The organism is Jeotgalibacillus sp. S-D1 (assembly GCF_004358665.1).
Lineage (GTDB): Bacteria > Bacillota > Bacilli > Bacillales > Jeotgalibacillaceae > Jeotgalibacillus.
In genome coordinates this window covers 1-55,083 of the sequence record NZ_SMZR01000012.1, presented here as the reverse complement: position 1 = coordinate 55,083, position 55,083 = coordinate 1, and the positions used below count along the sequence as shown (strand labels likewise).

Sequence of the window (55,083 nt, the reverse complement as noted above, 5' to 3'; positions counted from 1 at the left end):
TGACCGCCCGCCGCACAGACCGTCTGAGTGACCGATAAAAGCAATAATATGATCGATATAGCTTGAGAAGTGATCGATATAATGGAAAACATGTATGATAAAATCGGAAACGGGCCGCAGATGAGTGGTAAATGTGGAAAGATGATGGATAAGTTTTAAAAGTTATACGATAAAATCAGCAAAGTGATCGATATAATGGAAATGATGATCGATAAAAAAGCGTGACTTTGCTATGAATTTTAACTTTGGCGCCGGCTCCTTGTGAGAAGGGACAGTCACATTTGATGAGAGTAGTTGAGTAATCAGTAAATGAATGAATGTTAAAAGCAACTAACTAAATGAATGATAAAAGCAATTAGATGATCGATAAAGCTTGAGAAGTGATCGATATAATGGAAAACATGTATGATAAAATCGGAAACGGGCCGCAGATGAGTGATAAATGTGGAAAGATGATGGATAAGTTTTAAAAGTTATACGATAAAATCAGCAAAGTGATCGATATAATGGAAATGATGAGCGATATAGCCCCTTGAGGTCATAAGCCACGCTGACCCAGTGGATAAAGGGCATCCACTAGGCCACCGCGTCTTATGCTTGTCGGGGCTGAACAGCGCCTTCTTTTATGTTATCCAGCTGCAACAGGCAGCTCCTCGGATCGTAAGCCACGCTGCCATTTAGGCAAAGAGCGCCTAATTGGCTGCGCGTCTTACGTCTGTCGGAGCTAAACGCCTGTTTCCGCTTTTAATGTTATCCAGCTGCAACAGGCAGCTCCTCGGATCGTAAGCCACGCTGCCATTTAGGCAAAGAGCGCCTAATTGGCTGCGCGTCTTACGTCTGTCGGAGATAAATGCCTGTTTCCGCTTTAAATGTTATCCAGCTGCAGGCGCTAGCCCCTCGAGGTCATAAGCCACGCTGACCCAGTGGATAAAGGGCGTCCACTCGGCCACCGCGTCTTATGCTTGTCGGGGCTGAACGAGCGCCTTCCGCATTTAAAATAGGAGGTTTTTTAATGAGTAGTAAACGGGGGAATGTTTGGCTGGCGGTTGCTGGTTTGGTTAAAAATGAGAAAGGCGAGTGGCTTGTGGTGAAAAAGAAATATGGTGGCCTGAAGGGGGTCTGGTCGCTTCCTGCCGGGTTTGTAGAGATGGGGGAAACCGCGGATCAGGCCGTCAGGAGGGAAGTGTTGGAGGAGACGGGCATTAGGACGGAAGTAGAAATGTTAATAGGGCTCCGCACAGGTGTGATTAAGTCCGAAATAAGTGATAATTTGATTATTTTCGCTCTTAATCAAACAGAGGTAAATCCAACCCTTTTTGCGCAGGAAAAAGAAATAGCAGAAGTTAAATGGATGGATCCCGATGAGCTGATGAGAAGACAGGACGTGTCTAAAATGATTCCCTCCATGATACTGGCAGGGAAGCCTGCCGGGTTAACAAAACAGGCTCTTCAAAATCCAGGGGATCATTTTAATTATTCCGCTTATCACCTTTTTTTATAAATTTTTAAGTTAAATGTGAACAATTATTGAATTAATGCACAGTTCTAAATTTTCTGATAATTAAAGAAAATCGAAGATAACACCTATATGTATTCGCTTACATGGCGGATTATCGTCTTATTTGCTCCTTTTCAGTACGAAAGCAAGCATGCTATAGTTACTCTCAACCACAAGCTGAGAGGGGATGCATCCCAATGAAAAAGACAAATAGAAATTCCAACAAATGCGAGTATTGTTCAGGACAAGGTTATTTTCAACTGCGATTAGGCGGTTCGGAAACATGCCCTTGTTGTGGAGGAACTGGCAAAAAATAAATTAAAATGGCAATCGGCCATTCTGTAAAACCCGGAATATTGTTTCCGGGTTTTTTGTTTTTATCTCAGGTTTTTGATCACATGTCTTTGTGACAACTACATGAAAAATAGGAAGGGATTATTGCACCCTCTACTTAAATAAGGTAGACTGTTGAAGTGAATGTGGAGGTGTGACATTTGGGGTCGTTTGGAATTGCTCAATTGTTAATCTCGATGCTGTTATTTTTAGTGCTCTTTTTCGGCATCGGATTTTTGTTAAATATGTTGCTTCGTATGACATGGATTATGGCAGTTATTTATCCTGTCGTCACGATACTAATTGTGGATGAAGTTCGCTTCATTCAGTATTTTCGATCTCCAGGTGAGTCTTTTACAGCGCTCGGTGACCGATTTGGTTCTTTAGCAATGGCTGATGTTTTAATTTTATCAAGCGGTATGGCAGGTGCAATCGTGGCGGGTCTCGTCATGAGATGGTTACGTGCGAATGGTTACCGGATGTTTTAAAAGCTCCCGAGATACGTGGAGCTTTTTTTATTGTCTGCATATTTACACATTTTCTATAACTCTGTTTTTAGTGATAGCCTTTTAGCAGTTTGAAAGTTTTGTCCATGCTGCTGCTAAGTGATTCTATCTTCATTAAAAAGAGGGTTAGCATTCTTGTAAATAGGGAAAGAATAGTTTTGAAGGAGTGAGTGAGATTGAATATAAATTTCCGTCCGGTTATGATGATTCAGGCGATCGTTGTTTTAGTCATTGCTTCCCTGTATGCAACACCTGTTGTTAAAGCAGAGTTAAAAACAACATGGAGCAATCAGGACCTGGAAGAACAGCAAATAGCAGAACAGGATAATACTTTAGCAGAACAAGATAATACTTTGCTGAAGGATCGGGATGTATCGTTGCAGGAAAAAAAGCTTGCACATAAAAATACTTCAAAGAAATACATTGCCTCCAAATTAACCTCAAATAAAAGGGGAGTGGTCCCTGACCATATAAAAAAATATCCGTCTAAAAAGGTAACCGCAACAGGCTACACAGCAGGGGAAGAGTCAACTGGCAAAAATCCGGGAGACAAGCTGTACGGCATTACATTTTCAGGTGTTAAAGTAAAGCGGGATACGTATTCTACGATAGCTGCTGATCCTGATGTGTTTCCAATCGGATCAATTTTATTTATACCCGGCTACGGATATGGCATAGTAGCGGACACTGGAAGCGCGATTAACGGAAAAATTATTGATTTGTATTATGATACGGTTGATGATGTGTTCAATGAATGGGGCAAGAAGAAGGTAAATGTATATGTGCTGAAAGAAGGCGATGGTTCATTCAGCGAAAAAGAACTTGTTGCTTTAAATGGCGATTAGGTAAAACAAAAACGAAGCGTATAAACACGCTTCGTTTTTGTTATGTTTTAAATACAGTTGGCAGCTCGATATTCTTATAGACATCCCAATGCAGCAGCCTGCCAAGTTTCCATATCCCTTCAATTAAACGGGGAGAAGGCCGGCAGTATAAATCTTCTTCTAAAATATGTACATGGTCTTCTTTAATGGCCTTAAGGTCCGGCCAATTTGGTCTTTTTAAAAGCAGGCGGGGATTTATTTTCTCGGTTCTCACACCCACCCAGGCAAGACAGATATGATCTGGATCCCGTAAAAGTACATCTTCCCAATCTGTTTGAACGCTTGCTAAGGGTACATCTTTAAATACATTTGTGCCACCTGCCAGCTCGCTGACTTCGCTAAGCCAATTAACTGCGCCAGGTGTGAATACGGGCTTTGGCCACCATTCCCAATAGAGTGACGGACGGGATGAAACGGTTAGTGAAGCATCTTTCAATTGCCGGATAATAGAATGATAATCGGCTGCAACTTCAGCCGCCCGCTCATTGTAATTCACTGCTTTTCCAAGAGTAAGCAGGTCATCACCAATGTCATTGAGGCTTTGAGGATTTAAAACGATATGTGGGATATTGCGCTTTTGCAGCTGTTCAATATTTTTCTCCATTCCGGGTACACTTAATGAAGCAACGACAAGATCAGGCTTTAATTCTTCTACTTGATCCATATCGATCGATAAATCAGGACCCAGGCGAGGCAAATGGGCAACCTCCTGAGGCCAATCTGAAAAATCATCGATAGCCACAAGAAATGAAGTTAGTCCTAAATAATGTATGAGTTCAGTATTGCTGGGGCAAATCGAGATTAATCTCATTTGAATACACCTGCCATTCCTTAAGTTATAGAAAAGAAATAGTGGACAATTAGGGTTAAAATGATACCGGTCAGTCCGCCGAAGAAAACTTCGATTGGCTTGTGCCCCAGCAGCTCTTTTAATTCCTTCCGCTTTTCTTCCTCATCTTTATCAGGCCAGCCTTTAGCTTCTGAAACAAATTTATTAAAATCCTTTAACAGCTGGTTGATCACTGCTGCTTGTTCTCCAGCTTGAAATCGCACACCGGTTGCGTCAAACATGGTGATAATTGCAAAAACAGTAGCGAGAGCAAATACAGGTGAGGCTAATCCAGATTCAATTGCAATTGCTGTCGCAAGGGCAGTAACAGCAGCAGAATGGGAACTCGGCATGCCTCCGGTAGAGGTGACAAGAGACCAGTCAATCCTTCTTAGAAAAATGAACTGAATGGGTACTTTTACCACTTGAGCAAATAAAATAGCAAATAGTGAGGCCCATAGCGGAAAATTTGTGAATAATTCCATAAAATGGCTGCACCCTTTCTGAGTAAGTCTGCTTTATTTTCTGCCATTATATCATAAAGGGTCACTGTTAATCCCTTGATGAGTGTACCGGGAATCGAAATAGTTAGAATTCTCTTGTATAATAGAAGGTGGAGGTGTTTTAAAATGAAATGGTCAGTACATAATGAACATCCACTGGAAGAATCCCATGATTATCTGGTGGTCGGCCTTTGGAATAAGCCATCAAAGCTTGAGGGCTTATTAAAGGAATTAAATGATGAATTTGAGGGTGAGCTTACTTCTTTAGTAAAAGAAGGAGATCTTTCTTCCAAAGTCAGAACGGTGACAAAGCTTCCTTCGCTTGGTAAAAGCAAAGCGAAAAGAATTCTCTTTGTCGGTCTTGGAAAAGAAAAAGATCTGACATTGGACAGTCTTCGCGAGTCTTTCGGTGCAACAGGGAAGCTGCTTAAAGACAGCCGCGTGGAAAAGGTATCTGTAGCGCTTGATACGTTTACTGCTGAGGGAATTGAGGAATCCGATGTTGCTCAGGCACTAACAGAGGGAATTGAATTAGCTACCTATTCTTATGAAGGATATAAACAAAAATCCAATCTGCCGGATGTAGCCATTGATGTGCTCTCAGTCTATACACAGGCTGATGCTCATGAAATTAATGCAGCGCTTGAAGTGGGCCATGTGCTGGCAGAAGGAACCAATTCAGCTCGTACACTTGTTAACATGCCGGCTAATATCCTTACGGCTTCCAAGATGGCTGAATACGCACTGGATCTGGCTGAAAAGTATGGGTTTGAATCTGAGATCCTTGGAAAAGAAGAAATGGAATCAATTGGGATGGGTGCTTTGCTCGCGGTGAATCAAGGATCAGCCGAGCCGCCTAGAATGATTGTGTTAAAACATAAGGGCAAAGAAGAATGGACGGATGTACTAGGTTTAGTTGGAAAAGGGATAACATTTGATACAGGAGGTTATTCCATTAAGGGAAAAGATGGCATCGTCGGAATGAAAACAGATATGGGTGGAGCAGCAGCTGTACTTGGTGCTATGGAAATTATCGGTAAGCTTCAGCCTGAGCAAAATGTAGTTGCTGTAATACCGGCAACTGACAACATGGTCAGCTCAAAAGCATTCAAACCTGATGATGTGATTACTTCTCTTAACGGAAAAACCATCGAAATCCTGAACACAGACGCCGAGGGCAGATTAGCTTTAGCCGATGGGGTAACTTACGCTAAACAGCATGGTGCAAATTATATTGTCGATGTGGCAACCCTGACAGGCGGCGTTATTGTAGCATTGGGGCTGGATAAAACCGGAGCGCTGACCAATGATGAAGCCCTGTTTGAGCGGGTGCTGGAGGCATCTGCGGAGGCGGGTGAATTTATCTGGCAGCTTCCTTATACAGAAAGTGATAAGAAACGTGTCCGCAACTCACCGGTGGCAGATTTGAATAACTCTCCGGGGCGGGATGGTCATGCAATTTTTGCAGGAGCATTTATCGGCGAATTTACAGAAGGCACCCCTTGGGTCCATTTAGATATTGCCGGCACCGCAACAACAAAAAAAGCTCATTATTTAGGACCTGCAGGTGCAACCGGAGCTATGACCCGGACACTGGCACTGTTGGTGGAGCAGTTTTTACTTGAGAAGAAGGAATAAGCGGTAAAGCATCCAGGGCGATCGGGCTCTGGATGCTTTTTTCCATTTGGCGGACAGGTATTGCCAAGTATGAGATCCCTTGGAGTGGGAATAGTAATTCACAAGGAGGCGGGATAAATGGCAGAAAAAGTAGAAGCAGTCCGAAAAAATGCAGACGGCGACATCGTGGAATTAAAACTTTCTTCTGGTAATGTAGTGGATTATAAAGAAGCTCAGAAAATGGCTGACAATGGAGAAATTGAGCACGTCCAAACGTTTAAAGGCCGCGATGGTGATCGTCATTTACGCAGTATTCCTGATGGAGATAAAAGCAATAACCTGGACCAAATGCCACTTTTTTAATATAGATTCACATGTAACAGGCAGCTTAAATGCTGCTTTTTTTGTTGATTACTTATTCATGGATACCCAATTTATGCCCCCCTATAAAAGGGGGTGACTTAAAATTCAGACTTTTAGTATAGTCGTTGACACTGATTTAAAGGTTTGATACTGTATGATAGTGTTTTAATACGTTACCTGTTTAGCAAGCTAAAGAGTGAAGATAGAGAGGTTGATTGATTTGAATGCTGTCATTGTAGCTGTTTTAATTATGCTCATATTAAGCCTGGCCAGAATAAATGTCGTAATCGCCCTTATTATCGGTGGAATCATCGGTGGTTTTACCGGGGGGCTTTCTGTAGATCAAATTGTAGAAGTGTTTTCAGAAGGCGTTGGAGGCGGAGCGAATATCGCGCTCAGCTATGCTTTGTTAGGAGGGTTTGCAGTCGCGATCTCCTATACCGGACTGCCGAATCTTCTTGTTGATAAGCTTATACTACTGGTTGGGAAGAGGGGAGAATCACGCCATAAATCCCTTCCCAAAGTACTGATCGTTTTAGCAATCTTATTTGTTTCCTGCTTATCACAAAATGTTGTGCCGGTTCACATCGCATTTATTCCTTTGCTGATCCCGCCTTTACTATTGGTAATGAATGAACTTCAACTGGACCGCCGCTTGATTGCAACGGTCATAACATTCGGATTAACAGCTCCGTACATTCTGCTGCCATATGGTTTTGGCTATCTTTTTCACGATACGATCGCAAAGAATATGGAATTAAGCGGACTTGCAATAGATAGTAGCAGCATTCCGTTGGCAATGCTGATCCCAACAGCCGGTATGGTGCTTGGTCTGGTGACAGCTGTTTTCTTTAGCTACCGCAAGCCCAGACAGTACAAGCAGGTTGCTGCCGATTTGGCAGCTTCAAGCAGTGCGGCTGGCAAAGTAATCAGTCCAAAAGATTTAATTGTGACCATAACAGCGATTGTTGCAGCCCTTATTGTGCAGAGCGCTCTGGAATCAATGGTGTTTAGTGCAGTCGTTGGACTCGCTATTTTGTTTATTTCAGGAACGGTAAAGCTTCAGGATCAGGATCATTTAATGACAGATGGAATGAAAATGATGGCGTTTATTGGCTTTGTTATGATCGCAGCCAACGGATTTGCTGCTATCTTAACTGAAACAGGGGACGTGGAGAACCTTGTGAGCGGCGCAACATCACTCATAGGAAGCAATCAGACTCTTGGCGCACTTTTAATGCTTTTAGTCGGCCTCTTAGTCACGATGGGCATTGGTTCATCTTTCGCTACAATCCCGATTATTGCTGTCATCTTTGTACCGCTGGCAGTACAGCTGGGTTTTAGTCCGTTAGCGACCATCGCTTTAATTGGCACAGCCAGTGCTTTAGGAGACGCAGGATCACCTGCTTCCGACAGTACGCTCGGCCCGACTGCCGGATTAAATACCGATGGCCAGCACAACCATATTTGGGATACCTGTGTACCAACCTTTATCCATTACAATATTCCGCTTGTCCTGTTTGGATGGATTGCAGCGATTATTTTGTAGAATAGGCTGTTTTCTCAATTCAAGCATTTGCCCAGCCTCTTCATTTCTTTTCACATATGTATATAAGGAAAGAAGAAGGAGGGAGAGAAATGCCAAATTATCCTGTTTACAACTATAATCGTTCGGGTTACGGGAACCGATTTTTCGGAGCGCCATTTATCGTTGCTCCTTTTTTAGGAGGTTTATTAGGTGGAGCTTTAGGTAGTGCGCTGGTTCGCCCGCCATACTTTGGTGGTGGTTACCCTCCATATCCGCCTCCATATTATCCGCCGGGCCCGGGAGGATATCCATATCCGCCCCGACCATATCCTTACTACCGCTAGAAATCAAGACCCTCTCCAAAAGGGAAAATGCCTATGACAGCTTTAAGTGTTAATTCACTTAAAGCTTTTTTTGTTTTTGGCACTGATCAACAGCGGATAAATATCAACAATCTTTAACTGAGCTTTGTTTTTTGAAACTTTATGCAACAGCAATGAGCTGAATTTAACATACTATTTTCTTGATTTTTCCACAGCAGAGATACAAGATAGAAGAGACAAGGGAAAAGGAGTGGGAGAACAGATGGAGAACATACATAGTAAAGGCACCTTATTAGAAGCACTGGGAATTGAGATTATTTCGATTGGCAAAGGGGAAGTAACTGCAACTATGCCCGTTGATGAACGCACGCGTCAGCCTTTTGGATACCTGCACGGGGGAGCCTCAGTAGCACTGGCTGAAACGGTCGCAAGCTATGGATCAGTCGCGTTGATTAACCTGGACACACATATCTGCTTTGGTCTTGAAATAAATGCAAATCATATTAAATCAAAAAAAGACGGAGTCGTTACGGCGAAAGCAAAAACGCTTCATCAGGGGCGCACGACGATGGTTTGGGAAATAAAAATTACAGATGAAGAAGATCAGCTGCTGTGCATTTCAAGATGTACCGTAGCGGTTGTGGAAAAGAAAACGATGTAAGTTTAGCTAAGGGGTTTCGTGGAAAATACGTAATAATCTTATTTAACACGAAAGGATGATTTGCATGCCATGGAATAAGAATAATTACCCTGATTCATGGAAAAATCTGAATTCAGACGTGAGGAATAAAGCAATTGAGATTGGAAATGCTCTGTTGCGTGATGAAGATTACGAGGAAAGCCGGGTTATCGCAATTGCTACTGAACAAGCAAAAAAGACAATGCAGGGTGAAGATAACCAGACAGAGTATCATATTACAAAACACGATGACGGCTGGCAGTTAAAACAAAAGGGCAAAGACCGCGCTATCTTCGTGGAAAGCACCAAAAAGGATTTAGAAGAAAAAGCAAAGCCCTATGTAACGAAACATGATGGAATACTGGTTGTATATAAGGCAGATGGTTCAGAAGACCATACATTATACGAAAAGTAAAAAAGAAGGATACCTGACTTATTGTCAGGATCCTTCTTTTTTGATTTGGTTCTTTTCTGCATTGATTTTTCTGTTTTTTTCTTCGTATTCCTCTTTATTGGCAAGATCATCTTGAATGGATTTCTCCCACAGTTTTACGCCTGAGCTGTATGAAGCACGGGCAATTAAGTGTCCTCCGACAGGAGCAGTAATCAGAACAAAGAATATTCCAAGCACTACCCGTGAGTTAAAGAGCCCTTCCTCTGTAAAAAAGAAAATCAAGGTACCAATCAGTATACACATAACGCCAAGAGTCGCGCTTTTTGAAGCAGCGTGGGTTCTGGAATATATATCAGGGAGACGTATTAAGCCAATCGCTGTTACGACGCTGAAAAATGCACCCACTGCTACGAAAAAGACGATGATAAAATCACTTATCCCGGTCACGTTGGATAATCTCCCCTTTCTCTAGATATTTGGAAAAGGCGACTGTCCCAATAAAAGCTAATATCCCAAGCAAGAGAATAACCTCTAAGAAAACACTTGTGCGCATCAGGATAGAAATAAGACCTATGACGGAAATCAAACCGATCCCCAGTGAATCAAGCGCTATGACCCGATCCGGGGTAGTAGGTCCTTTAATCACACGATAAACAATTCCGATCATAGACAGTACCACTGCAACAAGGGAGATGGATACGACAATGTCTAACATTATCGGCTCACCTCCATTATCGCTTTTTCAAAGCCATCTTTAATGGATGCAATGGCGCTGTTCACGTCTGGGATATTCAAAGCATGAATATAAAGTGTACCATTATCATCCGACACATCCATTACCAGGGTGCCGGGTGTAAGGGTGATCAGAAGAGAAAGCAATGTGACTTCCCAATCATGTTTTAATTCAGTGTCATATTTGAAAATGCCAGGCTCCATATTCATTTTAGGCTTTAATACAATGGCCAGCACTTCAAAATTCGCCTTGATCAATTCCCAGATAAACATGCCTGTTAACTTAAATATCGCAAGTACACGAACCATGTAAAAGCGGGTACTAAGAAATCGTCTCATTGCATAAATAACAACAATTCCCAGGAAGAAGCCGATTATAAAGCTGGCTAATGTAAAAGAACTTTGTAAAAACATCCATAGGAACGCCAGAAAGAAATTTAACAATAGTTGAAATGCCATATCACATTACTCCTTTAGCACTGCTTCTATATAGATTGCAGGGTTTACGAGTGGTTCCACTGCCTGTGTGATGAACGGACGCACCGCTTCTGCTCCGACACCATAGGCCACTGCAAGTACCATCAGTGCAGCAGCAGGGATCCACAGGCGGAAAGCAAGGTGTTTTTTTGCTCCGTGATACTCCTTTGGCGTTCCCCAAAAGCCATTTATGAAAATCTTCATTGCTGAATACAGAACAACTAAGCTGGATACCAGAATCAATAGCGGTCCTACAAAATCACCAGCGGTAAAGCCGCCTCGAATAATCAGCAGTTTTCCAACAAAGCCGCTTAACGGCGGTATCCCGGCTAGAGAAAGTGCAGCAACAAAATACGTCCAGCCTACCCAGGGATATTGTTTAATTAATCCGCCCATATCTTTTAAATGACTGGAACCGACGATCGCCATCATAATACCGATGAGCATAAACAGAGCGGCTTTAATCACCATATCATTCAGAAGATAGAATACAGCTCCTTCCAGTCCATCTGGGGTCATAACTGCAACCCCATATAAAATGACGCCGACTGCAATCATGATATTGTAAATAATAATCATTTTAACATCACGATAAGCAATGGCTCCGATGCAGCCCACAATAATTGTTAACAGGGCCAGCACACCTAATATGACGTGTGTATAGCCGGTTTCATGGTAGAAAAACAACGTGTACGTACGCATGATCGCATACACACCCACTTTGGTTAAAAGGGCTCCAAATAAAGCAAGCACCGGAATTGGAGGAGCGTGGTATGAACTCGGCAGCCAGAAGTACAGTGGGAAAATCGCACCTTTTAGGCCGAAAACTAAAAGGAAAAGGATAGCAATAACCGTGACAATACCAGGCTGATTAATCTCTGCTATCCGCTGTGAAACGTCTGCCATATTCAACGTGCCTACAACTGCGTATAAGTAAGCTACTGCTGAAACAAACAGAGCGGATGAAATAACGTTAATTAAAACATATTTAATTGATTCTCGAAGCTGTGCCTTTTTTCCTCCCAAAACAATCAGCAGGTAGGATGCAATTAAAAACACTTCAAAGAATACAAACATGTTAAATATATCACCGGTTGTGAAAGCACCGTTGATGCCAACCATTAAAAATTGAATGCCGATATAATAGAAAAAGCTTTCATGCTCTTTTCCCATATAAAAAATCGAATACCAGACCACAAACAGTACAATGATACTAGTCGTCAGCACAAGCAGGGCTGACAGCATGTCTGATACCAGTGGAATGCCGTATGGCGCCGGCCAGCTGCCAAGGTTAAGGGTCTGGATGCCGTTTTGTTTAACAGTTGCCACTAACACTGCGGACGCAATAATCGTTCCAATGGTTGCGACTATTGAAATCAGCCGCTGAGCTGCAATACGTTTCGGGAAAAACATTAAAATTACAGCTGTTAGCAATGGAATTAAAATGGGAAGGAGAGGTAAATTAATCATGGCTTTCAGTACCTCTCATTTTCTCCATATTGTCTGTTCCTAATTCCTGATAAGCACGGTACGCCAGGACCAGGAAAAATGCTGTTACCCCGAAACTAATAACAATGGCCGTCAACACCAAAGCCTGTGGCAGAGGATCTGTATAATTTGTAATCCCCTCTGTCAGAACCGGTGCAGCTCCTGTTTTTAATCCGCTCATTGTAAGAAGAAGCAAATGAGCCCCATGACTTAGAAGACCAGTTCCGATAATAATGCGCAGCAGGCTTTTTGAAAGCATCAAATAGACTGCGCAGGTAAATAAAATCCCGATTACGATCGACATTAGAATCTCCATTATTCACTCTCCCCTATCGTTTGAATAATGGTCATTGTTATACCTATAACGACTAAATACACACCTATATCAAATAAAACAGCAGTATGAAGTGATGTTTCACCTAACAAAGGAAGCTCAAAATAATCATAAGCATGTGTTAAAAATGGAACGTTGAATAACAATGCACCAGCTGAAGTCAAAACAGCAATTAATAAACCAAGTGCGGTCATTATTTTGTAATTGAATGGCAGGATGGTGTTTACCGTTTTCATGTCGTAGGCCAGCAGCAATAGAACAAGCGCCGCCGCTGTCATTAAGCCTCCAATAAATCCGCCGCCGGGTTCATAATGGCCTGCGAAGAAAAGATGAAGTGAAAATAAAATAATGATAAATGAAATGACTTTTGTTACAGTTTTCAGGATCAAATCATTCGGTTTTTTCATTCATTTTCCCTCCCTACACCGCGGAAACGAACCATTGCATAGATTCCAAAGGATGCAATTCCCAATACACAGATTTCAAACAAAGTATCGAAACCACGAAAATCAACGAGAATAACATTAACCATATTGCCGCCAGCTGCTAATTCGTACACATTGTCAATATGGTATTGAGATATTGACTCAAATGAACGGCTGCTGAAGGAAGAAATGGCAATAAGTGTCATGGTGAGTCCTACCGTAATGGACAGAACCGCATTTCCTAGACGGAATTTCATTCGCTCTTCTTTTCTGCTTATCTCAGGCAGATGGTAGAAGCACAACAGGAATAAAGCAACTGATACCGTTTCAATAACCAGTTGTGTAAGAGCCAGATCCGGTGCCCGAAACAGTACAAAGAATAATGCGACAGAATACCCCACAGCACCCAGCGATATGATGGATGTCAGACGAGACTTCGCAAAAAGAATCGTCACGGCAGCTGAAACGAGTACAAGGCCCAAGATGACCTCATATGAGCGGATTTCTGCCAGATTCGAGGTATCGATTGAAAAACCATCCGTAATCAAAAGGGTGGATAACAGGATAGCAGTAAAGAAAGAGAAGATATACACAAGATACGTTCTCATGAATCCTGTCATTACGCCGTTTGTTAATCGGTAGCCTCCAGTCTCGCTTCTGGAAAGACCGCCGTCATACAGTCCATTTAAGGTAAATCGATGTGGAATGCGATTGTATATGCTCTCCCATTTTGCAAGAGTGGAATACAGGACGATTCCTGTCAAAATAATTCCAATTGTCATAAATAGTTCTGGTGTAAATCCATGCCAGAAATAGATATCGACCTTTACCGTTTGACCTGCATCCACCAGGCTCGGCAGTATGGATTCTACTGCAGGCTTGATCATGCTGTTAGACAGCAAGTTCGGGAAGAAACCGAAAACGATGACAAGTGCAACCAGGATCAGCGGGGAAATCAGCATTCCCACCGGAGCTTCATGAGGCTTTTTAGGAAGTTTCTCGAACTGAGGTTTTCCCAAAAATGTTTTAAACACAAGCTTAATGCTGTAGACAAACGTAAAGACGCTCGCGATCCAGGCTAAAACAGGGAATAAAACGCCCCAGGTGCTTAAATTAAAAATATCCAATTCAAATACAGAAATCATCCCTGTTAAAAACATTTCTTTACTTAAGAAACCATTAAAAGGAGGGAGACCTGCCATCGAAAAACAGCCAATGATGGCAATTGTAAAAGTTATTGGCATTAAATTGACCAAACCGCCAAGCTTGCGTATATCACGTGTTCCGGTTTCATGATCAACGATGCCCGCCATCATAAACAGGCTTCCTTTAAAGGTAGCGTGATTAATCAGATGGAATACTGCAGCAATTGTTGCAATCATATACACGTTATCATCAAGCTGATCAAAATGCAGTGCAGCTGCGCCCAGTCCAAGCAGGGACATAATTAACCCGAGCTGACTAATAGTAGAAAAAGCTAATATGGCTTTTAAATCTGTTTGCTTAACAGCATTAAATGATCCCCAGAACAGGGTGAATATACCGAATCCTGCAACCAGCCATAACCATAATTCTGATTCTGCAAATACAGGACTCATCCTTGCAACAAGGTAAATCCCTGCTTTAACCATCGTTGCAGAGTGCAGGTAGGCACTTACAGGTGTAGGTGCTTCCATTGCATCCGGAAGCCAGATGTGAAAAGGAAATTGAGCAGACTTTGTGAAGGCACCCAATAGAATAAGTAGAAGTGCCGGAACAAACAGCGGGTCTGTCATAAAACCGGATGACATTCCAATCAATTCCTGGATGCTGAACGTACCGCCCATTATGTAGAGGAGTACGATGCCTCCAAGCATCGAAAGACCGCCGAAAACGGTAATTAACATTGATTTTTGCGCCCCGTAACGGGACCGCTCACGATCATACCAGTAGCCAATTAAAAGGAAAGATGAGATCGAGGTGAATTCCCAGAACATATATAGAACAATCAGGTTATCTGATAGAACTACACCAAGCATGGCCCCCATAAACATCAGCAAATAAACATAAAAGTTATGCAATGCTTCTTTTTCTTTCGCTAAATAGTAGATGGAATACAAAACAACGAGTGCTCCGATCCCTGTAATGAGCATGGCAAACAATAAACCTAGTCCGTCAACATGAGCAATAAAGTTAATTCCCAAAGAAGGAATCCACTCAAGCGTTCTTGTAACGGTTTGTCCGTCTCTGGTGAGAGGCATGTACTGAATAAAGTAAATAAACAACGCGAGAGGCACAAGCAGTACAAACCATCCCGTGTGAATATTTCGCAATCCCTTAAAAAGAAAAGGGATAAATACTGCCGACAAAAATGGCAGTACGATGGCTAGGTGAAGCAGCGACAACGAAAATCCCTCCTTTAACATACATCACAATAGGTTCCCCTAAACAGGACCTGCACATGTAAAAAAGGGCTACATCTGCACACAGTTTCTGCCTGCATACGCAGTCCTTTTGACATGACTAATTGATTACGCTGATAAAAGTATAACGTAAATAAACAATCTGTGCATGCTTGAAACTTCCGGCTTTCTGCACTTTGCAGTTGTCTATATATATGTAGAAAGAGGGATAAATAATTAAAATTTTTCATGATATTGTCGAATATTGGCGGTTGTTTTCCGACTTTTATTGACAAAATTCTTTATCAGGACCTTTTCTTTCCACCTGCAAACCATTATTATGTAATGGAATAAAGGAGCGTAAGAAATGAAAAATACATACATAACAGGTTATATTCCTCTTTTTTCAATCCTCATGTTCAGCTTGACTTTTTCTGTATACGGAGTGGGATCTTGCATTGATCTTTTTAAAGCGGTAGGCATTTATGCTGGAATGAAGGAATTTCTTACTGACATTCAGCTTAAAATAGTTATACTGTTTGGGCTGATGATCATTTTCTTTATGATACTTGCATCTCTGAAGCTAATTGCTGAAACAATAAACTCTGCCGCATTGCTGTTTTTCTCAAAGGAGAGAGATGGAAAGGCGCTGCAGCAGGCGAGGTCAGGGTCGATGATTTATCTAACAGGATCACTGCTCAGTGCTGTCAGTCTGCATTCATTTATCGGCCTGTTCGTTATCTTTCTCATTACATCATTTATCTATTTTATTTATTTTGTTGTGAAAGTAAGTTCAAAGCTCAGTTTGAAAGGTACAGTCGGGGTTATTCTATTTGAAATCATGACCTGGCTTCTCCTCTTATCGAGTGTTCTGTTTGTTGCGGCAAGTCTGTATAACGGCATTATGGAAAGTCTGCCAATATTGAAACAGGTATAAAAAATCTTCGGTCAGAAGAGTAAAAAAGCAGAAGAAAACTCAGTAAATAAAAAAGGATGGGACAAATGTGTCTCATCCTTTTCTATCCGGCTCAAGCGAGTCAAATCCTGTAGGAGTCGCCACATACCGCTCCGCTCACCTCATCGTTACAATTGCAACTGACTCAATTTACATGAGTCTTGGAGTTAGGTCACAGCCTCTGATTATTTCATCATATCGCGCCAAATATGCTGGGCGGGACGGTCCAATTCAATGCCTTCCATGCTTTTTGGAAGATCGTGACCTACCCATACCCCCGCAGTATATTGGTCTGTTAATCCCATGGTCCAGAAATCAAGAAATTGATTGGTTGTTCCAGTTTTGATGCCGGCATAAGGTTTATGAACAAAAGCGGGCCTTGCTGTACCGGATGTCGCCGCTGCTGACAGCAGCTCTCTCATCTTTTCAGTCGTCTCAGCAGACCATATTTCCTTTCGTTCTGCCGGCCATTCATATAGTACATCACCGGCTTTGTTTTTAACAGATTGAATTGCATGAGATTTGGAATAGGTTCCGTCAATAAAACCTGTGTAGGCGTCTGTCAATTCCAATGGAGTCATTCCGTAAGTAAAACCGCCCACAGCAGCAGCTAAAGAGTAATCGTCTTTTACAAGATGCTTGAATCGGTAGGGTTTCATGTAGTCAAAGCCCGGTTGAATGCCAAGTTGGTCCAGAAGCCATATTGCAGGCGTATTTAAGGACTGAGTAAATGCCTGTGAAAGAGTAACCTTGCCATATACAGCTCCTCCGTAATTTTCCGGACAATAGCTCTCAGTGCAATAATTGTGTCCTTTTACCAGCTGGGACAGCAGCGGACGATACTGTTCAATATAGGGAGCGTATACCAAAAGCGGTTTGATTGTTGAACCGGGCTGCCTCACCGCCTGATAGGAGCGGTTAAAATTGTACTTTTGATAGTTTTTGCCACCGGTGACACTGACAATCTCACGTGTATCATTTCTGATAATAACACTTGCGCCTTCTACCTTTTTATAAGGAAGATGCTTGCGCAGCGAGCTCACACTTTTTTCCTGAAGAGCGGGATCAAGTGCAGTCTGGATTGTTATCCCGGAATCCAAGACTAGACGGGTTCTTGCCGAAAGTTCATCAAATATCCGGGATTTTTCCTCCTGGGATAGCGCCTTCTCAATTCTTTCAGTGTAGCCTTCTGACATCGATATCAAATCCATCAGTTCTTTTTCAACATATACGGCATAGTCAGGGTAGAGGTCGGCATCTTCATATAAATCTAAAGCGATGGATTCGCTTTTTATTTTGTCAGCTTCTGTTGCTGTTATGTTTTTTTCTTCTGCCATTAAATCAAGCAGCCGTTCCTGCCGATCCTTTGCCGCATCAAAATGCTTAACTGGATCGTATTTTTCCGGATTATTTGGTATGGCGGCTAAAAATGCAAGCTGTGCATCAGTCATCTCAGACAGACCCTTTTGGAAATAGTAGAAAGCAGCTGACCGAACTCCAAAAATGCCGTTGCTGTAATAAATATTGTTTAAATAGCTTTCTAATATCTGATCTTTGGTCATTGATTGCTCAAGCTTGTAGGCATAGACCATTTCCGTCAATTTACGGCTATAGGTTTTTTCCTGCGTTAAATAAAGATTGCGCGCAAGCTGCTGCGTTATGGTGCTTCCGCCCTGCTCAATATGAGTGAACACCAGGTTCTTAACCACTGCACGTAATATGGCGCCTGCGTCAATGCCAATGTGATCATAAAAATTGCGATCCTCAGAATATACGGTCATCTCTTTTAAAAATTCGGGAAGGTCTTCGCCTTCTGCATACAGACGAAAGTCCGGGGAGGCTTTAGAAAAACGCTTTCCATAACGGTCGGTCAGAAAGCTTGTCTCCCGAGGTAACGCTGCACTTTCACCAACCTCTGCGGACAGGGCTTCGTTAAAAGAAGTAATACGTTGATACTCTTTTTGAGTTCCGATCAAAAGGAAAATACATAAAGTAGTCAGCAGCGCTATAGCTGCATATCCAATGATTATGCGCATAATGGTTCACTCGTTTCTTAAATTAACCTGATGGTCCATCTGCAGACATTACTTGTTTGCGGCTCCACCATAAGAGAATAAAAGCGGATAAGAATAACCCGCCGGTTACATAAAACACAGAAGAAATCCCTATAGATCCAGCGATAATTCCACCAAATGCAGGTCCTGCAACATTACCTAGAAATCGGAAGCTTTGATTATACCCAAGCACTTCCCCCTGCATGGAAACAGGAGCTGCATGACGGATAAAAGCGGTAACACTTGGTATAATACCGCCTATTGCTATCCCAAACAGGAACCTTAAAATAATTAGCTGCCAAAGCTCTGTTACAAGTGCTTGCGGAATAATAAAAAGCGCGGACAAAATTAACAGCAATGTCAGGACTTTTTCGTAACCTATGGCATCGCCGAGTCGTCCCCATGACCGGGTGGCGATCAAATTGCCAAATCCGGTGGCAGAAAACGCCAGGCCTGACAAAAAGGCAATATTGGCTGCTGCGGTAAGAGTGCCTACATATAGGGCAAGAAGAGGCTGGATGCTGAAGTTGGCCATTTGCACCATAAAAGAAAGGATCATGACGGTCAGTAAAAGCCGGTTATGTGCAATATGCCGGAGAACCTCTTTTCTTGTATAGGCATCCTTATTTTTATTATCGGCTGTTTTTTTCTTTTCTGAAATACCGATCATAACAACAGTGGCTGCAACGGCAATTGAGGCCGCTGTAATCAAAAAGGTGTAGCTGAAGCCAAAAGAATCCGCCATAAATCCGCCTATAAGCGGACCAAATAAGCCGCCGGTTACAGTCCCCATTTGAAGAGTTCCCAGGGTTCTGCCGGCTATACTTTTAGGGGTTTGAGAAGAGATAAGTGCAAGAGACGTCGGGATAAAACCGGTGACGATCCCCATAAACATCCTTAGAATAAAAAGACCATGGACCGATTGAATAAATCCCATCAAAAAAATACTTAGTGCAATTCCATAACCTGTTATAAGTAGTATCGGCTTATAGCCGAAACGATCGCCAAATCTGCCCCAGATGGGCGAAACCAGGAATGCGGTTAAAAAGGTAACGCCAAAAACAAGACCTGACCATCTTTGAACGTAATCATCCGAAAAATTCCCCATCGTATCAATATATAACGACAAAAAAGGCAGAATCATGGTTGCACTTGCAGAAACCAGGAAATTTGCAATCCACATAATAAGTAAGTTTTTCTTTTCGATTGTCATTATGACACCTTCTTTTTCTTGGAACTGACACGAGTCATTGCCCGTAATGTTTCGTTTTTCTAAATAATTATACAGCATCGATTTTTGAGCGCAATAGAAGAAAGGCATCAGGAATTGTCGCAAGAAAATTCAGACTTCAATCCCTTCTCCCTGCACAACCGTGTTATAATTAATCAAAATCTTAATCGGTAAGAGTCGTTTATATTGGAAGAGTCCAAGGTGCAAGACGGGATTAATAAAGCTTATAGATAAAGATCTTGCATATGGTTTTGTAGAGATCAAAGCTGGACAAGCCAGGACAAGCTTTCACTTACGGTTTGTACAGAGAAGGGAGAAAACGTATGAATGGGAATGCTCCAACGTTAATCTTTATTGACTTTGAATTTTCGATGCCTGAAGGAAAAGGACCTAAAGGATTTTTTCCGGAGATTATTGAAGTGGGCTTGATTAGCGTTCAGGAACGGACAGAATCAAATCAATTTTCCAGTTATGTGAAGCCCAGAGTATTTAAACGGCTGTCAAGAAGATGCCGCTCATTTTTAAGTATTACCCAGGATAATGTGGACAGCGGGATTACACTTGCAGCACTTGTAAAATATCTCGCCAGCTTGAATAATGGGGGAAATAACAAAGTAGTTACCTGGGGAAATATGGACATGCGTGTACTGAGGCAAAATTGTGACAGGGCGCGGCTGCCATTTCCTTTTTCGGGAGAGTTTATTGATCTTTCAATGGAGTACAAACGATTTTTTGGGGATCGAAATCAAACGGGATTATGGAAGGCGGTACAGGAATACGGACGAGACGGCGTAGGTAACCATCACAAGGCATTGGATGATGCCATGACCACCTACCATATTTACCAGCTCGTTGAAAAAGATAAAAGCTATCTTAATAAACTGGAGCCTACTACCATTGGTGAACGCATCGATTTATCAAAACTCCAGCACTTGCTTGTTCAATAAAAAACGACAGAGAACGAACTGGCTGGTTTGTTCTCTGTCGTTTTTTATTTAGTTTATTTTGAATCTAACAGAGCGCACTCATATTAAAAATTAATGGAATACATTAATTCATATTCTTTTTTTACACCCTGGAGAGCCTTCAGACTTTTTTCGTTAAAAGCGCCGGACTTTGCTGCCAATTCATTTTCAAGTATTGCCACCTGAGATTTAAGGCTTTCATAGTAATCACCGACCATTCCATCATACGGCTTAATCATATTCATAGGGATATTGGCTCGTTCGTTAAAAGAGAGGGCTTTGCGTTCATGGAATAATGGAACTTCCGCTTCGTTTGGGTTATGCAGATCTCCTTGTCTTGGATGCCTTGTTACTTCCTTAATTTGCACGACTGCATAGGTTCCTTTGTTTTCTGTAATTTGTCCTATATAGGCACCTGTTTTATAAAACGCACGCACAACTTGTCCAATTTCAAATGATGACATGTTTATCTCTCCTTTCATCATGAATATATTGTAAAGGAAACGGATGATTTTTTGTGCTTTTTACGGTAAAGTATTTTATGGAGGCGAAATATATGAAAATTAAGTTAATGAGTATTGTTTTTGTATTGATGCTGTTTTTGGCTGCATGCGGATCCGGCAATGAAGAAGCATCCAATGAAAATTCAGAGGCGGATTCTTCAGAAGAAACCGAGCAAGGTACTGAAGAACCTGCTGGTGAACCGGGAGTTTACCCGCAGCTGAGTGAAGAAGCGGGAGAAAATGAACCGGTGGTTGAGATGACAACCAGCAAGGGTGTAATTACAATTAAGCTTTTCCCTGAGTATGCCCCAAAAACAGTAGAAAACTTTCTTACACATAGTAAAGATGGCTACTACGATGGAGTAACCTTTCACCGGGTAATGAATGAGTTCATGATCCAGGGTGGTGACCCTGAAGGCACAGGAGCAGGTGGAGAAAGCATTTATGGTGAATCATTTGAAGATGAATTTTCCGAATCACTGTTTAATCTGCGCGGGGCGCTATCAATGGCTAACGCTGGACCTGATACGAATGGAAGCCAATTTTTTATTGTGCAGAACACAAAAGCCGATGAGAGTTTAATTGGTCAAATGACAGAGGCAGGATATCCAGAAGAGATCATTCAGGCGTATGAAGAAAATGGCGGCACGCCGCATCTGGACAATGCTCATACGGTTTTTGGACAGGTTATTGACGGTATGGATGTAGTCGATGAAATCGCTGCAGTGGAAGTAGACCCCCAAAGCAGCAAACCGAATGAAGACGTGATCATTGAATCCATTAAGGTCACGAAAGAATAATGCAGGCGAATGAAAGAGGCTGGGACAAATGTCTCAGCCTTTTTAACCGGTTCAGTGCGCTTTCCGCTCCGTTCACCTCATTGTTGCAAGTGAAATAGATTCAATTCACATGGCTTTTGGAGTTATGATGTACTACCTTCATTTTCCTTTGAGCAGATGCTGAAAGTTAATACCGGTTTTGATAGACATCAAATAAATAAGCAAAAGCCTCCGGGCTGTGCCTGAGTTTTTTGGCTGAAGGACCGTTCTTCTGATAAAGGGATGCTGTAAGCATCGTCAATAAGAGGATAGTGCTGCATAAAAAGATAAAACATAATATACCTGAGATTAGAAACATACGATCACTCTCCTTTAATTTAATAAGAACATAATTTATGAAACGCATTTCATAGCAAGAAAAAGTTTTTAAAAAGGTGAGACCATGACAAATATTAAAGACATAGCCAAAATGGCGGGGGTCTCGGTTACAACCGTTTCCCGGGTACTTAATCATCATCCTTATGTCAGTAAAGAAAAAGAGGCCGCGGTTAGAAAGGCTATTGAGGAAGGCAATTATCAGCGAAATATTAATGCAGTCCACTTAAGTAAAGGGAAAACGCAGCTTGTGGGGGTAGTAGTTCCTTTTTTGAATCACCCCTATTTCGGCATGCTGGTTGAAGGGATTGCAAATGAAGCAGTAGCTCATAATTTCAAGCTTGTGCTGATCCAGACAAATTATCAGGAAAATAGAGAGATCGAAGCTCTGCACATGCTTAAGTTAAAACAAATAGATGCTTTAATCATTTGTTCCAGAAGTTGCGAATGGGAGATCGTGGAGGATTACATTTCATACGGCCCAATAGCAGTATGTGAAGAGGCGGGGGGCAGAAGTATTTCTTCGACCTATATCGATCACTATAAAAGCTTTACAAAAGCATTAACCTATTTACATCAAAAAGGGCATGTGAAAATCGGCTACTGTTTAGGAAGAAGATCCGGCGATAACAGCAGGCAAAGAGAAGGGGCCTATCGTGACTTTATGAAGAAATTGAACCTCCCGCAGGTTCAGGGATATATTTTTCATGACTGCTTCAACCTTGAGGACGGGGAAAAAGTAGTACAGGAGCTTATAAGGATGGAAGATCCTCCTACTGCTTTGTTAGTATCAAGCGACCAGGTGGCTGCCGGCATTCTTGCCTGCTGTAATGACAAATCCATAGGAGTGCCTGACAAGCTGGCTTTAATGGGTTTTGATAATCAGCCTATATCAAGGATGATGAACATCACCACACTCCATATTCCTTTAAAGGAGATTGGCAGAAAACTCTTTTTGCAAGCAATCAATGCCAATGAGGTTTCTCATGAAGAAATGTCGGTTACATTAATCGAACGATTATCGGTTTAGTGATGAATTATTATGTTTTTTAAAGTAAGGCTTTGTTGATGTGTTTAAAACAACCGTTATGTTTTACAAAGCCAAAAGCAAAGGGGAATTAATTACATGACGTTTACAGAAAAGTTGGACCGTTATGCAGAGCTTGCTGTCAAGGTGGGAATAAACATCCAGCCAGGGCAGTATCTATGGATTTCTGCTGCATTAGGGACAGAAACATTTGTTAGAAAAGTAGTCAAGCAAGCATACGAAGCCGGCGCAGGAAACGTCCACGTACAGTGGCATGATGAAGGAATTACGCGGCTGCACTATGAGGCTGCACCTGAAGAAGCGTTTCATAACTATCCTCACTGGCTGGTTCAGGCGCATGATGATCTGGTCGATAAAAAAGGGGCGATACTCCAGATAGAATCAGAAGACCCTGATCTGCTAAAAGGAATTCCATCTGAACGAATTACAGCTTTTGCAAAAGCAAAAGGGGAAGCACTGGATTCCTTTTACGGTGCAATAGAAACCGATGAGATCAGTTGGTCCATCCTTGCTGTGCCGTCCCAAAAATGGGCTGATAAGGTATTTTCGGACATTGAAGAAAGCTTAAGAATTGAAAAACTCTGGGAGACCATTTTCCAAACAGTTCGGATTGATAGTCACGATGCCGTGAAAGAGTGGAGAGACCATATTGACCGATTGGAAAAAAGAGCTCAGGCATTAACAAACAAGAACTTTGCGAGTCTTCACTACAAAGGGCCTGGCACCGATATTACAGTGCAGCTGCCGGAAGACCATATCTGGCTTACTGGCAGCAGTAAAAATAAAAATGGGCATGCTTTCATAGCCAATTTGCCAACAGAAGAAGTCTATACCGTACCCCATCGTCTGGGCGTAAACGGTGTAGTATCAAACACCAAGCCCCTTGCTTATCAGGGAAATATAATTGATGGGTTTTCCTTAACATTTAAAGAAGGCGAAATTGTTTCAATTAAAGCAGAAACAGGGCAGGAACTGCTGGAGAAAATTGTGGGGATGGATGATGGCTCGTGTTATCTTGGTGAGGTTGCGCTTGTTCCGAATGAATCGCCTATTTCGGACTCAGGCATTTTATTTTTTAATACTTTATTTGACGAAAATGCCTCCAACCATTTTGCCATTGGATCCTGCTATCCAACTTGTGTAAAAGGAGGCAGTGAAATGAATGACCTTGAAAGAGAGGTCCACGGCTTAAACGATAGTGTCGTGCACGAGGATTTTATGATTGGATCTGCTAAAATGGATATTGATGGCGTCCATCAGGATGGCACAATCGAACCGGTATTTAGAAAAGGAAATTGGGCATTTTAAACCAGTCCTCTCTTGCAGAACGGTTTTATTCACTGAATTTTCACCGGGGAGGTATAACAATCCAGCGGTCTTGTTGATATAATGGAGCCACCATGCCGGGAAAGGATGAGGTTGCATGTATCAATGGTTTATGTTGAATTTATTTTTGTATTTTCCAGAAGATAAGACTGAATACATTCCAGCAGCGTTTTGGATGCTGCTCTTTCTTGTTATAACGGTTTTGACATTTCGATGGATTCTTCGTGTTTCAAAAAAACAGGAAGAGAAAACACGTAAGCTTGAAGAAGAAGTGACACGTCAAAACCAGCAGCAAAAGCCTTAATTATTTCCTTGGAAATAATTCTATATACCTAAAAAGCCGAATCACTCCCTCGTATTTGAGGAAGTGACTCGGCTTTTTTAAATTCGCTTGATCGATATGGCATTTCTCATTTTTTCCAGAGAGTCCTGGCCGTTTTTTTGAAGAGAACGCATGACACTCACATATAAGGCGTCAATATAACTTAACTGCGCGATCCTGGAGGATAAGGCTTCTGAACGATAGTCAGTTTCGTCAGAAATGGTATAGAGCGGAATGTCCACCTGTTTACTAAGTGGTGATTTCGCCAAATTTGTTATGGCGATTGTTTTTGCTCCGGTTTTACGGGCAATTTGGCAGATTTTCAATACATCTTTTGTGGACCCCGAATGAGAGATGAACACTGCACAGTCCTGTTCGTTCAGCTGTGATGCACTCATGATCTGTATATGGGAATCTGTCGGGGCCGATACATGAAGACCTGTACGAATAAATTTATGATAAGCATCCATTGCAAGAATATAAGAACCGCCGCTTCCGTAAAACTCAATCTTACGTGCCTGAAGTAATACTTCTGTCGCTTTTGCAAGCTCGTCAGGATCAATAATCTGCATCGTATCCTCTAGGGTTTTCATATTCGAGCGGAAAACCTTGTCGGCAATTGTTTTTGTATCATCCTCTTCCGTTATTTCATCATGAATATTTTTTATAGGGGTTACAACCTCTGAAGCGAGGGCAATTTTCATTGACTGGTAGCCTGTAAATCCGATGCGCTTGCAAAATCGAAATACGGTTGAATCAGCTACATCGAGTTCTTCAGCAAACTGTGTAATCGTTAAATGAATAATATTTTTGGGGTCATTTAATATAAAATCAGCAATCTTGGTTTCTTTTTCGCTGAACCTGGAATAAAGCGATCTTATTTTTGCCAGACATAATTGGTGAGTAATATCCATGTGAAAAACTCCATTTCTTTTCAAAATTTATTAAAGGAACAAATAATCTGCAGGTAAAAAAGTTTGAAAACTTAGTAATGTTCAATCAGGGGAATTCCACACTATGTTTCCGTTTACATTTTTCTATTGATGCAAACGGACGTTTTGCAAATTTTTTAATCGGCCTGATGCCTGTTTTATTCATGTTTCTATTATAAAAGAAAAATTTTTTATTTGAAAGCGATTGCAAAAGAAATTTTTTTCTTTATAATAACAAATGGGAAGAAAATATTTTCGAAACAGGAAGGTGTACATATTGAAAATTGGCATGATTGGCTTAGGAAAAATGGGCTTTAATTTAGCATTGCAATTAAAAGAAAGAAATTATAATGTAGAAGCATTTGATTTAAATGAAGAAGCGGTGAAAAATATTTCCGCAAAAGGCATCTCAGCACATGCTTCTATTTCGTCTCTGGTGGAATCATTTCAAGAACAAAGAATTTTATGGATGATGGTTCCTGCCGGGGATGCGACGGAAGCTGTATTTTCAGAGCTGTTGGAGAAGGCAGATAAAGGAGACATCATCATTGACGGCGGAAATGCCCATTATAAGGATTCGGTTCGCAGAGCCGCGCTGGCAAAGGAAAAGGAAATGTTCTTCTTTGACTGCGGCACAAGCGGTGGCATGGAAGGCGCTTTAAATGGAGCTTGTTTGATGGTAGGCGGAGATGAAGAGAAGTTCGGTGACATTGAACCGGTTTTTCGTGATTTATCTGTGGAAAATGGTTATGTTCACACTGGTCCTGCGGGAAGCGGCCACTATTTGAAAATGGTTCACAATGGGATAGAGTATGGCATGATGCAGGCTATTGCAGAGGGGTTTGAAGTATTGGATAAAAGCCCGTTTGATTATAACTTTAAAGAGGTAGCAGGCGTATTTAACAACGGATCTGTTATTCGTTCCTGGTTAATGGAGTTAACGGAATCAGCTTTTACAAAGGATGAACGCTTATCTTCAATCAAAGGTGTCATGCATTCATCAGGCGAAGGCAAGTGGACTGTTGAGGAGGCATTAAACCTTCAGACGGCAACGCCAATTATTGCGCTGTCACTGATGATGCGGTACCGTTCTCAGGAAACCGATACCTTTTCAGGAAAAGTGGTTGCAGCATTACGAAATGAATTCGGCGGACATGCGGTCGAGAAAAGCGAATAGGAGGTTATACACATGGATGGTTCAATGTTGATTTTAATTGCAGTAGCAGGTATTTTCTTATTGCTTTATTTGGTAATGGGAGTAAAGCTTCATGCGTTTGTGGCACTATTACTTGTTAGTTTACTAGTTGGTGTGGCAGCCGGAATGCCATTAGGTGACATTCTATCTTCCGTTGAATCCGGAATGGGTGGAACCCTTGGATTTGTAGCAGTGGTTGTAGGTCTGGGAGCTATGTTTGGCCGGATGCTTGAAGTTTCAGGCGGTGCTGAGCGACTCGCTCAAACATTGATTGGAAAGTTTGGGGAAAAAAATTCACAATGGGCTCTTGGGATTACCGGCTTTATCGTCGCCATTCCTGTCTTTTTTGATGTAGGGTTTATTATATTAGTGCCTATCATCTATGGATTGGCCCGCAAAACAGGGAAGTCTCTATTATTCTATGGTATTCCGCTTTTAGCAGGTTTAGCGGTAACGCATTCATACATACCGCCAACGCCTGGTCCGATTGCAGTTGCTACGATCATTCAGGCTGATCTTGGCTGGGTAATTCTTTTTGGTGCAATTGCAGGTATTCCTTCAATGATTATTGCCGGTCCTATTTTCGGAAAATTTATCGCAAAAAGAATTCATGTAGTTGTACCCGAATACATGGAAGTAGATCAGAAAGAATACGATAAAGACCTTCCCAGCTTTGGTTTAATTGCATTTTTAGTATTTATTCCTTTAATTCTTATTTTGGCAAATACTTTATCCGGAGTTCTTCTGGATGAAGGAAACGCCATTCGTTCATTTTTAACGTTCCTTGGTCATCCATTTGTTGCATTAACGATTGCGACGCTGTTGACCTTTGTCTTGCTGGGAACACGCCGCGGCTATACCCGTGATGAAGTTCAGGATATTGCAACAAAAGCGCTGGAACCTGCTGGAATCATTATACTTGTGACAGGTGCAGGTGGTGTTTTTAAACAAATTTTAATTGATTCAGGTGTTGGAGAAGTGTTGGGACAAATGATGGCAAACTCATCTTTGCCGCCAATTTTGATGGCATTTGGAATTGCCGTGTTAGTGCGGATTGCGCAGGGTTCTGCAACCGTTGCCATGGTAACAGCTGCCGGACTTGTGACACCTTTAATTGAAACAATTGGCTATACAGGACCGATTTTAGGGCTGATTGTAATTGCCATTGCAGCCGGTGCTACAGCGGTTTCTCACGTAAATGACTCGGGATTCTGGCTGGTGAACCGATATTTCGGTCTTGATGTAAAGGACACCTTAAAAACGTGGACCGTCATGGAGACCATTATTGGGGTCGTAGGCTTCCTGGTTGTATTCATTATCAGTCTGTTTATATAATAGAATTAACCTAAAAATAAATCAGTACTATACATGATAAATTTAAGAGAGCTGACAAGTTGGTTTGTCAGCTCTTCACTCATTTTCAGGCAGGAGGATGTAGCGTTATGCAGCATACACATATGATCGGTGTCGATATTGGTACAACGAGTACAAAAGCAGTTGTATTTAAGAAAGATGGAGAATTTGTTTCCAAAGAAAATATAGAATATCCTTTATTTACACCAAATCCCGAGACAGCGGAACAAGACCCGGACCTTATTTTTCAAGCTGTACAGGAAGCCATCCGCTCCTCCATTGAACAAAGCGGTATGTCGCCTGAATCAATCGGATTTGTTTCGTTCAGTTCAGCTATGCACAGCGTCATTGCTGTAGATTCGGCAGGAAATCCGTTAACCCGCTCGATTACATGGGCAGACAACAGAAGCAATGAATACGCAAATAAAATTAAAAACCAAAATGGACATGCGATTTACATGCGGACAGGCACTCCGATCCATCCCATGTCGCCTCTTGCTAAATTGGCCTGGCTTCACGCAGAAAAGCCTGAACTTTGCAGTAAGACCGCTAAATTTATTTCGATAAAAGAGTATGTATTCTTTAAACTTTTTGGTACATATGAAATTGACTACTCGATTGCATCTGCAACTGGCATGTTTAATCTTAAGGCGCTGGATTGGGATGAGGAAGCTCTCCGCATTGCCGGCGTGACACCTGATAAGCTATCAAAGCCTGTATCCACAACTCATTCCTTGAGAGGTTTATCACAAGCTGATTCCAACAAAATGGGACTGCTGCCTGATACACCATTTTACCTTGGAGCAAGTGACGGCGTTCTTTCCAATCTTGGTGTAAATGCCATTGAAAAAGGAGCGGTTGCTGTTACAATCGGCACCAGCGGAGCGATCAGAACGGTGACTGACAAACCTGTTACTGATCCTAAGGGACGAATTTTTTGTTATGCGTTAACGGAGGACCACTGGGTAATTGGCGGACCGGTAAACAATGGCGGAATGATTTTCAGATGGCTGCGCGATGAATTATGCCAGGACGTCGTTGCAGAGGCAGAAAAGCTTGGCCTTAATCCGTACGATATTCTGACAAAAGCCGCTGATAAGGTTCCCCCTGGCTCACACGGCTTGATTTTTCACCCTTACATGGCTGGGGAAAGAGCCCCCATATGGGATGCAAATGCCAGAGGATCGTTTTTCGGCTTAGGATTAAATCATAAAAAAGAAGATATGGTTCGCGCTGTACTGGAGGGAATCTTATTTAATCTTTACAGTGTTTTGCTTGCGCTTGAAGAACTGATCGGAGAACCGACTCGGATTCAAGCTACGGGCGGTTTTGCCCAGTCAGCAGTACTGCGTCAAATGATTGCCGATATTTTTAATCATGAGGTTGTTGTTCCTGAAAGCTTTGAGAGCTCATGTTTTGGCGCGTGCGTTCTTGGCCTGTATGCATCCGGGGAAATGAAAAACCTGGAGGATGTAGGTATGCTGGTAGGGGCTGTACACAGTCATCTGCCGAACCAAAAAGCAGCAGAAGCCTATCAAAAAATCATCCCGATGTTCATTCGCTTATCCAGAATGTTCTCTGAAGAATATGAAGAACTGGCTAAGCTTCAGCGGGAATTGAGATAAAAAAACTGCTCCCTTGCAAGATTATGCAAGGGAGCAGTTTTTTTATTGGTTAGAAAATGCATGCTTCAGCCGTTTTACTCCTTCTCTCACAACTTCTCTTGAACAGCCGATATTCATACGAACAAAGCCTTGACCGCCTTCACCATATTTTTCTCCTGGTTCAAGTGCCAGCTTGGCCTTTTTCAATAAAACGTTTTGTACTTCTTCATCCGTTTTATTTGTTTCTCTGTAATCAATCCAAAGCAGATAGGTGCTGTCCGGTTCAATCAGATAAACCCCCGGGATGTCCTTCAATGCATCGCGGACCACCGAGACATTGCCTTCAAGATACGTAATAAGAGATTCAAGCCACTCTTCACCTTCTGTATAAGCTGCTTCCATGGCAGCAATTCCAAATGTATTAAGCGTAAAGAACCCAAGCCTGGTTTGTTCTGCTTTAATTTTTTCGAGGATCTCCTGATCAGATGCAATAATGGCAGAAGCCTGCAATCCAGCTAAATTAAAGGTTTTGCTCGGTGCCACAAGCGTAATAATATGCTCATGAAGATCGCCTGCCAGGGCTGTTGGCACATGTTTCGCATGACGGTAAATTAAATCAGAATGGATTTCATCTGAAATAATGATCACATCGTGCTCCCTGCAAAGGAGGCTCATTTTATTAAGCTCTTCTTCTGTCCACACTCTTCCGGACGGATTATGCGGGCTGCACAGCAGGAAGATGGATGTTTCTTTTAATTTTTCTTCAAAATCAGCCCAGTCGATTTCATATCTGCCATCAATTTCTTTTAACAGCGTGGTTTCAAGTTTACGGTCATTTAACTCAACCATCTGGAAAAAGGGCGTATACACAGGTGTCATGGTTAATACCTGCTGACCGGCCTCTGACAAGGCCCGTATAATAACTGATATTGATGGGACAACACCAATTGAATAAAGCAGCCAGGACGGTTTAATCGACCAGCCATGGCGGCGGTCCAGCCAGGATGCAACGGCCTTTCCTGTTGAATCGGGAACAAATGTATAACCGTAGGGAGGCTGCTTTAATCGTTTATCTAAGGCATTAAGAATGGCTTGAGGTGGTTTAAAATCCATATCAGCAACCCACATCGGAAGCAGATCCTCATGGCCAAAAACGGTTTTTAGCATGTCCCATTTCACCGAATGGGTGCCTGCTCGTTCAATTTTCTGGTCAAATAAATCCATTTCAGTCACTTCCTTTTCAATTCTCTTTTCTATGTTATGATAGATTCAACTATTTTCAAAATGATTAGGTGGGGCACATGGATACAAAAGAGATGAATTTTAAATTAGTTGCCTTATTACAGGGATGGGATCCGTTTAAAAAAGGTGAAGAAGCATATGATACCGAAATTCCGGAGGTTATCCAGGCTGTTCACAATCTGCATCATCCTTCCGACTTAGCCAAACGCATCCAGGCGATCTATGAGATTTCCCATGATCAGTGGATCCCGCTGCAGGACTGTACCAAAATATCGTATAAGCTGCTCGCAGTAAAGATGGAAGCAGCTTGCAGCATATGAAAAAAGCGGTTGACTATCCCATGATAGCAACCGCTTTTTTGTTAAAGAATTTCAAATGACTGAAGGAAAATAACAATAATGGCAAGGGGTGCCAAGACTTTAATCACCCAATACCAAACGCTCATCCAGCTTGAATAGCCGCCTGCACCATTTCCTAGCTCTGCGAAGACGTCCTTCTTTTTAAGCTTATATCCGATAAACAGGCAGATAAGCAATGCGCCTAATGGAAGACCGAAGCTTGAAGTGAAATAGTCTGCAAAATCAAAAATCAGATAGCCCATGATGGTTACGTCAGTCAATACTCCAAAGGAGAGCGCACTTGGAATGCCTACGGCAAAAATGACCGCTCCAGCTATCCATGTATATTGAGTCCGTTTTCGATCCCGTCCTCTTGAGAAAGAAGCCACTACGATTTCCAGGATGGAAAACGCAGAAGTTAATGTAGCGAAAAGCAGCAGGACAAGAAATACAAACATGAATATTCCGCCGAATGCTAATTGATCAAATACGGCAGGCAGCACCACAAATACCAGCCCGGGACCTTCACCAGGCTCAAACCCTAAAGCGAAGACAGCCGGGAAAATGACCAGTCCAGCTAAAATGGAGATCACAATGTTTAGAGTAGCTACAGAGATCGTAGAACGTCCCAGATTATCCTCGTCGCTTAAATAAGAGGCATAGGTAATCATCACTGATACCCCCACACTCAGCGCAAAGAACGACTGCCCCAAGGCAAGTAGCATCGTCTCACCGGTGAAATAGCTCCAGTCCGGAATAAATAAGTAAGCAATTCCTTCTGATGCACCTTCCAATGTCATCGATCGTATGGCTAAGATCACAAAGATAATCAATAGCGCCGGCATCATAATAACACTGGCCTTTTCAATCCCATTTTGAATGCCGCCCTGCACCACAAATATAGTCATCAGCATAAAAATGAGTTGAGCAGCCAGCACTTCAACAGGATTGGATATGATGGAATCAAACAAAGCTCCATACGATTCCTGGGAGAGGCCGCTCAATCCGCCCGTCACACTTCTTGCCAGATAAGATAGAATCCATCCGCCAACAACACTGTAAAACGATAAAATAATTATGGCAATAATTGTTCCGATAATCCCGATAATCGGCCAGCCGGTGGAAGGGGCTAACTTTTTAAAGGCCGTAATGGCATCGGATTTTCCTCTACGTCCAACTACAAATTCAGCTAAGAGAATAGGTCCAGCGATTAATATAGTAAATAGAATGAAAAATAGCAGAAAAATACTGCCACCATTTGCTCCAGCCATGTAAGGGAATTTCCAGATAGCGCCAAGGCCGATCGCAGACCCGGCAGCCGCTAATACAAACCCCAATTTTGAAGACCATTGTTGATTACTCATTACGTATCTTCTTCCTTTCATTCTTCTAATGATTTGTACATGCTACTACAATTTTGTCGAATTTTGAAGAACAAATTAAAGATTTGTCGGAAAATTTATTGTTTATCTTTAATGAACACACCAATTATGGAATATTTGCCTATATAATGGAAATGAGAGAGAAAAGGAGGAGGTCAAATGGAGATAAATAAACCTGTGACCTTGCCGCCGGATGAAAATGACCATAGGTTTGAAAAATTTATCGAGCAGCATTTACATAAAATCACGCAGTTTCTTATACAAACAGGAATCGAAAGGGATCGGGTTGCTCCTATAGCATGTGCAATTTTGGACAAATATAAGCATGATTCTGCATATCTCTCCAGGACATCATCATTGGATATCTATAGAAAAACCTACTTATTCCTTCAAAATGAAACTGCGATTTCAGAAAGCAAATCGAAAGCAAAAGACAGATTTTTATCCTTGCAAGAGGACATTGAACTTCATGAAGCTATTCAGCAGCTTAGTTTAAAAGAGCGTGCTGTACTTGCGTTGTCTTTCTTTCATTTACAAAAAAACGACTCCATCAGTAAAATCATTCAGGAAGAACCTGAAGAAATATTGTTAATTCAAAAGCACGGGATCCGCTCCCTTAAAGAGCTGCTCGCAGAAAAAGATCAATTTGAATTAAGCGATGATCAGTTGCTAACATCACTTGAGTTTTTACGAAAGTCCTATGCCAGTGTTCCTAAGCCTTCTGTTCGGACTGTGATTGGACAGGTCAGGGAACAGGTTCCGCAGAATGAGAGCCTGATAAAGAAAAAACGATTCCGCTGGACCGGAATTGCGGGTACATTAATTGTATTTTTAATCGTCCTTATATACAGTTTTTCTTTTATTAACGAAAAGGAGTCAACTGAAAGTTCTTCAAACGCCGGGAGTTCACCAGAGCTGTCTGAAGAAAAATTGAATGAACTGACAATTGAGTTTGATGAGAAGCTTGCTCTGCTTTCGTCTGCATTGGGGTTGACCGACGAAGAAACGAGGTCGCTGGAATTTGTAAAGCAGGCAGAATCGCAGCTTGTTCACTTTCAATCGTTTAATCAGATGGATGAGTCTCCTGAAAATAAACAGGAAGTTATCGAGAACTTTGATGAATATAAAAAACATATTCTTTTGGAACTGAGCACCCCTCTGGAAATGTTTTTTTCGTATGCAGAATTGGTGACAGAATATGGAGAGGACGGAAGTCTTGAAAAATCGGATTTCCTAACTCAGGTTCTTCATTACCGATTAACTGAAGTTCAAAGAATCTATACGGAAAAGCTGAATCATAAACAGGATAACACTGGAGATTTAATCGGGCTTATAAGAGAAAATGGCTTTGAAGTGCACTACGATAATCAACAGTCCGCATATGTTGTCCAGCCGGGCGGAGATGTATTGGAAGAAACGATTGCCTCCTTGCACCCGGTATACCGTGAATATTTGCACACTGCATTTTCATTTCCTTACGTGGAAAACAATAAAATGACAGTGCCTTATGAGGAAGTTCCTCTCACGCTTTTGAAGATGGAGGATTTTTTAAAGGATATGTCTGCTGGTGAAGTGGAAAGAATGATGGTCTACGATCAGCTGGCAATGGAATATAGCCAGCTGCTCAATCATTTTATTTTCGGTTCGAGCAGTGAGCCTCTATTTGACAACGGACGGTTAAAAAAAGAAGTAAAAACAGTCTGGGAAAAGATAATGGATGAGAGAAATCCTCAAGAGTACCAATTTGCCGGTGCCGTTTATGACCAGTATAACCTGCTGGCTCAAAAAGATTTTAAGCAGGCAGGGACAGTCACTAAACAGGTAACAACTTCTTATACTCCCCAGTGGTTTGAGCAAAGCGAGGAAGTTTCAGGTTTTGCCATTCCTTTAGAAGGCGAGCTGTCAGAGCGATTTACAGAATTCCAGCAAGACAATAGTGAGGAAACGACGAAGGACTTAACGGCAACAGAAGTCGTTCTTTTCTATTTGCATGCTGTATTCATAGGTGATGCTAATGCTATATATACTCTGATGTCAGAGGAACCCGGCCTTCCGTCCCGGGACGATTTTGTGAAAGAAACCAGTGAAGCCCTTCGATCCAGCCAGCAAAATAGCACCATAACAGACATTTTTGTTGAGAGCTCGACCCCGGAAGGAAGCATTGTCCGTATACTGTTTGAAAATGGGGGTACACGAACCATTGAACTCGTAGAGCAGGGAAATGGGTTGAAAATTAAGTTTGATGAAAAAAATCCACTTCAATAAAATGGATGGCTGCATAAGGAGGCAAAACGTGGACAAAGACATAATGAAAAAACCATCTGTTTTAGCTGATCGGATGAATCAGTTTCTGTTACAACTGGGCACCCGAAAAGAAAAGCGTGATGACATTCTTCGAACCGTTCTTAAAGAAGAAGGTGCTGAAGAAATTGTAATCTGCTTTCAAAAGGCATATAAACTAGTAAGCGATTTGAATGAAAAACCAGCTGTTGAGGAAAGCGGAAAAATTCTTTTGCATCCGGAGGATCGCCAGCTGCACGCTCTCATTTTGTCACTTCCGCTTCAAGCGAGAACGGCACTCATCCTTTCAAGATTCCATCAGGTAGAGATGCAAGACATAGCTGTGGTCATGAATACAACCCCATCAGATGCAGAAATTTGCCTGGAAGATGCAGAAGAAAAATTAATAAATGAGTTACATGAATTAGATGGTCAATGCTTTACCAATAACGAGTTGAGGAGATTACTAACCTTTCTTTTGCACTCTTATAAAACGATTAAATATTCTGATGGAATCGTCAAACCTGCTGACGAAAAGACGGTGAAACCGGAAGCGGGTAAACAGGATTCTGAGGAGTTCCGCTTCAAGGAACAGGAAAAGCCATCGTCCAAATGGCCTTTGGCAGCAGCCGGAGGATTTATGTTATTGGCAATAGGTGCAGCTTTACTTAATAATCCCACGCCCACTGTGCAGGACAATGAAATTGCACAGGCTGAAGAGGAAAAAATCGATAAACACGCACAGGAACAACTAGATGATTTATCCGCTCAGTTGGGTTTATCCTTTGCTGAAACGTCCAATTTAACATACGTACAAAAAGCAATGTACATATATACTGCAAAACAGGATGAGGAAGAATTGGATGAACTGCTTGTTACGCCGCTGCAATTTCTAAATAAGCAGCCGGAAATACAGGGAATAAAAAATGAGCTGGACATGACTTTTCAATCACTAGCTACGGCTGAAGAATATTTGCTGCTGGCTCAGGAAGTACAGGCAGCCTATGAAAATAAATTAGAAGCTTATACGGAAGAACTCGAAAAGTTTGAGGAGGCTGATATCAGTCAGTTTTCCTTTTCACCTGAAGCTTCTTCGCTGCTCAAAAAAATCGAGGGGAATGGCTATAACGCTGTGGCAGATTTGAAACACAAAACATTTTCTGTCGCCATTGGAGGAAATGCATTTGAAGAAGCTGCTCGGGAAAAACTGGTCCCGGCCTATTATGATTATGTAGATGAACTTAAGAATTTTCCTTACATAAAAGATGGGCACTCACAACTTTCTGTGGAAGAAGCTTCTGTTAAACTATTTCAAATGGAAGATAAGCTAAAAAATATGGTGGATGACTTTAGTTGGGAAAACAAATGGCTGGTCGAGTATGAGCAATTGCTGAGTTATGTGATTAAAGGAACGGCAAAGGAACCAGTTTTTACGGAGGATGGAGAACTGAAAGAAGAGGTAAAAGCAGTATGGGAACAGGCTATATCCGGGGATAAACCAGGAACATATGGCACTTCAAGAACCATCCGCTTTTATTACAATGAGCTGGAAAAGCATGATTTTAAACGGTTTGATCAATGGAAGTCTCTTACTGCCAGCATTAAAGATGTTTCAATCATGAGGTCATTAATGCGTACACCTGATTTAACAGGATTGGATCCGGAGCTAAATGAAATATATCATCTGTATAATCAATCGGATGACGACAGAGAAATTAGCCAGCTGAATCCAGTGCAAATTGCTAAACTGTATTTTCATGCCCTTAGATACGATGATTATGAAACCATGTATCATTTAACCGCCAGCAAGAAGGAACGTCCCTCTATGGAGGCATTTGTGGAAAACTCAAAGCAGCAGCGGGAGGAATATCCGGACATTTCAACAATGACGGAAATTGTGGAAGAGGGAAGAGACAAGGGGATTGTCACCCTTCGTGTATCATTTAGCGAGGGTGAAGATATATCCCTGTCTTTAAAAGAAGAAGGGATTGTTTGGAAGGTCCTTAATTTCCCTTTAAAAAAAGATAATTAAGATGCATGTATTAAAATGATTTTTTGATGATTAAGGCTTGAAATGCACTTTGATTTATTAATAGAGTTGTGGTATAATCAATAATTGCGTGAAAACGATAAAAATTATATATAACAGGAGATGTTTCCATGTCTACAAATTTCGAAGCAGGACAAGAGCTTAAAGGTAAAGTAACTGGTATTCAACCATACGGTGCGTTCGTTGCACTTGATGAAAATACACAAGGATTAGTACACATTTCAGAAATTACTCACGGTTTCGTAAGTGATGTAAATGAGATCCTTTCAGTAGGCCAGGAAGTAAATGTTAAAATTCTTTCAGTTGATGAAAAAGCTGGAAAATTCAGCCTTTCAATCCGTGCTACTGAAGAAGCACCGCCAGAAGTGAAAGCTCAGCCGCGTAAAGAGCGCCGTTCAGCTCCTTCAAAATCAGTATCTCACACTGAAGATACTACAGGCTTCAACAGCTTGAAAGACAAGCTTCAAGACTGGATCGACCAGTCAGACATGAAGCGATAATAGTTGCTAAGAAAAACCGGGAGAACAGGGCTTATGTCTGTTTCCCGGTTTTTTATTTGCAGATGACTTATATCGATCGCTAAATTACATATATCCATCATTCTTTCAAGCTTATCGATCATTTAAGATTTTTTATCGATCAGGTTCTTACCTTTATCGTACAATCAGCCAAGAGAAGCCGATTTATCTGACACGTTTTTAGTTTTATCGCTCACCGTAAAGGATTTATCTATCAAGATTTCTCTTTTATCAGTCAAATACTCTCCAGCCATTTGAACGGCAAACAAAAACCCGGCCGCCTTATTTAGGCGAGCCGGATTTTTTTTGGCGGATCAGGTTATTTTTCTTTAGCCGGTACTGCAGATTCTGCCTGCTCATGCCGAGTGCATCTGCTGTTTTTGTTATGTTGAAGTTATGGTATTGCAGCGATTTCTGGATGTAGTAGGATTCAGCTTCCTGCAGGAAAGCATCCAGTGTTTGAATTGCTTTTCCTTCATGCAGCATAAAAGCAGAGCTATCCAATAACGGCGTCGAGCTTGGATCGTCAAACTTTAATCTGAAATAATGCGGAAGATGAGAGTAGGAAAGCAGTGTATCCTGATGGCTCATCGCGAACATGGATGCCTCCATCACATGCTCAAGCTCCCGGACATTTCCAGGCCAGTCGTAGCTGGAGAACAATTCGATCACACCGCTGGTTATTCCTTTGATGCCAGTTTGGAAACGGGTATTAAAATGATTGATAAAAAAGTCTGCGAGTTCACCAATGTCTTCTTTGCGGTCCCTCAGACTGGGCACAAAAATGGTTACTTCACTCATAGTGTAATAAAGGTCCTTATCCAAATTCCCTGATTGTATGGCATCAATTGGATCCTCGCTAAGCGTTAAAATTGGATAATACGCAGGACCGGTCGCAGTCCGACTGTCTGCTTTCCACTTAATTAACTGCTTTGTTAATTTTTTTTGCAGCTCATAATCAAGGCTTTCCAGATGATCAATAAACAGGGTGAATAAACTCTCTTCGTTAAACCCGCTTACATATCTCGTTAATAACTCATCCAGTCTTTCTGCTGAGAGGGACCTGCAGTCAATTGAATAAAACGCATCCGGTCTCAATCCTCTTTCCAGATGAATACTTCGGCCTAAGCGTTCTTTTCCGCTGCCCCCTTCTCCGGTCAGCAGGATCATGCTGTTTGTCAGGCTTGCTTTTTTTCCTTCAAATATCATTTCTATGATCAGCGGTGAGGTGCCTGTCCAATGGTCAAAAGAAGATAATTGAGACGTCCCCGTATTGGTTTGTGTCATCATTTTTTCCATTGTCGATACATCACGCGCAATCTCAATTGCCCCTGTAACTTCTCCATTCTGCCAAAGAGGATAAGTATTGTTTAAGGTAGTGATTTCCTGCCCAAGTGCATTAAAATAGGTTTGCTTTACGTTTAATATGGGTTCCTTGGCAGCGAGCGCATGAAGCAGTGTACTATTTTCATCTGGATGAAACTTAAACACATCAAGCAGCCGTTTATCCAGAATATCGATATCCTCCATCGATTCCATAATCCGCATTGTTTCATTGTATAAAATTGTCCGCCCGTTTACATCGACCACGTGAATGCCTTGTTTAATATGGTCCAGTGCCTGTGAGACAAAATGTATATCAAGGAAATTTCCTTTTGGAGTGCTCATGATGACAACCCCCTTTGCATTTTTAATTATCTGAAAAGAAATAATACTTGAAATTTGCAATCATCTTTTGCATTATTATATATGTAAGGGTTTTCTAAGTGCAAATATTTTTTGCGCTAATTGAATAAAAACAAATTTTTTAATTACATAGGAGGGTTATTATGATTCCATACAAGCATGAGCCGTTTACGGATTTCACGGTTGAAGAAAACAAACAGGCATTTGAAGAAGGTTTTAAAACCGTTGAAGCATACCTTGGTCAGGATTATCCGCTGATTATTGGCGGAGAAAGAGTGGAGACAGAAGATAAAATTGTCTCTTACAATCCTGGAAACAAAGAAGAGGTTGTAGGACGGGTATCTAAAGCGAACCAGGAACTTGCAGAACGTGCTATGAAAGTTGCGGACGAAACGTTTAAGACATGGCGCAAAGTGAAGCCTGAAATACGCGCAGACATTCTGTTTCGTGCATCTGCGATCGTGCGCCGCCGTAAACATGAGTTTTCAGCCCTGCTTGTAAAGGAAGCTGGTAAGCCCTGGAACGAAGCGGATGCAGATACCGCTGAAGCCATTGATTTCATGGAATATTATGCACGTGAAATGCTGGCACTAAAAGATGGCAAAAAAGTGGAAAGCCGTCCGGGTGAGTATAACCGATATAACTACATACCTCTTGGTGTTGGCGTTGTTATTTCACCCTGGAATTTTGCCTTTGCCATTATGGCCGGAACTGCAGTAGCTGCACTTGTTACAGGAAATACGGTCCTGTTAAAACCTGCTTCAACAACACCTGTTGTGGCTGCTAAGTTTGTTGAGGTAATGGAGGAAGCCGGCCTTCCTAAAGGGGTGCTGAACTATGTACCGGGAAGCGGAAAAGAAGTAGGAGATTATCTTGTTGATCACCACCGCACCCGTTTTATTTCTTTCACAGGTTCACGTGATGTAGGTACACGCATCTATGAGCGTGCTGCTAAAGTGCACCAGGGTCAGGTTTGGCTTAAGCGTGTAATCGTTGAAATGGGCGGGAAAGATACCATTGTTGTAGATAAAGAAGCGGACCTTGAATTGGCTGCACAATCCATTGTTAAGTCAGCATTTGGTTTCAGCGGGCAAAAATGTTCTGCTTGTTCGAGAGCTGTTGTGCTTGAAGAAGTCTACGATGAGGTTCTCAACCGTGTCGTTGAACTGACAAAGGAATTGTCTCTTGGCGAAACAAAAACAGCAGACACGTTTATGGGGCCGGTAATTGATCAGGCTGCATTTGATAAAATCATGAGCTATATTGAAATTGGCAAAGAAGAAGGAAGACTGGTTGCAGGCGGAGAGGGTGACAGCTCAAAAGGTTACTTTATCAAGCCGACTGTATTTGCTGATCTTGATCCAGCTTCCCGCCTTATGCAGGAAGAGATTTTTGGGCCTGTTGTCGGTATTACAAAAGCGAAGGATTTTGATCATGCGCTTGAAATCGCCAACAACACTGAGTATGGATTAACAGGAGCTGTGATTACAAACAACCGCATGAACCAGGAAAAAGCGCGTGAGGACTTCCATGTAGGGAACCTGTACTTTAATCGCGGCTGTACGGGAGCAATTGTCGGATACCAGCCTTTCGGGGGATTTGACATGTCCGGTACAGATTCAAAAGCAGGCGGTCCGGATTACCTGACACTTCACCTGCAAGCTAAAACAACTTCTGAATTGCTGTAAATGTAAAAGAAAAAATGGCCGACCTTAAAGAGGGATATTGAATAGTGCAGGGGAACATGCATCTGTTCCGAGGTATTTAGCTGTTAACCTTTCTGTTCACAGCAATCTTTTCTGGTTGGCTTTTTATAAAAAAATTATGGTACACGGAGGGAATTATATGACAACATCAACGTCTATTATTGAACAAACAGAAAAATACGGAGCTAATAACTATCATCCGCTGCCAATCGTTATTTCTCACGCTGAGGGAGTATGGGTAAAGGATCCTGAAGGCAATAAATATATGGATATGCTAAGTGCTTATTCAGCTGTAAACCAGGGACACCGTCACCCAAAAATCATTCAGGCGCTTAAGGATCAGGCTGACCGTGTGACACTTACTTCAAGAGCGTTTCATAATGACCAATTGGCCCCTTGGTATGAGCTGATTTGCGAGCTGTCTGGAAAAGATATGGCTCTGCCTATGAACACTGGTGCTGAAGCCGTTGAAACAGCGATTAAGACTGCAAGAAGATGGGCATATGAGGTAAAGGGCGTTGCTGATAACCAGGCTGAGATTATTGCTTGTAACGGCAACTTTCACGGACGGACAATGACCGCTGTATCCCTATCTTCAGAAGCAGAATATCAGCGCGGTTTTGGACCGATGCTGCCGGGCATCAATCTGATTCCTTACGGGGACCTTGATGCGTTAAAAGAAGCGATCACGCCTAATACTGCTGCATTTTTAGTTGAACCAATCCAGGGTGAAGCGGGAATTGTCTTCCCTCCAAAAGGGTTCCTTAAGGCTGCAAGAGAGCTATGTAAAGAACAAAATGTCCTGTTTATTGCAGATGAAATTCAGGCAGGCTTATGCCGTTCAGGTAAAATGTTTGCTTGTGAATGGGATGATGTTGATCCGGATATGTATATTCTGGGAAAAGCATTGGGCGGCGGAGTATTTCCTATTTCCTGTGTTGTGGCCAATAAAGACGTACTTGGCGTATTTAATCCGGGCTCGCACGGTTCAACATTCGGCGGCAACCCAATGGCATGTGCTGTCTCTATTGCTTCATTACAGGTTTTGCTTGATGAAAAATTAGCAGACCGTTCCCTTGAACTGGGAGAATATTTTATGGATGAATTAAAGAAAATAGATAATCCTAGAATTAAAGAAATTCGAGGCAGCGGATTGTTTATCGGAATGGAATTAACAGAACCTGCACGTAAATATTGTGAAGAATTGAAGCAGGAAGGGCTTTTATGCAAAGAAACACATGACACCGTGATCCGTTTTGCTCCTCCTCTGATTATTTCGAAGGAAGAGCTTGATTGGGCAATCGAACGAATCGTACGTGTACTCTCGTAAAATAGACGGAAAACCTATCGTTTAAATGTGTCTTCTATGTTACAATTATGCCGATTCATACTATTGAAATAAAAGAGGCGAACATCAATTATGGCAGAAAATTTAAATCTTTTTACATCCACACAAGAGATCGTTCACGAAGCGTTAACTAAAATGGGGTACGATGAAACAGTTTATGAACTTATGAAAGAGCCGATGCGCTTACTGACAGTTCGGATGCCTGTTCGCATGGATGATGGATCCACCCGTGTATTTACAGGATATCGCGCTCAGCACAATGATTCTGTTGGACCTACAAAAGGCGGAGTGCGCTTTCACCCTGATGTAGACGAGGAAGAGGTAAAAGCCTTATCCATGTGGATGACATTAAAGTGCGGAATAGTGGATTTACCTTACGGTGGAGGAAAAGGTGGAATTATTTGTGACCCTCGTACGATGTCAATGAGAGAGCTTGAAAACTTAAGCCGTGCCTATGTTCGTGCGATCAGCCAGATTGTAGGACCGACAAAAGATATTCCTGCTCCTGACGTCTATACAAATTCACAAATCATGGCTTGGATGATGGATGAATACAGCCGGATTGATGAATTTAACTCACCAGGATTTATTACTGGTAAACCAATTGTACTTGGGGGATCACAAGGACGTGAAAAAGCAACAGCTCAAGGCGTGACCATCTGTATTGATCAAGCTGCCAAAAAGCGTGGAATTGACATTAAAGGCGCCCGGGTAGTGGTGCAGGGCTTTGGCAACGCAGGAAGCTTCCTGGCAAAGTTCATGCATGATGCAGGAGCGAAAGTAATCGCCATTTCCGATGCGCATGGAGCTATTCATGATCCAAACGGTCTTGATATTGATTATTTATTAGATCGTCGTGACAGTTTTGGAACCGTCACTACTCTTTTTGAAAATACACTAACAAACAGCCAGCTTTTGGAGATTGAATGTGACATTTTAGTTCCTGCTGCTGTATCCAACCAAATAACGGCAGAAAATGTAGACCGCATTAATGCCTCGATTATTGTTGAAGCTGCAAATGGTCCAACAACCATTGAAGCAACAAAACGCTTAAACGACCGTGGTGTTCTGCTTGTACCAGACGTCCTGGCAAGCTCAGGCGGGGTGACCGTCTCATACTTTGAGTGGGTGCAAAATAACCAGGGGTATTATTGGACAGAAGACGAGGTTAACGAAAAATTAGAGAAAAAGCTTATTGATGCCTTTAATCAGGTTTATGATCTGTCACAGAGCAGAAGAGTAAACATGAGGCTCGCTGCTTATATGGTCGGTGTGCGTAAAGCCGCTGAAGCATCCAGATTCAGAGGCTGGGTATAAAAGGTCGTCAAAACGGGCGATCAGCATAAATATGCTGATCGCCCGTTTTTTATTAGCTTATCGGTCTAGGATCGACTTCCGGCTCAACTTTATGTGTGCGCTGAACCTCTTCGGATGGTTTAAACAGTAAGCCAAGGTTGATTAAACCGGCAATCCCTACTAATCCATAAACAAGGCGTGACAATGCCGCGTCTTGACCGCCAAAAATTGCTGCGACTAAATCAAATTGGAAAAAGCCAATAAGTCCCCAATTTAAGGCGCCGATAATTGTAAGAGCTAAAGCTGTACGCTGAATTCCGCTCACAATCTTCTCCTCCTTTATTTATTATAAAATCATTAATAGTATGGTGCTGCCCGGGGAAACTATACGAGCAATATTTGGATGAGAAGCACATCTGTATGAGCATCTCTTTTGCAAACAAAACAGTCATCCACGATAATGGGGTGGAAAGATAAGGAGGCGGAATTAATGAACACTTTTACATTTTATAATCCAACTAAATTGATCTTCGGTAAAGATCAACTTGAAAAATTAAAAGAGGAAATACCCCAATACGGTAAAAATGTGCTTCTTGTATATGGCGGAGGCAGCATCAAGAAAAATGGACTCTACGACAAGGTAATGACTGTCCTTAATGACATTGGCGCAGAAGTTACGGAACTGTCAGGCGTCGAGCCAAACCCTCGCTTAACAACGGCAGAAAAGGGCATTGACCTGTGTAAAACAAACAAGATTGATTTTATTTTGGCAGTAGGCGGAGGAAGTGTTATTGACTGCACGAAGCTGATTGCTGCAGGAGCTAAATACGATGGCGAGGCATGGGATCTTGTTACGAAAAAAGCGGCAGCAACACAGGCTCTTCCATTCGGAACTGTTTTGACACTTGCGGCAACCGGATCTGAAATGAATGCGGGATCTGTTATTACAAACCTTGAAACACAGGAAAAATACGGCTGGGGCAGCCCTGCGACATTCCCTAAATTTTCAATTCTGGATCCTCAAAATACTTTTACAGTACCACAGGACCAAACGATTTACGGGATTGTTGATATGATGTCCCATTTATTCGAGCAATATTACCACAATACGTCCAATACACCTGTTCAGGACCGCTTAATTGAAGGGGTTTTGCGCACTGTTATGGAAACTGCGCCTAAGCTTGTGAATGATCTTGAAAATTACGATCATCGTGAAACCATTCTTTACAGCGGTACGCTTGCACTGAATGGCATGCTGCAAATGGGCTACAGCGGTGACTGGGCTTCTCACAATATTGAGCATGCAGTTTCTGCTGTGTATGATATTCCTCATGCAGGCGGACTTGCGATCCTGTTCCCGAACTGGATGAAGCATAATCTGGAAGTGAATGAAGGACGCTTTAAACAAATGGCCGTTCGGGTATTTGATGTGGATCCTGAAGGTAAATCAGACAAAGAGATTGGACTGGAAGGAATCGAGCGACTTCGCAAATTCTGGACAAGCATTGGTGCTCCGTCCCAGTTAGCTTATTATGATATTACAGATGAGAAAATTGATGTAATGGCAGATAAAGCAATGGCAAACGGGGAGTTTGGCAATTTTAATTCTCTTCAAAAAGAAGATGTAGTCCAAATATTGACGGCATCACTGTAAAGTAAATGAGGCCTGACGAATCAGTTTATAAAAAGGCCTGGTTCATTTCCGATGCAGTGAACCTAAGCGTTCCCATGTAATTAAAAAGGAATATGATTAAGGATGTCGTCAGAAAAGTTCTGACGGCATTCTTTATGCTTCTAAAGAGTTTTTCTCCAGCATCAATGTATAAATTTTTAATGGAAACGATTTCAAAATGGAACCATTCTTGATTCTATCCTGTACTTCCGATAAAGTGAAGAAAGCAAATACTTTTAACGGGGGAAAGCGACATGACACATATTCGTTTTGATTATTCAAATGCACTTGATTTCTTTGGGGAACACGAACTCAACTATCTCCAGGACACAGTAAAGCAGGCGCACCACTCTCTACATGAGGGAACTGGCGCAGGAAGCGACTATTTAGGCTGGATTGACCTTCCTGTTAACTATGACAGAGAAGAATTTTCACGTATTCAGCAAGCATCAAAAAAAATCCAGGGAGATTCGGATGTCCTTTTAGTTGTTGGAATCGGTGGTTCTTATTTGGGTGCACGAGCTGCTATTGAAATGTTAAATCACAGCTTTTACAATGCAATATCAAAAGAACAGCGAAAAACACCGCAGGTTATCTTTATCGGCAATAATATTAGTTCCACATATATGCGCGATGTAATGGATCTGCTTGAAGACAAAGATTTTTCGATCAATGTGATATCAAAATCAGGCACAACAACCGAACCTGCTATTGCTTTCCGTCTGTTCCGTAAGCTTCTTGAAGAAAAATACGGTGCAGAAGAAGCGAAAGGCCGCATTTATGCCACTACAGATAAATCAAAAGGTGCTCTTAAGACTCTTGCCACAGAAGAAGGCTTTGAAACGTTTGTTGTACCGGATGATGTTGGCGGCCGCTATTCTGTTCTTACAGCTGTAGGACTTCTTCCGATTGCAGTAAGCGGTGTGGACATTGAAGCAATGATGAAGGGGGCAGCTGACGCGCGTGACGCATACAGCTCTTCTGAATTAGAGCAAAACGAAGCTTATCAGTACGCTGCAATTCGAAATGTTCTTTACAACAAAGGCAAAACGATTGAAATGCTGATTAACTATGAGCCAGGTCTTCAGTACTTCAATGAATGGTGGAAGCAGCTGTTCGGCGAAAGTGAAGGAAAAGATTTAAAAGGAATTTTCCCATCATCAGCTAATTTCTCGACTGATTTGCATTCATTAGGTCAATACGTTCAAGAAGGCCGCCGTGATCTTTTTGAAACGGTCGTAAAAGTTGGAAAAGCACGACATGAGCTAACCATTGAAGAAGCATCAAGCGACCTTGACGGATTAAACTACCTTGCTGGTGAAACCGTTGATTTTGTAAACAATAAAGCCTTCCAGGGTACACTTCTTGCACATAATGATGGCGGAGTGCCAAATTTAGTTGTGGAAATCCCTGAATTAGATGCTTATACATTTGGCTATCTTGTGTATTTCTTTGAAAAAGCATGTGCGATGAGCGGTTATCTTCTAGGCGTAAACCCGTTTGACCAGCCAGGCGTTGAAGCCTATAAAGTCAACATGTTTGCCCTTCTTGGAAAACCGGGATTTGAAGAAAAGAAAGCAGAATTAGAAAAGCGACTAAAATAATAAGCGTTGTTAAATGTAAAAAGTTGATTGTAGCTGCTGGAAAGCGAGTACATGCAACGAAAATCAGTCAATACCCTCATTTTAAAAAGCTAATTAAAAAAGAGTGAACAGAAACGATTGCTTTCTGTTCACTCTTTTTTATATACATTTTCCGAATAGCCACACGGTTATGGGCAAAACTAGAGAAAAAAGGAGCGTGAAGATATTGATCCAGATTGATTCATCATTAAATGGCTACAAAACAACTTTATATAAGCTTGAAACGGCACTAAAGCCTATAGGGTTCTCCATCGGCGGAGGCTGGGAATACGATCATGGCTATTTTGACTACCGCATCTCTAAAGAAGGAAGCTACTACTATGTGCGGCTGCCTTTTCAGTCAATTAATGGAGAATTGGGCGTCCCGGGTGTTGAAGTGGAAGTAGGGTCTCCGTTTCTCCTCGGTCATCAATACGAGGATGGCATTGATAAAGACGGAGAAATCGGCAACATTTCTGCAGCCTTTAACCAGTTTCAATCTCCTGTCGATAAAGATATGGAAGAAATCCCTGATGAGTATCAGGAGCAGGGAAAGGCCATTATCAAACGGGCTGAATACGCGGTTCAAGTACATTGATCCAGCGCATCCGTTAATGCTTTGCCAACTGTCGCATGAGATTCAATAATCGTTGTCGCTCCCGCTTTTTTTGCTGAATCAACCTGTTCATGAGTCAGAAGCTCTACCATGCATGGAATGGTGGGGTGCAGACGTCTGATCGTAAGCAGAGTAAGGATGGTTTGAGCGTCTGCCGCTTCTTCATCGACATGCTGATTTGCTGTAATAATAACAGCTGAAGCAGTCGGGACAGAAGCTTTTTTTAATGTGTCAAAATAATAAGGTTTTCCTTTTATAAACTGGCAAGGAGCTGTTTCGAAAAGGGGATGAGCTTCCAATGAATCATCTATCAGCACGATTGACTGATGTTTATTCTGTTCCAGAAGCCATAGTGTTCTGGCATTCCACCCAATTAAAATTAGATGATGCTTCCCATGAAAAGCATGCTTGCCATCAAGGATGGATTGATGCCGGATAAAAGCATTCGATGCAATGGTAAAAAAATAACTCGAGATCAGTCCGGCTCCAAGTAAAACAATTAAAACGGTCAGCCAGCGACCGGCTGCACTCACAGGAGCGTAATCGCCATAGCCAATGGTTGAAATTGTAATCAGCACCCACCAGGCACCCTCAGCAAAAGAAGGAAAAGTGGATGGTTCAATCAAATGAATGCAAAATCCAAATAAAGCTACAAATAGAGCAATAACCACTATTAAAAATAACCATCGCGGCAAACGCCAAACCCAGGTCCAACTCATTTTCTTATCACCTCATCTACAGTGTTGCCATTTTTAGAAAAAAATTTCACTTTACCCCTTGTCATCAGCAATTTTACCAGTATAATAAAATATGTACTTAACGAGGGGCTATAGTTCAGCGGGAGAATGCTTCGCTGGCAGCGAAGAGGTCAGGGGTTCGAATCCCCTTAGCTCCATATTAAAAAATCCTTTAACCATTATGGTTAAAGGATTTTTTGTTTCGTTACATAACTCCATCAATCACGTAAATTGAGTCTGTTAGCAATATGAGGTGAACGAAGCGGAAGGCGGCGACTCCTGCAGGATTTGACGGCAAGCTGAGACCCCGCAGGGCGAAGCCTGAGGAGGGCTCAGCGCCGTCCCTGCGGAAAGCGTCCGCCTGAAGCGCAGTGAATCGGTTACAAGATGTTGAGACACTTTTGTCCTAGATTCTTTTTGTCAGTGAAATATTTATTCCAGCCACTGCATTACGTGCTCGATTGTTCCATCGTACGATTCACCTGCAATAGAGGGGATATCGGTATCCTTCATTGGAACAACGATGTACTCTTCATTTTGACCTCGTATCACTTGAGTCGGCTCAATAAACGGCTTTGTTAATTCAATGGTCACAGCATCTGCCGTTTTGGTTTTCGTAACTTCAACGGAAGCCACTCCACCCACATCAGTGAATTCAAAATTCTGTCCGGAATAAAAATTCCCAAGCGAATAAAAGACGAGTGACTCCTGGCCATCAGGCTGCTTGAGCTGCTCAATTGGCTGTAAAACATGCGGATGATGGCCAAAAATGATGTCTACCTCTTCGTCCGCAAGTCTTTGAGCCCATGACATCTGAGTCTCATTTGGCACGCGTTCATATTCATTTCCCCAATGCACATGCACTACTAAAACATCCACTATTTCCCGAAGCGCCTCAATATCAGAAATCACCCGGTCTTCTTCAAGCATTGCCACACTATCTTCAAAACCAACGGGAATAGGGATGCCATTGGTACTGGATGTGTAAGATAATACCCCAATGTTAATCCCTTCAATTTCTATTATACGGTGGTCGTTTCGATCACTCTCATCCCGATAAGCTCCTGAATAAGGAATCTCTAACTCATCGTATAGATCGAGCGCACTCATCAGAGGGGGAATGCCGCGGTCAATCGTGTGATTATTCGCAGCGATGATCATGTCTACCCCGATTTCCTTTAGTCCTGGAATAATTTCTTTCGGGCTGTTAAAAGAAGGGTAGGTGGATAAGCCATACTCTACTCCTCCAGGGACTGATTCCTGATTGGCCATTAGAAAATCGGGCTTGGAGACAAGCGGTTTAACTGGTTTAAGGGAGGGACTAAAATCATACACTCCCGGTTTTGTCTCCTGAAGTTCATAAACCCGTCCATGAAGCAGCACGTCGCCAAGTGCACCGATCGTAATGGTGGTTTCCTGGGTAACCCAGGAAGCCTCATTAACTTTTGTGACAGTATGCAGCCGTCGTTTTTCATGTTCTCTATTAGACACTGTTTCAGATTCCGTACAGCCAGTTAAAGCTAAAAGAGGGAGACAAGAGGTGAATAGTACAATAATAAATCTCATATTTATCTCTCTTTTCCTATTGATTAGGTCTATTATATCATATCTAATATGGGATATTATTACATTTTTTAAATGCCCGAGGCCGTACACATTCCAAATGTATATGGCCTCGGGCATATTAATAAATTGGGATTCTTTGCAGGGTTTAAATTTAAAAGATTAATTAATGCTTTCGTAAAAATTAATGAGCACACTCTGTTTTAATGCAGCTCCCGTGTTTCAATGACGTTTAAATTTTTTACGTACACGTGCGGGAGATTTTTTTCGTAGACCTTACAGGGAGTGGATTCAATCAGGATTTGATTTACATGAAAACTGAAGGCGTCGTGTCTTTCTTCGTTAATAATATTTACAAAGTCGCACCACCAGCTTGCTTTTCTGCCTAAATTGTCGTGCTCCAGACTGATCGCATAAATAAAGTCAAAATCGGTTTCAGTATAAAAATGGATGGCCGCAGCTTTGCCGCGTTCAAATCGCCGTATTCCATCTTCACTGCTATTTGAGAAGCTAATTTTTTCTATTTCTCCATTTAATCCATGCATGGTCAGCGTAACATTGGCCGTACTTCCTGCGTTTACATGAACAGCCGTTTGAAAAACGGCTAAATATTGCGGCATGATGATTTTTCCTCCTTAATTTTCGTCTCAGAATCCATATATTAAGGAGTATTGTTCCCTTAGGAAAGGGTATATATATAAGGCAATAATTTCCTGTTGGCTGTTTCTCCAATGTAAAACCTTCTCAACGTTATTGACAGATCAGAAGGTTTTACAGAAGGAATTAAATTTCCCCTTTTAGTGCATCATTGAACTTCTTCAGCAGCTTGCCGAAGTTTTCATGCTCTTCCTCATCCCAATCGTGCAGCAGTTTCGAAATCTTTTCAAATCTTGCTTGTTTGTACTTGCGTAATTCGGTTGCTCCTACATCCGTAATTTCATAAAAGTAGGATCTCTTGTCCAGAGGGGAGGGTACCTTGGCTACATATCCTTTTTGCTCAAGTGATGCTGCCTGGCGGCTGACAGTGGAAATATCCAGCTGTAATTCCTCAGCCAGTGTTTTAACACCTGCACTTCCTTTTAAGGACAGCTGGTGCAGCAAAAGATAAGCAGACCGTACCAGGTTTTCAGGATTGCGATTTGATGTTATAGAATTTACGCGTCTAATCAGCACAGCCATTTCCAATTCAATCGTTTTTAAAGATTTCTCGTTCATTGCTTTACCACCTATCTAATCCATCTATTGAATCATAATACCTAATTGCAACTGATTGTCAATTCAATCGTCAACTCACGGATTGATTATTTGACAGTTTATTTAGTTGTATAATACAATCATATAGTTGTATTATACAATTATTTTAAATCGAATCACATATCACCTATGGAAGATGCAAACAGAGAACGAATTTGCGGGATAGGAAACATCCATTTTATATATATAAGAAAGAAGGAAAAAGGATATGGTTACAATTCAGGAGACAGGACAATCAACAACCGCATTTAATAAAGTGCCACTTTTGATTGTTTTAATTTCAGGTGCTTTTGCAGCCATTCTTAATCAAACCCTGCTTGCGACAGCGTTGCCTCATATTATGGCAGATCTGAGTTTGGATGCGAATACAGCACAATGGCTTCAATCGATTTTTATGCTGGTTAATGGAATTATGATTCCCATCACGGCGTTCCTAATCGAACGGTTTACAACACGGGGACTCTTTCTTACAGCCATGGGGTTATTTGGGGCCGGAACGTTAATTTGTGCGATCGCCCCAAGTTTTTCAGTATTAATGGGAGGAAGAGTTCTTCAGGCTTCAGGAGCAGGGATTATAATGCCGCTAATGCAAACGATTCTGTTTTTAATTTTCCCGGTTGAAAAACGCGGGGCAGCAATGGGAATGTTTGGGTTAGTTATTGCTTTTGCACCGGCGATTGGCCCTACTTTATCAGGATGGCTTGTTGACCAATTTCCGTGGAGAAGCTTGTTTTATGTGATATTACCAATTATCTTCATCGATATTACAGTAGCCTATTTTATTTTAAAAAACGTTACAGTACAGAAATTTCCGAAACTGGACGTACTCTCAATTGCTTTATCGACATTAGGATTTGGCGGTTTGCTCTACGGATTCAGTGCTGCAGGGAACAGTGGCTGGTCAAGCGGCCAAGTATTGGTCTCAATGATCGTAGGTGCAATCAGTTTAACCTGGTTTATATTCCGTCAAACAAAATTAGAGCAGCCGATATTGCAGTTCGGCGTTTTTAAAAACAAAGTATTTACCATAACAACCATTCTTGGAATGGTCGTCTTTATAGCCATGATTGGCGGAGCAGTCATTTTACCGCTCCTTATGCAGAATATGCTTGGTTTTACAGCGTTTGAATCTGGATTGATGCTGCTGCCCGGAGCTTTATTAATGGGCATAATGAGCCCGATTACAGGTAGGCTGTTCGATAAATTCGGTGCCAGATGGCTTTCCATTATTGGCATGTCCATATTAGTTATTACCACTTTTATGTTTACTAATTTAACAGCACAAACAACGTTCACCTATCTTGCGGTTGTGAATTCATTTCGGATGTTTGGGGTAGCCATGGTCATGATGCCTGTTACTACTGCGGGATTAAATCAGCTTCCTCCTCACCTTATTCCCCATGGCACTGCGATGAATAATACAATGCGCCAGGTTGCTGGCGCTGTTGGCACCGCCTTGCTTGTTACCGTTATGACAAGTAATGCATTGCCTGAAAAAGGAACCAGCGGACTAGTTCATGGTGTGAATATTTCTTTTATGGTAGCCGGGATTTCAGCGATTATAGGTCTCGTGCTGGCATTCTTTATTAAAAGTAAACAAACTGAAAGAAAGGATATAGCTGAAGGGAATAAATCTTCAGCAGTATAAGATTGAAAAAAGCCAAGTGCTTTCCCCGGTTATTTCTCTGGGAGGCACTTGGATTTTTTTGTAAATAACTGATGAACTTTTTCTTTTTTGTAAAGGGTGTAGAGAGATATAATCATCTTTAGAGGATTTCATCATCATTGCCTTTTATCTGCTTTCGATTTCAACGCCCGCAACGCCTGGAAGGTTGGACACATAAGTATAGATATCGGTTTCCAGTCTGCGCTGATGGACGGAAGTATTTAATTCGATCATATGCAAATCATTTTTCATGTCCTTTAACCGCATTTTATCTACTTTAATTCCATCATGCTCAAGTTTTTTTACGACCGGTCCGACATAATTAGCATGGTGAACGGTAATCTTAATGTACATTTCTTTTTCTTTAAGCCTCATGGGGCCGATCCACATGAGAAGGAGTGGCAGGACTTCCACACTTATTATTAATAAAATTACACCTAAAATAGCTTCTACAAAAAAACCTGCCCCAACTGCGATTCCTACACCTGCTGCGCCCCATATAATGGCTGCGGTAGTTAGACCGGAGATCGTGTCGTTCCCGCGGTGCAAAATAACACCTGCCCCTAAAAAACCGATGCCTGACACAATTTGGGCCGCTAAACGAAGAGGATCCATTGTAATATTGACTTCATCATCATTGGGAAAAGAGTAGGCGGATTCGATTGAAACAATCGTTAATAAACAACTGAAAATCGAAATAACCAAACTTGTTTTTAACCCGACCGGCTTTCTTTTAAGTTCACGTTCTATTCCGATTACCAATCCTAAAAGCGCTGTTAGTCCAAGCTTAATAAATACGATTTCATCGATAGGGAACACCGGTGCTCCTCCTTTCCAAAGAATAAAATCAAGCCGGCACTTCGGCTGGGAACCGCAAGATACTATAATAATTATACTGTTTTTAAGGAGAATTCACTATGCAGCCTGTTAATCGAAATGCCTATCTTGCCATCGTTTTAGGCGTTTTGACAGTATCGCTATCCGCTATTTTTGTTAAGCTTTCCCATGCCGAAACAGGAGTTATTGCTTTTTACAGAATGTTTTTCAGTTCACTTATCATGGCCCCTGTTTTTTTCTTCTATAGAAGGGAAACTTTTAGCCTTTCACGACGAGACTGGCTTTATACAATTATTGCTGGTATATTCCTGGCTTTTCATTTTATCTTATGGTTTGAATCTCTCCAGTATACTTCCGTTGCAAGCTCAACGGTTCTTGTTACCTTGCAGCCGCTTTTTGCTTTTGTGGGAGCGTATTTCTTTTTTGGCGAAAGATTTACTGCAAAAGCGATAACGGGAGCCGTGATAGCCATTGCTGGCAGTGTTCTGATCAGCTGGGGGGATTTTAAGGTCAGTGGTGTGGCTTTTTGGGGGGACGTACTGGCATTAGTTGCCTGTGCATTTGTTACAGCATATTTGTTATTTGGACAAAATGTCAGGAAACGCCTTTCAATTGTGACGTACACTTTTATCCTTTACACTATCTCTGCTTTGATTCTCTTTTTTTATGTGATAATTAAAGGTGAATCATTTGGTCCGTATCCTTCAGAAGAGTGGATATACTTTATCTTGTTGGCGATACTTCCTACTTTGCTTGGTCATTCATTGTTTAACTGGTCTCTTAAATGGATATCAACAACATTTATCTCCATGGCTATTTTGTTTGAACCGGTCGGTGCTACGATATTGGCGTATTTTATCCTGGATGAAAAGGTCCGTGTAACTCAGGCGGTGGGGGGCAGCATTGTATTATTGGGGCTGGCGCTATTCATTTTAGAGGGAAAAAAAGTTTGGGGATCAGCCTTTATTTCACAGCTTATGAAGAGAAAAAGATAAGTATATAAATATTTTAAAAAAGTTATTGCATTATATTTTTTTGCATGGTATATTATTATTCGTCCTTAAGACAGCTGAGCGAAACATTAGCTGAAAAACATCGAAAAAAGATGTTGACATAATATTCTGAAGGATGTATGATAATAAAGTCGCCCGAGCAGCACAGGCGCAAACGAAACACCTTGAACCTTGAAAACTAAACAACCAAAAAAGTCAACGTTAATACAAGTTTTAAATGAAACAAATGAGCTTTATCAAACACTTTACGGAGAGTTTGATCCTGGCTCAGGACGAACGCTGGCGGCGTGCCTAATACATGCAAGTCGAGCGAATTTCTTT

54 protein-coding genes, 1 tRNA gene and 1 rRNA gene are annotated in these 55,083 nt (G+C 41.8%); 33 read left to right on the top strand and 23 right to left on the bottom strand.

Annotated features, from left to right (window positions below; all coding sequences use genetic code 11):
* The first annotated feature begins 1,012 nt into the window (after window positions 1–1,012).
* The 4 genes from E2R51_RS19030 to E2R51_RS20105 all read left to right on the top strand — a co-directional run bounded on the left by E2R51_RS19030 (window position 1,013) and on the right by E2R51_RS20105 (window position 3,182).
* Window positions 1,013–1,501: an NUDIX domain-containing protein gene (locus E2R51_RS19030; protein WP_133378660.1), complete on the top strand. Its 489-nt coding sequence runs from the start codon at window positions 1,013–1,015 to the stop codon at window positions 1,499–1,501.
* A gap of 194 nt (window positions 1,502–1,695) precedes the next feature.
* Window positions 1,696–1,815, top strand: coding sequence for a YuiA family protein (locus E2R51_RS19905; RefSeq protein ID WP_165967281.1), 120 nt, complete (start codon window positions 1,696–1,698; stop codon window positions 1,813–1,815).
* A gap of 177 nt (window positions 1,816–1,992) precedes the next feature.
* Window positions 1,993–2,319: a YuiB family protein gene (locus tag E2R51_RS19025; protein ID WP_255509770.1), complete on the top strand. Its 327-nt coding sequence runs from the start codon at window positions 1,993–1,995 to the stop codon at window positions 2,317–2,319.
* A gap of 194 nt (window positions 2,320–2,513) precedes the next feature.
* Window positions 2,514–3,182, top strand: a complete 669-nt coding sequence (locus E2R51_RS20105) for a 3D domain-containing protein (protein ID WP_304999977.1) — start codon at window positions 2,514–2,516, stop codon at window positions 3,180–3,182.
* A gap of 40 nt (window positions 3,183–3,222) precedes the next feature.
* Here E2R51_RS20105 and E2R51_RS19015 read toward each other — a convergent pair whose 3' ends face one another.
* Both E2R51_RS19015 and E2R51_RS19010 read right to left on the bottom strand, forming a co-directional pair.
* Window positions 3,223–4,032, bottom strand: coding sequence for a cobalamin-binding protein (locus E2R51_RS19015; RefSeq protein WP_133378659.1), 810 nt, complete (start codon window positions 4,030–4,032; stop codon window positions 3,223–3,225).
* 20 nt (window positions 4,033–4,052) lie between these two features.
* A complete protein-coding gene (locus tag E2R51_RS19010) occupies window positions 4,053–4,535 on the bottom strand; it encodes a divergent PAP2 family protein (protein ID WP_133378658.1) in 483 nt (160 codons plus the stop codon).
* Between the two features lie 144 nt (window positions 4,536–4,679).
* Here E2R51_RS19010 and E2R51_RS19005 point away from each other — a divergent pair, with 144 nt between their 5' ends.
* From E2R51_RS19005 to E2R51_RS18980, 6 genes are all read left to right on the top strand, one after another.
* The gene (locus E2R51_RS19005; protein WP_133378657.1) at window positions 4,680–6,191 is read left to right on the top strand and encodes a leucyl aminopeptidase; all 1,512 of its coding nucleotides are present in this window, start codon (window positions 4,680–4,682) and stop codon (window positions 6,189–6,191) included.
* Window positions 6,192–6,308: 117 nt separating this feature from the next.
* Window positions 6,309–6,533 (top strand): DUF3892 domain-containing protein, encoded by a 225-nt coding sequence (locus tag E2R51_RS19000; protein ID WP_133378656.1) that lies wholly within the window; start codon window positions 6,309–6,311, stop codon window positions 6,531–6,533.
* Window positions 6,534–6,753: 220 nt separating this feature from the next.
* Window positions 6,754–8,082, top strand: a complete 1,329-nt coding sequence (locus E2R51_RS18995) for a Na+/H+ antiporter family protein (protein ID WP_133378655.1) — start codon at window positions 6,754–6,756, stop codon at window positions 8,080–8,082.
* A gap of 89 nt (window positions 8,083–8,171) precedes the next feature.
* Window positions 8,172–8,405 carry a hypothetical protein gene (locus E2R51_RS18990; RefSeq protein WP_133378654.1) on the top strand — a complete coding sequence of 78 codons (234 nt, stop codon included), beginning with the start codon at window positions 8,172–8,174 and terminating at the stop codon, window positions 8,403–8,405.
* A 241-nt stretch (window positions 8,406–8,646) separates the two neighbouring features.
* Complete coding sequence (locus E2R51_RS18985) at window positions 8,647–9,045, top strand: hotdog fold thioesterase (protein ID WP_205703352.1); 399 nt, start codon at window positions 8,647–8,649, stop codon at window positions 9,043–9,045.
* A 64-nt stretch (window positions 9,046–9,109) separates the two neighbouring features.
* Window positions 9,110–9,478, top strand: coding sequence for a DUF2188 domain-containing protein (locus tag E2R51_RS18980; protein ID WP_133378653.1), 369 nt, complete (start codon window positions 9,110–9,112; stop codon window positions 9,476–9,478).
* A 24-nt stretch (window positions 9,479–9,502) separates the two neighbouring features.
* On the opposite strand, the gene mnhG is transcribed toward E2R51_RS18980, so the two are convergent.
* The 7 genes from mnhG to E2R51_RS18945 are packed head-to-tail and all read right to left on the bottom strand — an operon-like array spanning window position 9,503 to window position 15,297.
* A complete protein-coding gene (gene mnhG, locus E2R51_RS18975) occupies window positions 9,503–9,904 on the bottom strand; it encodes a monovalent cation/H(+) antiporter subunit G (protein WP_133378652.1) in 402 nt (133 codons plus the stop codon).
* Window positions 9,888–10,172: a Na(+)/H(+) antiporter subunit F1 gene (locus E2R51_RS18970; RefSeq protein ID WP_133378651.1), complete on the bottom strand. Its 285-nt coding sequence runs from the start codon at window positions 10,170–10,172 to the stop codon at window positions 9,888–9,890. The genes mnhG and E2R51_RS18970 overlap by 17 nt, the downstream gene beginning before the upstream one ends.
* Window positions 10,172–10,648 carry a Na+/H+ antiporter subunit E gene (locus tag E2R51_RS18965; RefSeq protein ID WP_133378650.1) on the bottom strand — a complete coding sequence of 159 codons (477 nt, stop codon included), beginning with the start codon at window positions 10,646–10,648 and terminating at the stop codon, window positions 10,172–10,174. The genes E2R51_RS18970 and E2R51_RS18965 overlap by 1 nt, the downstream gene beginning before the upstream one ends.
* Before the next feature lie 6 nt (window positions 10,649–10,654).
* Window positions 10,655–12,136 carry a Na+/H+ antiporter subunit D gene (locus tag E2R51_RS18960; protein ID WP_133378649.1) on the bottom strand — a complete coding sequence of 494 codons (1,482 nt, stop codon included), beginning with the start codon at window positions 12,134–12,136 and terminating at the stop codon, window positions 10,655–10,657.
* The gene (locus tag E2R51_RS18955; RefSeq protein WP_133378648.1) at window positions 12,129–12,470 is read right to left on the bottom strand and encodes a Na(+)/H(+) antiporter subunit C; all 342 of its coding nucleotides are present in this window, start codon (window positions 12,468–12,470) and stop codon (window positions 12,129–12,131) included. The genes E2R51_RS18960 and E2R51_RS18955 overlap by 8 nt, the downstream gene beginning before the upstream one ends.
* The gene (locus tag E2R51_RS18950; RefSeq protein ID WP_133378647.1) at window positions 12,470–12,895 is read right to left on the bottom strand and encodes a Na(+)/H(+) antiporter subunit B; all 426 of its coding nucleotides are present in this window, start codon (window positions 12,893–12,895) and stop codon (window positions 12,470–12,472) included. Before E2R51_RS18950 ends, E2R51_RS18955 begins: the two co-directional genes overlap by 1 nt.
* Complete coding sequence (locus E2R51_RS18945) at window positions 12,892–15,297, bottom strand: Na+/H+ antiporter subunit A (RefSeq protein WP_133378646.1); 2,406 nt, start codon at window positions 15,295–15,297, stop codon at window positions 12,892–12,894. Before E2R51_RS18945 ends, E2R51_RS18950 begins: the two co-directional genes overlap by 4 nt.
* Before the next feature lie 364 nt (window positions 15,298–15,661).
* On the opposite strand from E2R51_RS18945, the gene E2R51_RS18940 reads away from it, so the two are divergent.
* A complete protein-coding gene (locus E2R51_RS18940) occupies window positions 15,662–16,231 on the top strand; it encodes a DUF5366 family protein (RefSeq protein WP_240733140.1) in 570 nt (189 codons plus the stop codon).
* Between the two features lie 203 nt (window positions 16,232–16,434).
* On the opposite strand, the gene E2R51_RS18935 is transcribed toward E2R51_RS18940, so the two are convergent.
* Window positions 16,435–18,285 (bottom strand): transglycosylase domain-containing protein, encoded by a 1,851-nt coding sequence (locus E2R51_RS18935; RefSeq protein WP_133378645.1) that lies wholly within the window; start codon window positions 18,283–18,285, stop codon window positions 16,435–16,437.
* 22 nt (window positions 18,286–18,307) lie between these two features.
* Window positions 18,308–19,594, bottom strand: coding sequence for an MFS transporter (locus E2R51_RS18930; RefSeq protein WP_368773691.1), 1,287 nt, complete (start codon window positions 19,592–19,594; stop codon window positions 18,308–18,310).
* A 263-nt stretch (window positions 19,595–19,857) separates the two neighbouring features.
* Here E2R51_RS18930 and kapD point away from each other — a divergent pair, with 263 nt between their 5' ends.
* A complete protein-coding gene (kapD, locus tag E2R51_RS18925) occupies window positions 19,858–20,481 on the top strand; it encodes a 3'-5' exonuclease KapD (protein ID WP_133378643.1) in 624 nt (207 codons plus the stop codon).
* An 83-nt stretch (window positions 20,482–20,564) separates the two neighbouring features.
* Here the strand turns inward: kapD and kapB are convergent, their stop codons facing one another.
* Window positions 20,565–20,963 (bottom strand): kinase-associated lipoprotein KapB, encoded by a 399-nt coding sequence (kapB, locus tag E2R51_RS18920; RefSeq protein WP_133378642.1) that lies wholly within the window; start codon window positions 20,961–20,963, stop codon window positions 20,565–20,567.
* Between the two features lie 92 nt (window positions 20,964–21,055).
* On the opposite strand from kapB, the gene E2R51_RS18915 reads away from it, so the two are divergent.
* Window positions 21,056–21,802, top strand: coding sequence for a peptidylprolyl isomerase (locus E2R51_RS18915; RefSeq protein WP_133378641.1), 747 nt, complete (start codon window positions 21,056–21,058; stop codon window positions 21,800–21,802).
* Window positions 21,803–21,968: 166 nt separating this feature from the next.
* Here E2R51_RS18915 and E2R51_RS19900 read toward each other — a convergent pair whose 3' ends face one another.
* Window positions 21,969–22,139, bottom strand: a complete 171-nt coding sequence (locus tag E2R51_RS19900) for a hypothetical protein (protein ID WP_165967280.1) — start codon at window positions 22,137–22,139, stop codon at window positions 21,969–21,971.
* 84 nt (window positions 22,140–22,223) lie between these two features.
* On the opposite strand from E2R51_RS19900, the gene E2R51_RS18910 reads away from it, so the two are divergent.
* From E2R51_RS18910 to E2R51_RS18900, 3 genes are all read left to right on the top strand, one after another.
* A complete protein-coding gene (locus E2R51_RS18910) occupies window positions 22,224–23,186 on the top strand; it encodes a LacI family DNA-binding transcriptional regulator (RefSeq protein WP_133378640.1) in 963 nt (320 codons plus the stop codon).
* Between the two features lie 96 nt (window positions 23,187–23,282).
* Window positions 23,283–24,512 carry an aminopeptidase gene (locus E2R51_RS18905; protein ID WP_133378639.1) on the top strand — a complete coding sequence of 410 codons (1,230 nt, stop codon included), beginning with the start codon at window positions 23,283–23,285 and terminating at the stop codon, window positions 24,510–24,512.
* A gap of 115 nt (window positions 24,513–24,627) precedes the next feature.
* Complete coding sequence (locus tag E2R51_RS18900) at window positions 24,628–24,834, top strand: hypothetical protein (RefSeq protein ID WP_133378638.1); 207 nt, start codon at window positions 24,628–24,630, stop codon at window positions 24,832–24,834.
* Between the two features lie 77 nt (window positions 24,835–24,911).
* Here the strand turns inward: E2R51_RS18900 and E2R51_RS18895 are convergent, their stop codons facing one another.
* Entirely contained in the window at window positions 24,912–25,766 is an 855-nt protein-coding gene (locus E2R51_RS18895; RefSeq protein WP_133378637.1) for a MurR/RpiR family transcriptional regulator, read from the bottom strand.
* Between the two features lie 256 nt (window positions 25,767–26,022).
* Here E2R51_RS18895 and gnd point away from each other — a divergent pair, with 256 nt between their 5' ends.
* From gnd to gntK, 3 genes are all read left to right on the top strand, one after another.
* A complete protein-coding gene (gene gnd / locus E2R51_RS18890) occupies window positions 26,023–26,961 on the top strand; it encodes a phosphogluconate dehydrogenase (NAD(+)-dependent, decarboxylating) (RefSeq protein WP_368773690.1) in 939 nt (312 codons plus the stop codon).
* A 12-nt stretch (window positions 26,962–26,973) separates the two neighbouring features.
* Entirely contained in the window at window positions 26,974–28,314 is a 1,341-nt protein-coding gene (locus E2R51_RS18885; RefSeq protein ID WP_133378635.1) for a GntT/GntP/DsdX family permease, read from the top strand.
* 107 nt (window positions 28,315–28,421) lie between these two features.
* A complete protein-coding gene (gene gntK / locus E2R51_RS18880; protein WP_133378634.1) occupies window positions 28,422–29,957 on the top strand; it encodes a gluconokinase in 1,536 nt (511 codons plus the stop codon).
* Between the two features lie 42 nt (window positions 29,958–29,999).
* On the opposite strand, the gene E2R51_RS18875 is transcribed toward gntK, so the two are convergent.
* On the bottom strand, window positions 30,000–31,160 hold the full coding sequence (locus E2R51_RS18875) for a MalY/PatB family protein (protein ID WP_133378633.1): 1,161 nt from the start codon (window positions 31,158–31,160) through the stop codon (window positions 30,000–30,002).
* 77 nt (window positions 31,161–31,237) lie between these two features.
* Between E2R51_RS18875 and E2R51_RS18870 the strand changes: the two genes are divergently transcribed.
* Window positions 31,238–31,498 (top strand): DUF1871 family protein, encoded by a 261-nt coding sequence (locus E2R51_RS18870; protein WP_205703351.1) that lies wholly within the window; start codon window positions 31,238–31,240, stop codon window positions 31,496–31,498.
* Window positions 31,499–31,539: 41 nt separating this feature from the next.
* Here the strand turns inward: E2R51_RS18870 and E2R51_RS18865 are convergent, their stop codons facing one another.
* The gene (locus E2R51_RS18865; protein WP_133378631.1) at window positions 31,540–32,880 is read right to left on the bottom strand and encodes a sodium-dependent transporter; all 1,341 of its coding nucleotides are present in this window, start codon (window positions 32,878–32,880) and stop codon (window positions 31,540–31,542) included.
* A 177-nt stretch (window positions 32,881–33,057) separates the two neighbouring features.
* On the opposite strand from E2R51_RS18865, the gene E2R51_RS18860 reads away from it, so the two are divergent.
* From E2R51_RS18860 to yugI, 3 genes are all read left to right on the top strand, one after another.
* The gene (locus E2R51_RS18860) at window positions 33,058–35,163 is read left to right on the top strand and encodes a sigma-70 RNA polymerase sigma factor region 4 domain-containing protein (protein ID WP_133378630.1); all 2,106 of its coding nucleotides are present in this window, start codon (window positions 33,058–33,060) and stop codon (window positions 35,161–35,163) included.
* A 28-nt stretch (window positions 35,164–35,191) separates the two neighbouring features.
* Entirely contained in the window at window positions 35,192–37,210 is a 2,019-nt protein-coding gene (locus tag E2R51_RS18855) for an RNA polymerase sigma factor sigma-70 region 4 domain-containing protein (protein WP_133378629.1), read from the top strand.
* A gap of 128 nt (window positions 37,211–37,338) precedes the next feature.
* A complete protein-coding gene (gene yugI / locus E2R51_RS18850; protein ID WP_133378628.1) occupies window positions 37,339–37,728 on the top strand; it encodes a S1 domain-containing post-transcriptional regulator GSP13 in 390 nt (129 codons plus the stop codon).
* Window positions 37,729–38,028: 300 nt separating this feature from the next.
* On the opposite strand, the gene E2R51_RS18845 is transcribed toward yugI, so the two are convergent.
* Window positions 38,029–39,414 (bottom strand): AAA-type ATPase lid domain-containing protein, encoded by a 1,386-nt coding sequence (locus tag E2R51_RS18845; RefSeq protein ID WP_133378627.1) that lies wholly within the window; start codon window positions 39,412–39,414, stop codon window positions 38,029–38,031.
* Window positions 39,415–39,572: 158 nt separating this feature from the next.
* On the opposite strand from E2R51_RS18845, the gene pruA reads away from it, so the two are divergent.
* The 3 genes from pruA to E2R51_RS18830 all read left to right on the top strand — a co-directional run bounded on the left by pruA (window position 39,573) and on the right by E2R51_RS18830 (window position 43,803).
* Window positions 39,573–41,120, top strand: coding sequence for an L-glutamate gamma-semialdehyde dehydrogenase (gene pruA / locus E2R51_RS18840; RefSeq protein ID WP_133378626.1), 1,548 nt, complete (start codon window positions 39,573–39,575; stop codon window positions 41,118–41,120).
* A gap of 157 nt (window positions 41,121–41,277) precedes the next feature.
* On the top strand, window positions 41,278–42,468 hold the full coding sequence (locus tag E2R51_RS18835) for an ornithine--oxo-acid transaminase (protein WP_133378625.1): 1,191 nt from the start codon (window positions 41,278–41,280) through the stop codon (window positions 42,466–42,468).
* 90 nt (window positions 42,469–42,558) lie between these two features.
* Window positions 42,559–43,803 (top strand): Glu/Leu/Phe/Val family dehydrogenase, encoded by a 1,245-nt coding sequence (locus tag E2R51_RS18830; RefSeq protein WP_133378624.1) that lies wholly within the window; start codon window positions 42,559–42,561, stop codon window positions 43,801–43,803.
* Window positions 43,804–43,855: 52 nt separating this feature from the next.
* Here the strand turns inward: E2R51_RS18830 and E2R51_RS18825 are convergent, their stop codons facing one another.
* The gene (locus E2R51_RS18825; RefSeq protein WP_133378623.1) at window positions 43,856–44,107 is read right to left on the bottom strand and encodes a DUF378 domain-containing protein; all 252 of its coding nucleotides are present in this window, start codon (window positions 44,105–44,107) and stop codon (window positions 43,856–43,858) included.
* A gap of 165 nt (window positions 44,108–44,272) precedes the next feature.
* Between E2R51_RS18825 and E2R51_RS18820 the strand changes: the two genes are divergently transcribed.
* The 3 genes from E2R51_RS18820 to E2R51_RS18810 all read left to right on the top strand — a co-directional run bounded on the left by E2R51_RS18820 (window position 44,273) and on the right by E2R51_RS18810 (window position 47,674).
* A complete protein-coding gene (locus tag E2R51_RS18820; RefSeq protein WP_133378622.1) occupies window positions 44,273–45,436 on the top strand; it encodes an iron-containing alcohol dehydrogenase in 1,164 nt (387 codons plus the stop codon).
* A gap of 272 nt (window positions 45,437–45,708) precedes the next feature.
* On the top strand, window positions 45,709–47,058 hold the full coding sequence (locus E2R51_RS18815) for a glucose-6-phosphate isomerase (RefSeq protein ID WP_133378621.1): 1,350 nt from the start codon (window positions 45,709–45,711) through the stop codon (window positions 47,056–47,058).
* Between the two features lie 205 nt (window positions 47,059–47,263).
* The gene (locus tag E2R51_RS18810; protein ID WP_205703350.1) at window positions 47,264–47,674 is read left to right on the top strand and encodes a YugN family protein; all 411 of its coding nucleotides are present in this window, start codon (window positions 47,264–47,266) and stop codon (window positions 47,672–47,674) included.
* On the opposite strand, the gene E2R51_RS18805 is transcribed toward E2R51_RS18810, so the two are convergent.
* The gene (locus E2R51_RS18805; RefSeq protein ID WP_133378619.1) at window positions 47,662–48,411 is read right to left on the bottom strand and encodes an ion channel; all 750 of its coding nucleotides are present in this window, start codon (window positions 48,409–48,411) and stop codon (window positions 47,662–47,664) included. The two genes, E2R51_RS18810 and E2R51_RS18805, sit on opposite strands and share 13 nt — an antisense overlap.
* Before the next feature lie 104 nt (window positions 48,412–48,515).
* Between E2R51_RS18805 and E2R51_RS18800 the strand changes: the two genes are divergently transcribed.
* A tRNA-Ala gene (locus E2R51_RS18800) sits at window positions 48,516–48,587 on the top strand.
* Window positions 48,588–48,861: 274 nt separating this feature from the next.
* Here the strand turns inward: E2R51_RS18800 and E2R51_RS18795 are convergent.
* The 3 genes from E2R51_RS18795 to E2R51_RS18785 form a co-directional block, all read right to left on the bottom strand.
* The gene (locus E2R51_RS18795) at window positions 48,862–49,995 is read right to left on the bottom strand and encodes a CapA family protein (RefSeq protein WP_165967278.1); all 1,134 of its coding nucleotides are present in this window, start codon (window positions 49,993–49,995) and stop codon (window positions 48,862–48,864) included.
* A gap of 200 nt (window positions 49,996–50,195) precedes the next feature.
* Window positions 50,196–50,612, bottom strand: a complete 417-nt coding sequence (locus E2R51_RS18790; RefSeq protein ID WP_133378617.1) for a PLAT/LH2 domain-containing protein — start codon at window positions 50,610–50,612, stop codon at window positions 50,196–50,198.
* 163 nt (window positions 50,613–50,775) lie between these two features.
* A complete protein-coding gene (locus tag E2R51_RS18785) occupies window positions 50,776–51,207 on the bottom strand; it encodes a MarR family winged helix-turn-helix transcriptional regulator (protein ID WP_133378616.1) in 432 nt (143 codons plus the stop codon).
* Window positions 51,208–51,454: 247 nt separating this feature from the next.
* Here E2R51_RS18785 and E2R51_RS18780 point away from each other — a divergent pair, with 247 nt between their 5' ends.
* Window positions 51,455–52,894, top strand: coding sequence for a DHA2 family efflux MFS transporter permease subunit (locus E2R51_RS18780; RefSeq protein WP_133378615.1), 1,440 nt, complete (start codon window positions 51,455–51,457; stop codon window positions 52,892–52,894).
* Between the two features lie 144 nt (window positions 52,895–53,038).
* On the opposite strand, the gene E2R51_RS18775 is transcribed toward E2R51_RS18780, so the two are convergent.
* Window positions 53,039–53,722: an MgtC/SapB family protein gene (locus E2R51_RS18775; protein WP_133378661.1), complete on the bottom strand. Its 684-nt coding sequence runs from the start codon at window positions 53,720–53,722 to the stop codon at window positions 53,039–53,041.
* A 107-nt stretch (window positions 53,723–53,829) separates the two neighbouring features.
* Between E2R51_RS18775 and E2R51_RS18770 the strand changes: the two genes are divergently transcribed.
* Both E2R51_RS18770 and E2R51_RS18765 read left to right on the top strand, forming a co-directional pair.
* The gene (locus E2R51_RS18770; RefSeq protein ID WP_133378614.1) at window positions 53,830–54,744 is read left to right on the top strand and encodes a DMT family transporter; all 915 of its coding nucleotides are present in this window, start codon (window positions 53,830–53,832) and stop codon (window positions 54,742–54,744) included.
* 262 nt (window positions 54,745–55,006) lie between these two features.
* A 16S ribosomal RNA gene (locus tag E2R51_RS18765) occupies window positions 55,007–55,083 on the top strand; the annotation flags it as partial.

What these genes read in the sequence shown, in the direction of transcription:
- E2R51_RS18885 (WP_133378635.1), top strand. Translation starts at nt 26,974, where the DNA reads ATGGATGGTTCAATGTTGATTTTAATTGCAGTAGCAGGTATTTTCTTA.
- E2R51_RS18770 (WP_133378614.1), top strand. Translation starts at nt 53,830, where the DNA reads ATGCAGCCTGTTAATCGAAATGCCTATCTTGCCATCGTTTTAGGCGTT.
- E2R51_RS18875 (WP_133378633.1), bottom strand. Translation starts at nt 31,160, where the DNA reads ATGGATTTATTTGACCAGAAAATTGAACGAGCAGGCACCCATTCGGTG.
- E2R51_RS19015 (WP_133378659.1), bottom strand. Translation starts at nt 4,032, where the DNA reads ATGAGATTAATCTCGATTTGCCCCAGCAATACTGAACTCATACATTAT.
- E2R51_RS19000 (WP_133378656.1), top strand. Translation starts at nt 6,309, where the DNA reads ATGGCAGAAAAAGTAGAAGCAGTCCGAAAAAATGCAGACGGCGACATC.
- E2R51_RS18955 (WP_133378648.1), bottom strand. Translation starts at nt 12,470, where the DNA reads ATGGAGATTCTAATGTCGATCGTAATCGGGATTTTATTTACCTGCGCA.
- kapD (WP_133378643.1), top strand. Translation starts at nt 19,858, where the DNA reads ATGAATGGGAATGCTCCAACGTTAATCTTTATTGACTTTGAATTTTCG.
- E2R51_RS18950 (WP_133378647.1), bottom strand. Translation starts at nt 12,895, where the DNA reads ATGAAAAAACCGAATGATTTGATCCTGAAAACTGTAACAAAAGTCATT.
- E2R51_RS18805 (WP_133378619.1), bottom strand. Translation starts at nt 48,411, where the DNA reads ATGAGTTGGACCTGGGTTTGGCGTTTGCCGCGATGGTTATTTTTAATA.
- E2R51_RS18915 (WP_133378641.1), top strand. Translation starts at nt 21,056, where the DNA reads ATGAAAATTAAGTTAATGAGTATTGTTTTTGTATTGATGCTGTTTTTG.
- E2R51_RS18900 (WP_133378638.1), top strand. Translation starts at nt 24,628, where the DNA reads ATGTATCAATGGTTTATGTTGAATTTATTTTTGTATTTTCCAGAAGAT.
- E2R51_RS18830 (WP_133378624.1), top strand. Translation starts at nt 42,559, where the DNA reads ATGGCAGAAAATTTAAATCTTTTTACATCCACACAAGAGATCGTTCAC.
- E2R51_RS18910 (WP_133378640.1), top strand. Translation starts at nt 22,224, where the DNA reads ATGACAAATATTAAAGACATAGCCAAAATGGCGGGGGTCTCGGTTACA.
- gntK (WP_133378634.1), top strand. Translation starts at nt 28,422, where the DNA reads ATGCAGCATACACATATGATCGGTGTCGATATTGGTACAACGAGTACA.
- kapB (WP_133378642.1), bottom strand. Translation starts at nt 20,963, where the DNA reads ATGTCATCATTTGAAATTGGACAAGTTGTGCGTGCGTTTTATAAAACA.
- E2R51_RS19030 (WP_133378660.1), top strand. Translation starts at nt 1,013, where the DNA reads ATGAGTAGTAAACGGGGGAATGTTTGGCTGGCGGTTGCTGGTTTGGTT.
- E2R51_RS18985 (WP_205703352.1), top strand. Translation starts at nt 8,647, where the DNA reads ATGGAGAACATACATAGTAAAGGCACCTTATTAGAAGCACTGGGAATT.
- E2R51_RS18970 (WP_133378651.1), bottom strand. Translation starts at nt 10,172, where the DNA reads ATGTTAGACATTGTCGTATCCATCTCCCTTGTTGCAGTGGTACTGTCT.
- E2R51_RS18790 (WP_133378617.1), bottom strand. Translation starts at nt 50,612, where the DNA reads ATGCCGCAATATTTAGCCGTTTTTCAAACGGCTGTTCATGTAAACGCA.
- E2R51_RS18795 (WP_165967278.1), bottom strand. Translation starts at nt 49,995, where the DNA reads ATGAGATTTATTATTGTACTATTCACCTCTTGTCTCCCTCTTTTAGCT.
- E2R51_RS19010 (WP_133378658.1), bottom strand. Translation starts at nt 4,535, where the DNA reads ATGGAATTATTCACAAATTTTCCGCTATGGGCCTCACTATTTGCTATT.
- E2R51_RS18815 (WP_133378621.1), top strand. Translation starts at nt 45,709, where the DNA reads ATGACACATATTCGTTTTGATTATTCAAATGCACTTGATTTCTTTGGG.
- E2R51_RS18905 (WP_133378639.1), top strand. Translation starts at nt 23,283, where the DNA reads ATGACGTTTACAGAAAAGTTGGACCGTTATGCAGAGCTTGCTGTCAAG.
- E2R51_RS18940 (WP_240733140.1), top strand. Translation starts at nt 15,662, where the DNA reads ATGAAAAATACATACATAACAGGTTATATTCCTCTTTTTTCAATCCTC.
- E2R51_RS18895 (WP_133378637.1), bottom strand. Translation starts at nt 25,766, where the DNA reads ATGGATATTACTCACCAATTATGTCTGGCAAAAATAAGATCGCTTTAT.
- E2R51_RS18835 (WP_133378625.1), top strand. Translation starts at nt 41,278, where the DNA reads ATGACAACATCAACGTCTATTATTGAACAAACAGAAAAATACGGAGCT.
- E2R51_RS18820 (WP_133378622.1), top strand. Translation starts at nt 44,273, where the DNA reads ATGAACACTTTTACATTTTATAATCCAACTAAATTGATCTTCGGTAAA.
- E2R51_RS18980 (WP_133378653.1), top strand. Translation starts at nt 9,110, where the DNA reads ATGCCATGGAATAAGAATAATTACCCTGATTCATGGAAAAATCTGAAT.
- E2R51_RS18860 (WP_133378630.1), top strand. Translation starts at nt 33,058, where the DNA reads ATGGAGATAAATAAACCTGTGACCTTGCCGCCGGATGAAAATGACCAT.
- E2R51_RS18780 (WP_133378615.1), top strand. Translation starts at nt 51,455, where the DNA reads ATGGTTACAATTCAGGAGACAGGACAATCAACAACCGCATTTAATAAA.
- E2R51_RS18990 (WP_133378654.1), top strand. Translation starts at nt 8,172, where the DNA reads ATGCCAAATTATCCTGTTTACAACTATAATCGTTCGGGTTACGGGAAC.
- E2R51_RS18960 (WP_133378649.1), bottom strand. Translation starts at nt 12,136, where the DNA reads ATGATTAATTTACCTCTCCTTCCCATTTTAATTCCATTGCTAACAGCT.
- E2R51_RS18965 (WP_133378650.1), bottom strand. Translation starts at nt 10,648, where the DNA reads ATGGCATTTCAACTATTGTTAAATTTCTTTCTGGCGTTCCTATGGATG.
- E2R51_RS18785 (WP_133378616.1), bottom strand. Translation starts at nt 51,207, where the DNA reads ATGAACGAGAAATCTTTAAAAACGATTGAATTGGAAATGGCTGTGCTG.
- E2R51_RS18870 (WP_205703351.1), top strand. Translation starts at nt 31,238, where the DNA reads ATGGATACAAAAGAGATGAATTTTAAATTAGTTGCCTTATTACAGGGA.
- E2R51_RS18845 (WP_133378627.1), bottom strand. Translation starts at nt 39,414, where the DNA reads ATGAGCACTCCAAAAGGAAATTTCCTTGATATACATTTTGTCTCACAG.
- E2R51_RS19900 (WP_165967280.1), bottom strand. Translation starts at nt 22,139, where the DNA reads ATGTTTCTAATCTCAGGTATATTATGTTTTATCTTTTTATGCAGCACT.
- E2R51_RS18865 (WP_133378631.1), bottom strand. Translation starts at nt 32,880, where the DNA reads ATGAGTAATCAACAATGGTCTTCAAAATTGGGGTTTGTATTAGCGGCT.
- E2R51_RS18935 (WP_133378645.1), bottom strand. Translation starts at nt 18,285, where the DNA reads ATGCGCATAATCATTGGATATGCAGCTATAGCGCTGCTGACTACTTTA.
- E2R51_RS18930 (WP_368773691.1), bottom strand. Translation starts at nt 19,594, where the DNA reads ATGCTGTATAATTATTTAGAAAAACGAAACATTACGGGCAATGACTCG.
- E2R51_RS19005 (WP_133378657.1), top strand. Translation starts at nt 4,680, where the DNA reads ATGAAATGGTCAGTACATAATGAACATCCACTGGAAGAATCCCATGAT.
- yugI (WP_133378628.1), top strand. Translation starts at nt 37,339, where the DNA reads ATGTCTACAAATTTCGAAGCAGGACAAGAGCTTAAAGGTAAAGTAACT.
- E2R51_RS19905 (WP_165967281.1), top strand. Translation starts at nt 1,696, where the DNA reads ATGAAAAAGACAAATAGAAATTCCAACAAATGCGAGTATTGTTCAGGA.
- gnd (WP_368773690.1), top strand. Translation starts at nt 26,023, where the DNA reads ATGGGAAGAAAATATTTTCGAAACAGGAAGGTGTACATATTGAAAATT.